This window comes from Variovorax sp. UC74_104 (genome assembly GCF_044055375.1).
In the GTDB taxonomy this organism is placed as follows: domain Bacteria; phylum Pseudomonadota; class Gammaproteobacteria; order Burkholderiales; family Burkholderiaceae_C; genus Variovorax.
Window position 1 is genome coordinate 6394017 of record NZ_CP171978.1, and the last position, 54804, is coordinate 6448820.

Genomic DNA, 54804 nt, shown 5'->3' on the forward strand with positions numbered 1-54804 from the left:
CCTTGGCCGGCGCGATCTCGCCCTCGTAAGGGCAGCCGACAGTGCACGACATGGCGCCGCGCACCTGGATGCCCTTCTCGAGCGCCGCTGCCACCACCGGCGCGAAGCGCTCGATGCTCTCGGCGATGGAGCAGTTGATGTTCTTCTGGCTGAAGGCCTCGCTCGCGGCGCCGAACACCACGATCTCGTCGGGCCATTCCTCGCGCGGCGCGGCGATGGCCGCCTCGAAGCCCTTCATGTTGGGCGTGAGCACCGAATAGCGCACGCCGGCCTTGCGCCGGATGCCGTGCATCACCTCGGCGTTGTCGGCCATCTGCGGCACCCACTTGGGACTCACGAAGCTGGTGACCTCGATCTCCTTCAGGCCCGCGTCCTGCAGGCGGTGCACGAGGCCGATCTTCACTTCGGCCGACACGGGCTGCTTCTCGTTCTGCAGGCCGTCGCGCGGGCCGACGTCGACGAGCTGGACTTTGGTGGGGAGTTTCATGGGAATGTCTCTTGTATCGCTGGAGGATGGAAGACCGCCTCCGATTGTCGGCCACATGGAAATACCCTGCCTGGTACAGAAGCCGGGGAAGGTAGCAATGCGCGCCTGCGAGGTTGCAAATGGCGCCAGCCGCGCAGCGTCGGCGGCCGCGACGTATCGGCTAGACGGTCTCGCGCTGCTCGAAGCCCGCGGGCAGGTCGTCCGCCGCCGTGGCGCCGACCACGTCGCCCAGGTCCACGGCATCGACGCGCGCACCGTCGGGTCCGCGCCGAGCCCAGCGCACCAGGTCCTCCACCGCGCCGGGCTCGCCCGCCGCGAGGGCCTCCACGCTGCCGTCGCGCCGGTTGCGCACCCAGCCGCGAACGCCGAGGTGCTTCGCGGCCTGCACCATCGACCAGCGATAGCCCACGCCCTGCACGAGGCCGCGGATCACGAGATGGCGGGTGACGGTGTTCATGACTCGAGGGAGATCGGTAGGCAAATCAGTACGACTTGGGCAGCCCCAGCGCCTTCTCGGCAATGAAGTTCAGGATCATCTGCGGGCTGACGGGAGCGATGCGCGGGATGTAGCTCTCGCGCAGCAGACGCTCCACATGGTATTCCTTCGCATAGCCCATGCCGCCGAGCGTGAGCACCGCGTTCTGGCAGGCGTCGTGCGCCGCCTCGGCCGCGAGGTACTTGGCGGCGTTGGCCTCGATGCCGCAGGGCTCGCCCGCGTCGTAGAGCGTGGCGGCCTTGAGCATCATCAGGTCGGCCGCCTCCAGGTTGGCCCAGGCGCGCGCCAGCGGATGCGCCACGCCCTGGTTCTGGCCGATGGGGCGGCCGAACACGACGCGCTCCTGCGCGTACTGCGAGGCGATGCGCAGCGCGGCGCGGCCGATGCCGATGGCTTCCGCCGCGATCAATATGCGCTCGGGGTTGAGGCCGTGCAGGATGTACTCGAAGCCCCGGCCCTCCTCGCCGATGCGGTCCTCCTCCGGCACCTTCGAGCCCGTCGATGAAGAGCATGTTGGAGTCCACCGCCGCGCGGCCGAGCTTGTGGATCTCCCGCACCTCGACCTTGCTGCGGTCCAGCGGCGTGTAGAAGAGCGTGAGGCCCTGCGTGGGCTTCTTCACCTGGTCGAGCGGCGTGGTGCGCGTGAGGATCAGCATGCGGTCGGCCACCTGCGCGGTCGAGATCCAGATCTTGCGGCCGTGCAGCACATAGCCGCCGCCGGGCCGGCGCACCGCCTGCGTCTTGAGGCTGGTGGTGTCGAGCCCCGCGTCGGGCTCGGTCACCGCGAAGCAGGCCTTCTCGGTGCCCGCGATCAGCGGCGGCAGGAAGCGCTGGCGCTGCGCTTCGCTGCCGAACACCACCACCGGGTTGAGCCCGAAGATGTTCATGTGCACCGACGACGCACCCGACATGCCTGCGCCCGACGCGCTGATGGCGCGCATCATCAGCGCCGCCTCGGTGATGCCGAGCCCCGCGCCGCCCTGCGCCTCGGGCATGGCGATGCCGAGCCAGCCGCTCTGGGCCACGGCGCGGTGGAACTCGTGGGGGAACACGGCGCGGTCGTCGTGGTCGCGCCAATAGTCGATGGGAAAATCCTCGCAGAGGCGTTCGATGGCGGCGACCAGCGAGCGCTGGTCTTCGTTCAGGGAGAAGTCCATTTCAGTCCTTGGCTGTGTCGGGTTGCAGCGTCACGCCGCGTTCGAGCATGCGTTCGATGGCTTCGTCGCCGTAGCCCGCCTCGCGCAGCAGCTCCACGCTCTGCTCGCCGATGCGCGGCGCCGGGCGGCGGATGGCGGCGGGCGTGGCGCTGTAGCGGCCGACCGGCGCGAGCGTGCGGATGCGGCCCTCGCTCGGATGGTCGAGCTCCGGATAGAAGCCGACGGCGCGCAGGTGCGGGTCGTCGAGCAGGGTCTCGGTGCTGTGCAGGCGCGCGACCGGGATGTCGGCGGCGGACAGCGCGGCGAACCATTCGTCGCTGGTGCGCGTGGCCATCACCTCGGCCACGAAGGCATACACCGCGCCGATGTTCGCGGCGCGTGCCGTGTGCGTGCCGAACATCGGCGAGTCGCGCAGCTCGGGCCGGCCGATCACGTCGAAGAAGGCCTGCCAGTGCTTGTCGTTGTAGATCAGCACGCTGAGGTAGCCATCGGCCGTGGCGTAGGGCTTGCGGTGCGGCGCGAGCAGCCGCGCGTAGCCGGTGGGGCCCAGCGGCGGCTCGAAGCTGTGGCCGCCGAGATGGTCGCCCATCACGAACTGCGACAGCGCCTCGAACATCGGCACCTCCACCGCCTGGCCCTTGCCGGTGCGCTGCGCATGCAGCACGGCCGCGAGCAGCGCGATGGCCGCCTGCAGCCCCACCGCGCGGTCGGCCAGCGTGACGGGCGCATAGCGCGGCGCGCCGCCGCTTTGCTGCGCGAAGAGAGATGCGACGCCGGCCGCGCCCTGGATCAGGTCGTCGTACGCCGGCTTGCCCGCATAGGGCCCCTGCTCGCCGTAGCCGAAGGCGCCGAGGTAGACGATCTTCGGGTTCACCGCCGACACCGCCTCGTAGCCCAGCCCGAGCCGCGCCATCGCCTGCGGCCGCGTGTTGTAGATCAGCGCGTCGCAGCCCGCCGCGAGCCGCAGGCAGGCCTCGCGGCCCTCGGGCTGCTTGAGGTCGAGCACGATGGAGCGCTTGTTGCGGTTGAGGTGCATCGCCATGGCGCCCATGCCCGGGTTGCGCATCGGGCCGACGGCGCGCAGGTTGTCGCCGCCGGGCGGCTCGACCTTGATGACGTCGGCGCCGAGGTCGCCGAGCGTCTGCGTCGCATACGGCCCCATCACCACGGCCGTGAGGTCGAGGATGCGGATGCCCTGCAGAGGTCCGCCCGCGCTCATTCGGGCTGGATCCCCGCGGCCTGGATCAGCTTCTTCCACTTCGCCAGCTCCGACAGCGTGAACGCGCCCAGCTCTTCGGGCGTGCTGCCGAAGGCGTCGAAACCGAGCTTCGCCACGCGCTCGCGGAAGACCGGGCCGTTCGCCATCTCGGCGAGCGCCTTGTTGAGCTTCAGCACGATGTCGCGCGGCGTGCCTGCCGGCGCGAACACGCCGTTCCACGAGGTGATGTCGAAGCCCTTGAGCTCGGGCGTGTCGGCCAGCGGCGGCAGTTCGGGGAAGAGCTTGGTGCGCTCCTGCGTGGTGACGGCGATCGCGCGCATCTTGCCGGCCTTCACCGTGGCCAGGCCCGCGGCGAGGTCGACCACCATCATCGACACCTGCCCGCCGATCAGGTCGGCGATGGCCGGCGGCGTGCTCTTGTAGGGCACGTGCAGCATCGGCACGCCGCTCATGCGCGAGAGCGTGGCGCCGCTGACGATGCCGGTGCTGTTGCCGCTCGCGTAGGTGAGCTTGCCGGGATGCGCGCGGCCCCAGGCCAGCAGCTCGGCCACGCTCTTCACGGGCAGGTCGTTGTTCACCACCAGCATGAAGGGCAGGTTGCCCATGCGGCTGACCGGCGCGAAGTCCTTCACCGGGTCGTAGGGCAGCGACTTCATCAAGCTCGGGTTGGCCGAGTGCGTGGTGTTGGTCGTCATGAACAGCGTGTAGCCGTCGGGCGCCGCCTTGGCGACGTACTCGGCCGCGATCACGCCGTTGGCGCCGGCCCTGTTGTCGATGATGACCGAGGCCTTCAGCGCATCGCCCAGCATCTGCCCCGCGATGCGCGCCACCGCGTCGGTGCCGCTGCCGGCCGCGAAGGGCACGACGATGCGTATCGGCTGCTTCGGATAGCCGTCCTGCGCGAAGGCCCACGGCATGGCGCCCGCGAGGCCAGCGGCCGCGCCGATGGAAATGAAACGGCGACGGTTCGCCATCGCGGCCGGTTGCCCGGTCGCGTTCTTCGTTGTCTGCATGTGCTTTGTCTCCGGTTGTTGTTGCGTCAGGGCCGGACCACGCGCTCCGGCGATTCCTCGTAGGGCGGGCTGTAGATCACCAGCACGCGCACCGGCTCGTCGCTCACCACGGTGAACGTGTGCATCGCGTCGGCGGGAAAGAAGCAGCTGTCGCCCGGGTGCAGCTCCTGCCGCTGGCCGCCCACCTCGGCGACCGCGCGGCCCTCGAGCATGTAGCAGACCTGCTCGATGCCCGGGTGTGCGTGCGGCAGCGCGCCCTTGCCCTTCTGGATGTGGCCCACCAGCACCTCGAGCTGCTTCGCGCCCACGGTCTCGGGGCCGATCAGCCGCTTGTTCAGGGTGCCGGTGTGGTTGGCGGGGTGGTAGCCGGCGATCTCGGCTTCCCGCACGAAGTAGCGGGGGGTTGCGGCGGTCGTTGCTGTCATCGGGGGCTTTCGTTCTTGGGTTCGATGGCGAGGCAGGCGGAGCGCAGCATCGCGGCGATCTCCTCGATGCGCGCCTCCATTCGGTAGCGCGGGCCTGCGACGGAGATGGCATAGGCCTCGCCGCCGATGCGCAGCGGCCAGGCCAGGCCGATCAGGTCGGGAATGCTCTCGCCGAGGTTGCCGTACCAGCCGCGCGTGGCGGAGCGCTGCAGCTCGGCCTCGATGGCGTCGGCGGTGGTGAGCGTGGCGTCGGTCAGCGGCGCCAGGGTCATGCCTTCGAGCAGGCCGCGCCGCGCCGCGGGTTCGAGCGTGGACAGCAGCGCGCGGCCGATGGAATTGGCATACGCCGGGCGCGTCTCCCCCGACTCGGCCGTGTAGCGGATGCTCTGCGGCGCGCTCAGCACCTCCAGGTACACCACCTGCCCCGCGTCGCGGAACTTGCCGAAGACCACCGTCTCGCGCGCGGCGTCGCGCAGCTCTTCGAGCGTGGCCTTCACCCGGTCGAGCACCGGGTCGTGGGCGGCGATGACCTGTGCCATTGCGAGCAGCCGGCCCGTCGGGTAGTAGCCCTGGCGGCGGCCGGTCTCGTACATGTAGCCCTGCTCTTCGAGCGTGCGGATCAGGCCCAGGCAGCTCGACACCGGCATGTCGAGCAGCCGCGCCATCTCGGAAAGCGCCAGCGGCTGCTTCTCCCGGGCGAAAAGCTCGACGATCTCGATCACCCGAAACGCAGTTTTCACAGTCATGAAAAGATTTTCATACTTGTGAAAAATCAATGTCTCAGGGTTTCCCCTGCCCGCGATGCACTCCGGCGGGCCCGGAGGGAGGCCGTGCCCCCGTCGTCAGTAGCCGCGCGCCGGATCGACCACGCCCGAGATCGGCAGCCCCTGCTCCATCGCGCGGATCTTCCCAGCGATCTGCGCAATGGACTCCTCGCGCAGCGTGCGCGCCGAGCCGTGCGGCGTCACGGTGATCTTCGGATGGCGCCAGAAGGCGTGGTCGGAAGGCAGCGGCTCGACCTGGAACACGTCGAGCGTCGCGCCCGCAAGCCGGCCGGCGTCCAGCAGCGGGATCAGGTCGTCCTCCACCAGGTGGCCGCCGCGCGCGATGCTGATGAGATAGCCCTCGGGCTTCAGCTTGCCCAGCGTGTCGCGGTTGAGGATGCCGCGCGTCGCATCGGTCAGCGGCAGCAGGTTGACCAGCACGCGCGTGGACGACAGGAACTCGTCGAACTGCGCCTCGCCGCTGAACACGCGCACCCCCTCTACCTCCTTCGGCGAGCGGCTCCAGCCCAGCACCGGGAACTCGAACTGCGCCACGGCCTTGGCCACGCGCTCGCCGAGCACGCCCAGCCCCATGATGCCGACCGGGAAGTCGCGCCGCATCTTCGGCTTCCGGTAGCTCCACCTGCCCTCGCGCGCGTCGGCCTCGTAGGCATCGAACTCGCGGAAGTGGCGGATCAGCGTGTGGCAGACGTACTCCGCCATCTGCACCGACATGCCCGCATCGTCGAGCCGCACGATGCGCGTGTGCGCCGGCACCTTCAGCTTGAGCAGCGCATCGACGCCCGCGCCGATGTTGAAGATGCCGCGCAGCTTCGGCTGCTCGTCGAGGAACTCCTGCGGCGGCGCCCACACCACGGCATGGTCGGCCTGCGGCGCGCCGGGCTTCCAGGCTTCGATGACGGCGTCGGGGAGTTCGGCCTTCAGGCCTTCGATCCAGGGGTCTGGGCGGTTGTCGGTGAGGTAGACGGTGATTCGCATGGGCGCGCATCTTAGGGCCTGCCCGCGCTCTTTACGGGTCGCGCCCGCGTCGCCCTCGGCTTGTGCGGGCATGGGCCATCTCCTATCCTCGAACGCCCACCTCCGGAGACTCCTTCAATGATCAAGTTCAGCGTGATGTACCCCCACACCCCCGGCGCACGGTTCGATCACGACTATTACCGCGACAAGCACATGCCCCTGCTCAAGGCCCGCATGGGCGACGCGTGCCTCTCGTACACCATCGACAAGGGCCTCGCCGGCGGCGCGCCGGGCTCCGCGCCCGCCTACGTCGCCATGTGCCACGTGTTCGCCGAATCGGTCGAGTCCTTCCAGAAGGCCTTCGGCCCGCACGCGAAGGAGATCCTGGGCGACGTGAAGAACTACACCGACATCGCGCCGGTGTCGCAGGTCAGCGACGTGGTGGTCGGCTGACCTAAGGAACCCCGCCGCCTCAGCGCGGCGGCCGCTCCAGCGCCACCCAGCGCTGCACCGAGGGCCGCTGCCACTGGCGGTCGGCGTAGGAGGCCAGCCGCTGCGGCACGGCGTCGCCGTTCATGACGAGGCGGTTGAGCATCAGCGCCAGGTCGACGTCGGCGATGGACCACTCGCCGAACAGGTTCTCCGCACCGTCGGCAAGCAGCGACTGCGTCACCTGGAAGAGCGTCTTCGCCGCGCGGTGCGCCGCCGCCGACAGCGGCACGCTCGCTGGGCCGTAGAAGATCACCTCCGTCGGGCGCTCCTGCCGCACCGGCATCAGGTCGCTGCGCAGCCAGGCCTGCAGCTGCCGCGCACGGGCGCGCGCCTGGGGTTCGCGCGGATACAGCGCCGTGCCCGGGAAGGTCTCGTCGATGTACTCGGTGATGGCGGACGACTCGGAGAGCGCGAAATCGCCATGCACCAGCGTCGGCACGCGCTGGGTCAGGGACAGCTGCGAGAAGCCGGCCGCCCGGTGCTCCAGCGCACCCAGGTCGACCGGGGAGATGTGGAAGTCCAGCTGCTTCTCATGCAGCGCCACGTACACGGACATGGCGTAGGGGCTGGCGAACTGGGCGTCCACATAGAGGCTTAGCGGGTCCGGCATCGGGAAGAAGGCTCCTGCGCGAATAGGGGGCCTTTAAAACAAAAGGCCTTGAAACGGTAGGTGCGCGATCTTACTGACTGATTCTTAGCTGGCCCGACGACGGCGCCACAGCACGCGCACCAGCCAGCCCACCGGCAGCACCACCAGCAGCAGCCACGGCAGCACGGCTGCGATGAAGGTGATGAGCGAGCCCACGCTTTCCGACAGCACCGAGCCCGCGTTGCGCAGGGCATTGCGCATCGGGCTGTAGCCGTCGCCGCCGCTCACCAGCGCGCGCCTGGCCGTGAACTGGATCTGGATGTGCTGCTTGCTGGTCTGCTGCGCCAGCACCTTGCGCTGCGTGGCGATGGCGTCGAGCTCGGCCTGCGTGTCCGACAGCGTGCGCTGGATGGCCAGCAGGTCGGTCATAGTGCGCTTGGTGACGGTGTCGCGCAGCATCGCGCGAAGACTGTCGCGGAACTCGGTGCGGTTCTTGATGCGGGCCTCGACGTCGATCACCTCGGCGGTCTTGTCCTCGCTGGTGGTGGTGTGCGAGACCACGCTGGCCACGCCCGCGAGGCCGCCCAGCAGCTTGTCGACGTCGGCAGGCTCCACGCGCATCTCCAGCATGGCGTTGCCGGGCTGCTGCGGCGTCTCGCGCAGCAGCGACGACGACAGCAGCTCGCACTTCAGCGTGCCGCACAGGTCGCGCACCTTGCCCCAGGCATCGGCGAGCTGCTCGGCCGGCACCTCGACGTTCAGCTCCTGGCGTACGGCCAGGAAGCGCTGCAGGGGGCGTGCCGTCCTGCGACTGGTCAACGGCAGACGACGATGCGGAAGACTCTTCGGCGGAGCGCATCCTCGCCTCCTTCCTCATCTCCGCCCCCCCGCCATAGCCGGCGGCCGCCTGCATGGGCGCGGGCGGCGGGGCGGGCTCGGCGAGAACCGCGGTGTCGCCGCTCTTGCGGTCACAGCCGGCCAGCGAGAACGCAGCAGCCAGGGCCAGCAAAATGGCGCCCGCGCGGTGACGGGCAGGAAGAAAACGGGGCGAGGCGCGAGGCGTGCGGCAGGTCATGGAGAGTTCCCTTGAGTGATGACTACCGCAGCTGATACGGGCGGCCGCCCGCAACGGGGTTAACTATTTTTCAAGCTACCGCCGCTGCGCTCATCCGCAGGAGCTCGTCGCCCTCGGCCACCTGCTCGCCCGGCGCGAACATCAGTTCCTCCACCGTGCCGTCGGCCGGCGCGGCGATGGTGTGCTCCATCTTCATCGCCTCCATCACCGCCAGCGGCTGGCCGCGGCTGACCTTGTCGCCGGCCTTGACCGCGAAGGACACCACCTTGCCCGGCATCGGCGCGGTGAGCCGGCCGCCTTCGGCATGTGTGTCGCCGGCATGGGCCAGCCGGTCGATGGCGGTGATCTTGGTCGCGCCCTTCGAGGCGAAGACGTGGGCCACGGCGCCGTCGAGGTGCACGTCGAGCGTCTGGCGGCTGCCGGCGAACTCCACCTCGAACTCGCCGCTCGGGAACTGGCCGATGACCAGCGGACCTTCTGTCCCGCCGGCCTGGAGCCACAGGCTGCCGTCGCGCTTGTAGGTCAGCACGGCGGTCTGTTCGGCACCGCGGAACTCGAAGTCGAAGTGCCGGCGGTACTCGCCCAGCGAGCGCCAGCCGTCGCGGCGCGCAAAAGGATCGGGCATCTTCGCGGGCCACTCGGCGATCAGCGTGCGAGTGATCGCGGCGGCCGCGGCCAGTGGCAGCCCGAGCGGCTCGCGGTCGAACAGCACGGCGCGCTCGCGCTCGATCAGCGCGGTGTCGAGATTGGCCTTCGAGAACGACTGCGTCGCCAGGATGCCGCGCAGGAATTGCACGTTGGTCGCCACGCCCACGATCTGCACCTGCGCCAGCGCCGCGTCGAGCCGCGCCAGCGCTTCGTCGCGCGTGCTGCCGTGCACGATCAGCTTGGCGATCATCGAGTCGTAGAAGGGCGAGATCTCGCCGCCCTCGCGCACGCCGTCGTCGATGCGCACGCGGCTGCGCTGGAAGGCGGTGGCAGCAGGCTTACGGTAGACGCGCAGCGTACCGGTGGCGGGCAGGAAGTTGTTGTCGGGGTTCTCGGCGCAGATGCGCGCCTCGATGGCGTGGCCGTGGATCTGCAGCTCCGACTGCTTCGCCGGCAGCGCCTCGCCGGAGGCCACGCGCAGTTGCCATTCGACGAGATCCTGGCCCGTGATGGCCTCGGTCACCGGATGCTCCACCTGCAGCCGCGTATTCATCTCCATGAAGAAGAAGTTCATCTCGCCGCCCTCTCGCTGCTCGACGATGAACTCCACCGTGCCCGCGCCCACGTAGTTCACGGCGCGTGCAGCAGCGACAGCGGCCTCGCCCATCTGCTTGCGCATCGCCTCCGTCATGCCGGGCGCGGGCGCTTCTTCGAGCACCTTCTGGTGGCGCCGCTGCACCGAGCAGTCGCGCTCGAACAGATAGACGTAGTTGCCGTGCGTGTCGCCGAACACCTGGATCTCGATGTGGCGCGGGCGCTGCACGTACTTCTCGATCAGCACCGCGTCGTCGCCGAAGCTATTGATGGCCTCGCGCTGGCACGAGGCGAGCGCGGCGGCGAAGTCTTCCGCCTTGTCGACCGCGCGCATGCCCTTGCCGCCGCCGCCCGCGCTGGCCTTGATGAGCACCGGGTAGCCGATGCGGTCGGCCTCGCGCTGCAGCAGCTGAGGGTTCTGGTCGTGGCCGTGGTAGCCGGGCACCAGCGGCACGCCGGCCTTTTCCATCAGCTGCTTCGACTCGGCCTTCAGGCCCATCGCCTTGATGGCCGAGGGCGGCGGGCCGATGAAGACCAGGCCGGCGTCGGCGCAGGCCTGCGCGAACTCCTCGTTCTCGCTCAGGAAGCCGTAGCCGGGGTGAACCGCCTCGGCGCCCGTGGCCTTGGCGGCCTCGAGGATCTTTTCCCAGCGCAGGTAGCTGTCCTTCGGCGCGCTGCCGCCGAGGTGCACCGACTCGTCGCAGGCGCGCACATGGTTGGCGTGCGCGTCGGCGTCGGAATACACGGCGACCGTGCGGATGGCCATCCGACGCGCGGTGGCAGCTACACGGCAGGCGATTTCACCGCGATTGGCGATAAGGATTTTTTTAAACATGGTGGACTTTCGCGGTGGAATCGCCTGCGCACGCTGCGCGTGCCAGGCAATTTGGCTTCGCCGCTGCGCCGCTTCGCGGCTGGTCGCCACGGTTCGCAATGAGGATCTTCTTAAACATTAGGAGTGTCTCCCGGAGGATTCTTTTTCAGTTGAAACGCGGGCACCACGCCCGGATCGGGCCGGCCGCTGAAGATGCGGGCCACGCGGGCGAACAGCGCCTTGAGGAAACGCCAGCTCTTGCGGATGAGCCACACGCTCGCCACGAGCACCAGCACGAACAGCACGAGGAAGACGAAGGGATGCGCCACCGCGAGCCACAGCCCCGCGGGCACCATCGTGTCTTCCGCCAGCGAGGCGCCGACGTTCGAGAACGGCTCGGGCGAGGTGTTGATGGCCGCGCGCGTGGTGGCCTTGGCCGCATGTGCCGTGGCCGCGAAGCTTCCGCCCAGCAGCGCCGCGACGATCGCCATCACTCCGTGGTCCACGCCGAACACGCTGGCCGCGAGCGCAGCGCCCGCCGGGATGCGAATGGCCGTGTGCACCACGTCCCACAGCGAATCGAGGCCCGGAATCTTGTCCGCGAAGAATTCGATGAACACCATGAAGCCGCTGGCCGCGATCACCACCGGATGCGCCAGCATCTGCAGCCCGCCCGGCAGCGGCACCCAGCCGAAGTAGCCGGCCAGGCCCGTCAGCAGCACGACCAGGTAGAGCCGCACGCCGCTGGCCCAGCCGATGGCGGCGGCCAGTGCGAGCAGCTGCGGCATGTCGAGACTGGTGTTCATGGCGCGACCTCCGGAGGATGGGTCTTCAGGACTTGCCCGCTTCGAGCCACGAGGGCTTGCGCTTCTGCAGGAAGGCCTGCACGCCCTCGCGGCCTTCGTCGCTCGCGCGGATGTCGGCGATGCCCTCGACGGTCTTCGCGATCAGCGCGTCGTCGATCTCGCGGCCGGCCACGTCGGCGATCAGCTTCTTGCAGGCGCGCACCGCCGCCGGGCTCGCACCGGTCAGCGCCTTCAGGAGCTCGTCGACCTTCGCGTCGAGCGCGTCGGCGGCCACCACTTCATGCACGAAGCCGATGCGATGCGCCTCCGCCGCGGTGAAGCGCTCTGCCGTGAGGAAGTAGCGCTGCGAGGCGCGCGTGCCCATCGCTCGCAGCACGTAGGGGCTGATGGTCGCGGGCACGAGACCGATCTTCACTTCGCTCAGGCAGTACCAGGCGGCGTCCACGCTCACCGCCATGTCGCAGGCCGCCACCAGCCCCATGCCGCCCGCGTACACGTCACCCTGCACACGCGCGACGGTGGGCTTGGGGCACTCGGCGATGGTGCGCAGCATCGCGGCCAGCTTGCCCGCGTCGGCGATGTTCTCGTCGCGCGTGTAGTCGGCCATGCGGCGCATCCAGTTGAGGTTCGCGCCCGCGCAGAAGGCCGGCCCGTTCGCGCCCAGCACGATGGCCTTGACCTGCGGCGCGGTGCCGGCTTCGGTGAAGGCGCGCGTAAGTTCGGCGATGACGACGTCGTCGAAGGCGTTGCGCGCATCGGGCTGGTCGAGCCAGATGCGGGCGATGGCGCCGTCGAAGCTCAGCTGCAGCTTGGTGTATTCGCTCATGCCAGCTTCCTCACATCCGGAAGATGCCGAACTTAGGCTCCGGCACCGGCGCGTTGCGCGCGGCGGCCAGGCCCAGTGCGAGCACACGGCGCGTGTCGGCCGGATCGATGATGCCGTCGTCCCACAGCCGCGCGGTGGCGTAGTAGGGGTGGCCCTGGTCCTCGTACTGCTGGCGGATCGGGGCCTTGAAGGCTTCTTCCTCTTCCTTGCTCCAGCTGCCGCCCTTGCCTTCGATGCCGTCGCGCTTCACGGTGGCGAGCACGCTCGCGGCCTGCTCGCCACCCATCACGCTGATGCGCGCGTTGGGCCACATCCAGAGGAAGCGCGGGCTGTACGCGCGGCCGCACATGCCGTAGTTGCCGGCGCCGAAGCTGCCGCCGATGATGATCGTGAACTTGGGCACGTTGGCGGTGGCCACGGCGGTCACCATCTTGGCGCCGTGGCGCGCGATGCCTTCGTTCTCGTACTTGCGGCCCACCATGAAGCCGGTGATGTTCTGCAGGAACACCAGCGGGATCTTGCGCTGGCAGCACAGCTCGATGAAGTGCGCGCCCTTCTGCGCCGACTCGCTGAACAGGATGCCGTTGTTGGCCACGATGCCCACGGGCATGCCCTCGATCTCGGCGAAGCCGCACACCAGCGTGGCGCCGAAGCGCGCCTTGAACTCGTGGAACTCGCTGCCGTCGACGATGCGCGCGATGATCTCTCGCACGTCGAAGGGCTTGCGCGTGTCGGTGGGGATCACGCCGTAGAGCTCTTCGCGCGGATACGCGGGCTCGCGCACTTGGGTCTTCGCCGGGGCCTCAGCAGCCTTCGCGTTGAGGTTGGCCACCGCCGAGCGCGCGAGCGCCAGCGCATGAAGGTCGTTCTGCGCGAGGTGGTCGGCCACGCCCGAAAGCCGCGTGTGCACGTCGCCGCCGCCCAGGTCCTCGGCCGTCACCACCTCGCCGGTGGCCGCCTTCACCAGCGGCGGGCCGCCCAGGAAGATGGTGCCCTGATTCTTCACGATGATCGATTCGTCGCTCATCGCCGGCACGTAGGCGCCGCCGGCCGTGCACGAGCCCATGACTACCGCGATCTGCGGAATGCCCTGGGCGCTCATGTTGGCCTGGTTGTAGAAGATGCGGCCGAAGTGCTCGCGGTCGGGGAACACCTCGTCCTGGTTCGGCAGGTTGGCGCCGCCCGAGTCGACGAGGTAGATGCACGGCAGGCGGTTCTGCTCGGCGATCTCCTGCGCGCGCAGGTGCTTCTTCACCGTCATGGGGTAGTAGGTGCCGCCCTTCACCGTCGCGTCGTTGCACACGATCATGCAGTCCACGCCGTTGACGCGGCCGATGCCCGCGATGATGCCCGCGCCCGGCGCCGACTCCGCGCCCTTGGCGTCGAGGTACATCGCATGCGCGGCCAGCGGCGCGATCTCCAGGAAGGGCGTGCCCGGGTCGAGCAGTTCGGCCACGCGGTCGCGCGGCAGCAGCTTGCCGCGCGCCGTGTGCTTGGCGCGCGCGGCCTCGCCGCCGCCCTGCTCCACTTTTGCGAACTGCGTGCGCAGGTCGTCGACCAGCGCGCGCATGGCTGCGGCGTTGGCCTGGAAGTCCGCCGAGCGGGCGTTCAGTTTGGTCTCGAGTTGGCTCATGCTGTCTTTTCTTGGCTGAGGCCGAGTTGCTCGGCCATGGCGTCGCGGATCTTGAATTTCTGGATCTTGCCGGTCACCGTCATCGGGAACTCGCTCACGAAGCGGATGTACTTCGGCACCTTGTAGTGCGCGATCTGGCCTTTGCAGAACTCGCGCACCTCTTCCTCGGTGGCGCTCTGGCCGGGCTTGACGATGATCCAGGCGCACAGCTCCTCGCCGTACTTGCGGTCGGGCAGGCCGACCACCTGAACGTCCTGCACCTTCGGGTGGCGATACAGGAATTCCTCGATCTCGCGCGGATAGATGTTCTCGCCGCCGCGGATCACCATGTCCTTGATGCGGCCGACGATGTTGACGTAGCCCTCGGCGTCCATGGTGGCGAGGTCGCCGGTGTGCATCCAGTGCTCGGCGTCGATGGCCTCGCGGGTCTTGGCCTCGTCGTCCCAGTAGCCGTGCATCACCGAATAGCCGCGCGTGCAGAGCTCGCCCGACTTGCCCGGCGGCATCACGGCGCCGGTCTCGGGGTCGACGATCTTCACCTCCAGGTGCGGCTGCACCGTGCCCACGGTCGACACGCGGCGGTCCAGCGGCGTATCGGTGCTGCTCTGGCAGCTCACGGGGCTGGTCTCGGTCATGCCGTAGGCGATGGTGATCTCGCTCAGGTGCATCTCGCTGACCACGCGCTTCATCACCTCGATGGGGCACGGCGAGCCGGCCATGATGCCGGTCCGCAGCGTCGAGAGGTCGAACTCCCTGAAGCGCGGGTGGTCGAGCTCGGCGATGAACATCGTCGGCACACCGTGCAGCGCGGTGCACTTCTCGGCCTGCACAGTCTCCAGCACCGTCAGCGGGTCGAAGCCGTCGTTCGGGTACACGATGGCCGAGCCGTGTGTAAGGCAGGCCAGGTTGCCCAGCACCATGCCGAAGCAGTGGTACAGCGGCACCGGAATGCACAGCCTGTCGGCGGGCGAGAGCTTCATGCACTCGCCGATGAAGAAGCCGTTGTTCAGGATGTTGCGGTGCGTGAGCGTCGCGCCCTTGGGGAAGCCGGTGGTGCCGCTGGTGAACTGGATGTTGATCGGGTCGGTGGCCTTCAGCGTCTTCTGCACCTGCGCGACGCGCGGGTCGCTGGCATCGCCGCTCGCGAACAGCTGCGAGAAGCGCTTCATGCCGGGCTGCTCGGCGCCCTCGCCCGGCTTCGCGTCGATCCAGAAGGTGTGGGCCAGCTGCGGCAGCTTCGCCGGGCCCAGCTCGCGCAGCATGCCGAGGTAGTCGCTGGTCTTGAACTGCGCCATCGTCACCAGCGCCTTGCAGCCGACCTTGTTGAGCGCGTATTCGAGCTCGGAGGTGCGGTAGGCGGGGTTGATGTTGACGAGGATCAGGCCCGCCTTGGCGGTGGCGATCTGCATCAGCACCCACGCCACGTTGTTGTGCGACCAGATGCCGACGCGGTCACCGGGCACGAGGCCCAGCTTCAACAGCGCGCTGGCGAGGCGGTTCGACTCGGCCTGCAGCTCGCGGTAGGTGTAGCGCTGGCCCTCGTGGCGGCTGACGAGCGCCTCGCGATCGGGCTGCTTCGCGACCATGTTGTCGAAGAAGTCGCCGATGGGCTGTTCGATGAGGGGGACGTCGGTGGCGCCCTTGCCGTAGCTCTCGGTCAATGCAGCGGTCATGCTCATTTCCTTCCTTGTCTCCTTGTCTCTGGCTCCTTCCCCCTTTGGGGGAAGGTTGGGATGGGGGCAGGCGGCCCTTGTTCAGTGCAATGCCTCATTCAACGCCGCTTGCCCCCACCCCTGCCCTCCCCCAGAGGGGGAGGAGAAAAACATCCTATGCCGTCTCAGCGAAAAGCTCGCGCCCGATCAGCATGCGCCGGATCTCGCTCGTGCCCGCGCCGATCTCGTACAGCTTGGCGTCGCGCCACAGCCGCTCGACCGGAAACTCCTTGGTGTAGCCCACGCCGCCCAGCGCCTGGATCGCCTCGCCGGCCATCCACGTCGCCTTCTCGGCCGAATACAGGATGGCGCCGGCCGCGTCCTTGCGGAAGGTGCGCGCATGGTCGTTGCGGTCGCAGGCCTTGCCCACCGCGTACACGTAGGCGCGCGTGGCCTGCCACGTCGAGTACATGTCGGCGATCTTGCCCTGCATCAGCTGGAACTCGCCGATGCTCTGGCCGAACTGCTTGCGCTCGTGGATGAAGGGCAGCACCGAGTCCATGCACGCAGCCATGATGCCCAGCGGACCGCCCGAGAGCACGGCGCGCTCGTAGTCGAGGCCGCTCATCAGCACCTTGGCGCCCTGGCCTTCGCCGCCCAGCACGTTCTCTTCGGGCACCTCGCAGTTGTCGAAGAACAGCGGGAAGGTGTTGGAGCCGCGCATGCCCAGCTTGTCGAGCTTGGTGCCGGCGGAAAAGCCCTTGAAGCCCTTCTCGACGATGAAGGCCGTCATGCCGCGCGCACCCATCTCGGGCTCGGTCTTGCCGTAGATGACCAGCGTATCGGCGTCGCCGCCGTTGGTGATCCACATCTTGCCGCCGTTGAGCACGTAGTAGCCGTTCTTCTTCTCGGCCTTGAGCTTCATGCTCACCACGTCGGAGCCGGCGTTGGGCTCGCTCATGGCCAGCGCGCCCACGTGCTCGCCGCTCACCAGCTTGGGCAGGTATTTCTTCTTCTGCGCCTCGCTGCCGTTGCGGTGGATCTGGTTCACGCACAGGTTGGAGTGCGCACCGTACGACAGGCCCACCGAGGCCGAGGCACGCGACACCTCTTCCATGGCCACGATGTGGGCAAGGTAGCCCAGCTCGGTGCCGCCGTACTCTTCCTTCACCGTCATGCCGTGCAGGCCGAGGTCGCCGAGCTTCTTCCAGAGGTCGTGCGGGAACAGGTTCTCGCGGTCGATGTCGGCGGCTCGGGGAGCGATCTCGTTCGCGGCGAAGTCCTGGATCGCGCTGCGCAGCGAGTCGATGGTCTCGCCCAGGTCGAAGTTCAGGCCGGGATCGTGCATGGGGTTTGTCTCCTCTGAGGGGTCGGCGCGCAGGGCTGCCCGCGCGGGATGGCGCTTGCTTGAAAGACCGCAGCTTACGCTTCGCCGTGCCTCAATTGGCGCCACAATGGTTGCAAATTGCGCCACGAGCCGCCCGCCAAGCCATGTCTCATCCGTCGTTCCTCCGCCCCACCCGCGCCGTCACGCCGATGGCGTTCGTGAGAGCCATCGTGCAGGCCTACGAGCGCTACGGCAAGGACCCCGCCGAGGCCCTGAAGGCGGCACAGATCACGCCGCGCGAACTGGCCCGGCCGGGCGCGCGGGTGACGGCAGCGCAGTTCGAGGCGCTGTCGAGCCACGCCATGCAGGAACTCGACGACGAGACGCTCGGCTGGTTCACACGGCGCCTGCCCTGGGGCAGCTACGGCATGCTGTGCCGCGCCTCGCTGAGTTCGCCCAACCTTGGCGTGGCCCTCAAGCGCTGGTGCCGGCACCATCGCCTGCTGACCGAGGACATCGACCTGTCGCTCGACGTGGCTGGCGGCGCGGCCACATTGCGCATCGCCGAGAACCGCCCGCTCGACGACGCCTTCCGCGAGTTCTGCCTGGTGACCACGCTGCGCTTCGTGCACGGCTACATGTGCTGGGCCATCGATTCGCGCATCTCGCTGCGCCACGCGAGCTTTCCGTTCGCCGCGCCGCCGCACAGCGACGCCTATCCGCTGATGTTCACGCCCGACGTGCGCTTCGGCGCGCCGCAGGCCGGCATCGCCTTCGACGAGCGCTACCTTGCCCTGCCGCTGCAGCGCGATGAGCGCGCGCTGCGCACCATGCTCAAGCGCGCGCTGCCGCTCACCATCCTGCAGTACCGCCGCGACCGCCTGCTGGGCCAGCGCGTGCGCGAACTGCTGCGCTCGCGCGCTGCCGAGGCCACCACTGCCGAGGCGCTGGCCGCGCTGCTCAACGTGTCGGGCCGCACGCTGCACCGGCAGCTGCACGAGGAAGGCACCTCGCTGCAGGCGCTGAAGAACGAAGTGCGCCACGAGATGGCCATCGAGCAACTGCGCCGCACCACGCGACCGATCAAGCAGGTGGCGCTGGCGGTGGGCTTCCGCAACGAGAAGAGCTTCTCGCGCGCCTTCCAGCAATGGACGGGGCAGGCGCCGCGGGACTTCAGGCAGCGGGACAAATAGGAGGCTGCGTCGGGATCTGGATCGGACAGCCGGACGCGGAGGGCGCGAAAGGAAAAACCGAGAAGTGGTCTTGGGTTCTTTTGCGGGCTTCGCGTGTTTTTCGGCTGCTGCCTGGTATCGACGTCAGCCGGCTCGCATCGACAGGAGCTGCTCTTCGCGAAAGAGCCTATCGAGCGTCGAGACCTGCCACGCGAACTCCTCGGCGAAGGCATCGGGATCGGTGATTGCGTAGGCGCCGTACGCATAGACGGTCGCGTAGGCCGCATATTCGGCGGCCTGCAGCGCGCGGCCGGCGACGGCCTGGTAGACGGCATAGGTCGCGGAGACCGCTGCATGGGCCGTTCCGTCGATGGAGCGGGAGCCCGGGTGGCTGCCCGCCACCACGGCCATCCGCTGTTCGGCCAACGCCAGGGCGGCGGAATCGGCCTTGCCTTCGAGAAATGCGCCCAGCGTGTCCAGGCCTTCCACGGCGTCCGGCGACTCCAGCAGGTGCCGCACGCGCTGCGCACATGCATGCCCGAAGCGCAGCCGCAGCAGCGCGTGCGCCTGCGCTTCGAGATCAGCCGCCTTCGCGAGTCGATGCAGTTCGGTGTTCATGAGCCTGCTGCAGCGTCCCGCCGATGATGGATCGCGTCGGGCTTCAGGCCGGCTGATCGATCAGCGCCAATGCGTCGGCGATCGACTTGCTGTCTTCCGGTCGCACCAGCTTCGCGACCTGCTTGCCGTCGCGCATGAACACCAGCGTGGGCCAGAGCCGCACATTGAACGAGCGGCCCAGCGGCCGGCCGCTGCCGTCTTCCACCTTGATGCGGCGCACGTTCGGATACTTCGCGAAGGCCTCGGCGATGTTCGGCTGCGCGGCCTTGCAGATGCCGCACCAGTTGGTGCCGAATTCGACGACGGCGGGACCGGTGAGCGCATCGATCTCGCTGCGCTCGGGTTGCTCGGTTTTGTATTCGGAGGTCATGGGGGTTTGCTTGCTTCCTGCGGCTGGAGAGTGGGCTGGGTTGGGCTGGGCTTGGCTGGAGCGCTGTGCTCCCTCGCATTCCAACAGAAACTCAGGCTGCCTGCAGCCCGTAGCCTGAAAGCAGCGCCGGCAGTTCGGCCATGTCGCTGAACACCCTCACTGCGCCCACGCTCAGCAGCGGGCCGGGGCCGCTGTGGCCCGATTCGCCCGTGCTGTAGCCGAACACCGTCGCGCCCGCGGCCACGCCGGCCATCGCGCCGGTGACCGTGTCTTCCACCACGGCGCAGCGCCTGGGGTCGACACCCAGCGCTTCGGCGGCGGCGAGGTACACGTCGGGATGCGGCTTGGAGCGCGGCATCTCGTGGCCACTGAAGATGCGGCCCTCGAAGTACTCCAGCAGGCCAACCTTGGCGAGCTGCAGCTCGACCTTGTGGCGATCGGCGCCCGAGGCGCAGGCAATGCGCCCGTCGAGCATGGCGTGGACCTCGCGGATCGCAGCAGGGGCATGGGCGATGGCCGTGAGATCGCGCTCCAGTGCCTCGTTGCGGCGGGCACGGAAGGCCTTGAGCCAATCGTCGGTGATCTTGAAGCCTGTCTTCGATTCGATCAGGGCGGCTTCGTCCTTCACGGCTTTGCCTGTGAAGGTGTTCATGGATTCTTCCGTGGTGATTTGCCAGCCTAGTTCGCCGAGCATTTCGGCCAGGACTCGGTTGGTGATGGGTTCGGAGTCGACCAGGACGCCGTCGCAGTCGAAGAGGACTGCGGAGAAGGGGAACGGGGGCATTTTTGGAAGGATGGCCTTTGGGTGGCGTGATGGTAGCAACCGGCCTTGGAATTGCTTCCCGGGGCCGGGTCTCGGCCCGGCCCCGGGAAAAAACTCAAGACACAGCCCGAATAGGTATGTACATCTCCCCCCCTCCAGCCATGAACTCCTTCGATTTCTCCTCCATCCCTTCAGCCAGAACCGCAGCCTCAGCAACCCCCTTCTGAGCAGCGTACTCCCGCACCTCCTGAGTAATCTTCATCGAGCAGAACTTGGGCCCGCACATCGAGCAGAAGTGCGCCACCTTGCTCGAATCCTTGGGCAGCGTCTCATCGTGGAATTCCCGCGCAGTATCGGGATCGAGCCCCAGGTTGAACTGGTCCTGCCACCGAAACTCGAAGCGCGCCTTGCTCAGCGCATCGTCCCGCGACCGAGCCCCCGGATGCCCCTTCGCCACATCCGCAGCATGCGCGGCGATCTTGTAGGCGATGATCCCCTGCTTCACGTCGTCGCGGTCGGGCAGGCCCAGATGCTCCTTCGGCGTCACGTAGCAGAGCATCGCGGTGCCGGCCCAGCCGATCATGGCCGCGCCGATCGCGCTGGCGATGTGGTCGTAGCCCGGCGCGATGTCGATGGTCAGCGGGCCCAGCGTGTAGAACGGCGCCTCGTGGCAGTGCTTGAGCTGTTCGTCCATGTTCGACTGGATCATGTGCATCGGCACGTGGCCCGGGCCTTCGATCATGGTCTGCACGTCGTGCTTCCACGCGATCTCCGTGAGCTCGCCCAGCGTGCGCAGCTCGGCGAACTGGGCCTCGTCGTTGGCATCGGCGCCCGAGCCGGGGCGCAGGCCGTCGCCGAGCGAGAAGCTCACGTCGTAGGCCTTCATGATGTCGCAGATGTCCTCGAAGTGCGTGTAGAGGAAGCTCTCCTTGTGGTGCGCGATGCACCACTTGGCCATGATCGAGCCGCCGCGCGACACGATGCCCGTCATGCGGTTGGCCGTCAGGTGAATGAAGGGCAGGCGCAGGCCGGCGTGGATGGTGAAGTAGTCGACGCCCTGTTCCGCCTGCTCGATGAGCGTGTCGCGGTAGATCTCCCAGGTGAGGTCCTCGGCCACGCCGCCCACTTTTTCGAGCGCCTGGTAGATGGGCACGGTGCCGATCGGCACGGGGCTGTTGCGCACGATCCAGTCGCGCGTGGTGTGGATGTTCTTGCCGGTGGAAAGGTCCATCACGTTGTCCGCGCCCCAGCGAATGGCCCACACCAGCTTCTCGACTTCTTCCTCGATGCTCGAGGTCACGGCCGAGTTGCCGATGTTGGCGTTGATCTTCACCTTGAAGTTGCGGCCGATGGCCATCGGCTCCACTTCGGGGTGGTTGATGTTTGCGGGAATGATCGCGCGGCCGCGCGCCACCTCGTCGCGCACGAACTCTGGCGTGATGATGCGCGGGATGCTCGCGCCCATCGGGTTGCCCGCCACGCGCTTCGCGCGCTCCTCGTTGGCGAGGTACTCGGCCATCCACTCGCGCTTGCCGTTCTCGCGCAGGGCCACGTATTCCATCTCTGGCGTGACGATGCCACGGCGCGCGTAGTGCATCTGCGTGACGTTGGCGCCCGACTTCGCGCGGCGCGGCGTGCGCTGCAGCGCCGAGGCGCCGGCGCGCAGCTCGGCCAGGCGCTGTGCGTCGCGGTCTTCGTTCTTCGCACCGTCGTCCAGCGCGTGGTGCGTGCGGCCTTCATAGCTTTCGGTGTCGTCGCGCTCCGCGATCCACGCGCCGCGCACGTCGGGCAGGCCGCGGCGCACGTCGATCTCGACCTTCGGATCCGTGTACGGGCCGGAGGTGTCGTAGAGCGACACGGTCTCGCCGTTGGTCAGCTGCACGTCGCGCACGGGCACGAACAGGTCGGGCCGGCTGCCCGGGATCACGCACTTGTGCGACGCGGGAAAGGGCTCGCGCGTCAGCGAAAGCAGCGAAGTGAACTTGTCGGGGGCATTCATCGGAGGCACTCCTTGTTGAGGGAAAGGGTGCTCCGCAATCGCTCGGTGGACTTCGGGAAGCCCGTCACGGAAGGGGGGAGTGACGGACCGGAGTCAGGGAGTGCAGCTCTTCTTACGCCGGTATGACCCGGATCAAGTTCGCGGGTCGGCAGCTTTGCCATCTCAGCACGCCACTTGCGTGCACCCCGGAGCGGGGCCGATTGTGCGAGCCTCGGCCCGGCGCGTCAACCCGGGGTTGTTACTGCAGGTCGCCGTCGACGTAGTACCAGCGCCCGTCCTCGCGCACGAAGCGGCTGCGCTCGTGCAGGCGCGTGGCAGCGCCGGAAGGGCCGCGTTGGCGCGCGACGAACTCGACTTCGGCATGGTCCGCGTCGAGCACGGAGCGCGAGCGGACGTCGAGCCCCAGCCACTTGACGCCCGGTTCGAACTCGATGGAGGCGGGGCGTCTGGACGCGTGCCAGGTGGCCAGAAGATATTCGCCGCGCTCCAGCACGAAGGCCGAATAGCGCGAGCGCATCAGCGATTCGGCGTCGGGCGCGGGCGTGTTCGGGAAATCGTCCAGATAGCGGCCGCAGCACAGGGCATAGGCGACGGGCTTGTCGCGGCGGTCGGTTCGGCCGCAGGGGCAGGGCCTGGATTGGGGATCGGGTGCACTCATGAAGACCTGCATTGGAACACCTCGCGGCCCTTGTGCCGAGAGGGCAAGCCCGCGGCACTCTTTCACATCACGCCAGCGCGCGTTGGATCAGCAGCTTCTGGATGTCCGACGTGCCTTCGTAGATCTGGCACACGCGCACGTCGCGGTAGATGCGTTCCAGCGGAAAGTCGTTCACGTAGCCGTAGCCGCCCAGCGTCTGGATGGCCGCGCTGCACACGCGCTCGGCCATCTCGCTGGCGAACAGCTTGGCCATGGCGGCTTCCTTCAGGCAGGGCAGGCCGGCGTCGCGCAGGCTCGCGGCGTGCCAGATCAACTGGCGCGCGGCCTCGATCTGCGTGGCGCATTCGGCGAGGCGGAAGCCCACGGCCTGCTGGTCGAAGATGGAGCCGCCGAAGGCCTGGCGCTCCTTGGCGTACGCCAGCGCCACGTCGAAGGCGCTGCGGGCCATGCCCACGCTCTGCGCGGCGATGCCGATGCGCCCGCCTTCCAGCGCGCCGAGAGCGATCTTGTAGCCCTCGCCCTCCGCGCCGATCAGGTTCTCGCGCGGGATGCGGCAGCCGTCGAAATTGATCTGCGCGGTGTCGCTGCTGTGCTGGCCGAGCTTGTCTTCCAGTCGCGCGACGTTGTAGCCGGGCGTGTCGGTGGGCACGATGAACGCGCTCATGCCGCGCTTGCCCGCGCCCTTGTCGGTCACCGCGATGACGATGGCCACCTGGCCGTTCTTGCCGCTGGTGATGAACTGCTTCACGCCGTCGATCACGTAGGCGTCGCCGTCCTTGCGCGCCGTGGTGCGCAGGCTCGATGCATCGCTGCCGGCCTGCGGCTCGGTCAGGCAGAAGGCGCCTAGCATCCGGCCCTGCGCCAGCGGCTCGAGCCACTGCTTCTTCTGCTGCCCGTTGCCGTAGCGCATGAGGATGGCGTTGACGGGGCAGTTGGTCACGCTGATGGCGGTGCTGGTGCCGCCGTCGCCGGCAGCGATTTCCTCCAGCACCAGCGCGAGCGTGAGGTAGTCGAGGCCGGCGCCGCCGTGCTCCTCGGGCACGCAGATGCCGTAGGCGCCCAGCGCCGCGAGGCCCTGGTGGGCTTCCTTGGGAAAGCTGTGCTCGCGGTCCCACTTCGCGGCGTTGGGCCAGAGTTCGGCTTGCGAGAAGTCGCGCACCGCGTCGCGGATGGCTTCCTGGTCTGCGCTGAGCAGCATGGCGTTGTCTCCTGTCTTTCTTGCTCGTCTTGCTTCGTGCTTCTTCCTACTTGCCGGCGCCCAGGTCCATGATGAGGCGGGCGGCCATGTACAGGCGACGCGGAATGGTGCTGATGTCCACGTACTCGGCCTTGTCGCTGTGGTAGCCGAAGCCCGGGAGGCCCAGGCTCTCGATCACGGGCTTGCCCGAGAGCGCCGCGTAGGCCGCGTCGGTGCCGCCGCCGGTACGCTCTTCCACGCCCAGGGTGCCGCCGGCTTCCTTGTAGTAGGCCACCGCCTTGTCGACCAGCTTCTTGCCGCCTTCGCCGGCATTGAAGGCCGGGCGGCCGCGCGTGACGATCACCTTCACGTCGGCCTCGGGCAGCTTCTTCTGCTGCGCGCGCTCTTCCAGCGTCTTCATGGCGGCGTCGAAGTCCTCGTTGCGTGCGTAGCGCACGTCGGCGTTCAGCGTGGCGCTGGCGGGGATGATGTTCGAGACGTTTCCGGCCTTGGCGATGGTCCAGTTGAAGCGCAGGTTCTTCGCCTTGTCGTCGATGTTCATCGTGCGCAGCACGAGGTCGGAGGCCTCGACCAACGCGTTCACGCCAAGTTCGGGCGCCGCACCGGCGTGCGAGGCCTTGCCGGTGATGTTGACCTGCACGTAGGCGATGCCCGAGGTACCCAGCGAGAGCTTCTCGTCGCCGGCGCTGGTGGGCTCGAAGGAGAGCACGTAGTCGGCCAGCTTGGCTTCTTCCTGGATCAGGTCGCGCGAGCCGAAGGAGCCCTTTTCCTCGTCGGTGTTGAACAGCACGGTGATGGTGCCGTAGTCGCGCACGCCGTAGTCCTTCAGCAGCTTGAGCGTATGCAGGATGACCGCGTTGCCGCCCTTGTCGTCGGCGATGCCAGGACCGTAGGCCTTGTCGCCCTCGATCTTGAACGGCGCCTTGGCGAGAGTGCCCTTGAGGTAGACGGTGTCCATGTGCGACATCAGCAGCAGGTTCTTGCCGCCGCGGCCCTTGATCTTGCCCACGATGTTGTCGCCCACCACGAGGCCGGCCGACTTGCTGCGCGTGACGGTGAAGCCGAGGTTCCTGAGTTCGCCCTCGAGATAGTTGCCGGCAGCGGCGATGCCTTCGGCGTCACCGGTGCCGGTCTCGATGTTGACCAGCTTCTCCAGCGTCTTGATCACCGCGGGCTGCTCGTCGGTGGCGGCCTGGAACAGCACGTTGTCGCGCTTCTGGGCCAGGGCGGTGCCCGCCACGAAGGCGGTGGCCAGCACGGCGGCGATGGCGGTGCGGTGGATGGATGGGCGCATGAAAACTCCTGCTCTACGCATTGTTCGTTCGGGTTGTCTGAATGAAAAAGGCTGGTGAACGCCTCTCCTCGGGCGTTCCCAGCCATGGTTCTTATAGCAATTCGAGTGCCACCGCGGTGCCTTCGCCGCCGCCGATGCACAGCGTGGCCACGCCGCGCGTCTTGCCGCGCGCCTTCAGCGCGTGGATCAGCGTGACCATGATGCGCGCGCCGCTGGCGCCGATCGGGTGGCCCAGCGCGCAGGCGCCGCCGTGCACGTTGACGATGTCGTGCGACACGTCGAGCTCGTGCATCAGCGCCATGGGCACCACGGCGAAGGCTTCGTTCACTTCCCAGAGGTCGACGTCGCGCGCCTTCCAGCCGGTCTTGGCGAAGAGCTTCTGCACGGCGCCGACGGGCGCGGTGGAGAACCACTCGGGCTGCTGCGCGTGCGTGGCATGGCCGACGATGCGCGCGATGGGCTTGGCGCCGATCTTCTTCGCGTGCGACTCGGTCATCATCACCAGCGCGGCAGCGCCGTCGTTGATCGACGAACTCGACGCGGCGGTGATCGTGCCGCCCTCTTTCTTGAATGCGGGCTTGAGCGTGGGGATCTTGTCGAGCTTGACCTTGCCGGGGCCCTCGTCGACCGAGATCACGGTCTCGCCGCCGCGGCCCTTGACGGTGACGGGCACGATCTCGTCCTTGAAGAGGCCGGTGTCGGTGGCCTTCTTGGCGCGTTCGACGCTGGCGATGGCGAAGGCGTCCTGCTGCTCGCGCGTGAACTTGTACTTGGCGGCACAGTCCTCGCCGAAGGTGCCCATGCTGCGGCCGGGCTGGTAGGCGTCTTCCAGGCCGTCGAGCATCATGTGGTCGAAGATGCGGTCGTGGCCCATGCGGTAGCCGCCGCGGCCCTTGAGCATGAGGTACGGCGCGTTGGTCATGCTTTCCATGCCGCCGGCCACCATCACTTCGTGCGTGCCCGCCAGCAGCAGGTCGTGCGCGAGCATCGCGGCCTTCATGGCAGAGCCGCACATCTTGCTGAGCGTGACCGCGCCCGCGCTGTCGGGCAGGCCGCCCTTGTAGGCCGCCTGGCGCGCCGGGGCCTGGCCCTGGCCGGCCATCAGGCAGTTGCCGAAGAGCACCTCGCCCACGCTGTCGGGCGCGATGCCGGCGCGCTCGACGGCGGCCTTGATGGCCGCGCCGCCCAGGTCGTGCGCGGAGAGGGAGGCGAAGTCGCCCTGGAAGCCGCCCATGGGGGTGCGGGCGGCGCCGACGATGACGATGGATTCGGACATGGTGGGGTCTCCTTCGGTAATTCAGTGATGTGGAAGCGGAATCGGAAAGAAAGGGGAACGATCGGTCAGAAATGCGTCGCGTGCCCTTCGTGCTGGAAGCGCTGCGACTCTTCGTACGGGAACACGTCGAGCATCTGCCCGGCCTGGATGCGTTCCTTGTGGTGCTGCCAGAAGGCGGCGTCGAGCAGGTCGGCGTGGTGCGCCATGAAGGCGGCGCGCACGTCCTTGTTGCCGAGCAGGAAGGGTTCGAAGGTCTCGGGGAACACATCCTTCGGGCCTACCGAGTACCAGATCTCGCCGCTCATCTCGTCTTCCTCGTTGCGCGGCGCGGGCACCTTGCGGAACTGGCAGTCGGTGACGTATTCGATCTCGTCGTAGTCGTAGAACACGACCTTGCCGCCGCGCGTGACGCCGAAGTTCTTCCAGAGCATGTCGCCGGGGAAGATGTTGGCGGCCACCATGTCCTTGATGGCGTTGCCGTATTCGACGACCGCGTGCTCGAGCTGATCCTTCGCGCGCTTCGCATGCGCCGGGCTTTCGGGATTGGCCAGCGTGTCGAAGGCTTCCTGCAGGTAGATGTTGAGCGGGATCATGCGCCGCTCGATGTAGACGTGCTTGACCACGACTTCCATTTCCCCGTTGCCGTCGCGGTCGCCGATCTCGAGCTGGCTGGGCGCGAACTTGCGGATCTCCTCGATCAGCTCGGGCTCGAAGCGGTCGAGCGGGAAGCCCACGTCGCTGTACTCCAGCGTGTCGGCCATGCGGCCCACGCGGTCGTGCTGCTTCACGAGCATGTACTTGCCCTTGATCTGCTCGCGCGTGGTGTCCTTCTGCGGCGGATAGAAGTCCTTGATGACCTTGAACACGAACGGGAACGAAGGCAGGTCGAACACCAGCATCACCATGCCCTTGATGCCGGGCGCGATGCGGAAGCGGTCGCTCGAGTAGTTCAGGTGCGAGAGGAAGTCGCGGTAGAAGAGCGTCTTGCCCTGCTTGGCCAGGCCCAGCGCGTTGTAGATCTCGGCGCGCGGCTTGCGCGGCATGAGCGAGCGCAGGAACTGCACCCAGGCCGAGGGCACTTCCATGTCGACCATGAAGTAGGCGCGCGCGAAGCTGAAGAGCATCTGCAGGTCGTCTTCGCCGAAGAGCGCCGCGTCGATGTAGAACCTGCCGTGGCTGTCGTGCAGTATGGGCAGCGAGAACGGCAGCTCGGTGAAGCCGTTCATGATCTTGCCGACCACGTAGGCGCCCTTGTTGCGGAAGAACAAGCCCGACAGCACCTGCAGCTGGAAGTTGGCGCGCAGCTTGACCTGGTGGAAGCGGTTCAGGATGACGTGCGCCACGCGCCGCGCGTCGCGCCGCTTGTCGGCGAAGTTTCCGAGCAGCGCGAAGTCGTCGAGCATCTGCTCGATGGTGTCGGCCAGCGTCTCGGGCTTGGGGTAGTAGGGGCGATAGGTGGGTGCGCCGCGCGGCTCGATGTACTCGGTGCTGATGGCCGGGCGCACGAAGATGAAGTCGTTCTGGAAGTACGCGCGGTGCAGGATCTTCGTGGTGACCGAGTTGAAGAAGCTCTCGGCCAGCTCGGGCTGGTGGTGGTCCACCAGCAGGCCGATGTAGTGCAGCTTGACCTGGTGCCACACGTCCATGGGCTGGTCGCCGGCCTTGAACTCCTTCTCGAGCCGGGCCACGGCCTCGCTCACGCGCAGGTCGTAGAACTCGATGCGTTCGCGCTGCGCGCGCTGCTGGCCGTGCCAGTCGGCGGTTTCGAAGCGGTGCTTGGCACGCGCCGACTCGGCCCTGAACAACCGGTAGTGCCGGTTGAAGCCGTCCATCATCGCCTTCGCGATGTCGTAGGCCAGCGGCGAGTCGAGGCGCTGCGGGAACATGACGGGCGAAGGTGCGGCGGGAAGGCGGCGGGCCGCTCGGCGTCAGGCCTGGCCGGAGCCTTCGGCCTTGGGCTGCGCGCCGATCGACCGGACCACTTCGCCGGGCTTGCTCCACTTGTGGCGGATGCGCTGCACCGTGGCCTTGTAGGCGGCGTCCAGCGGCTGGGTGCCGTCCACGCTCAGGCCCAGGTCCTGCAGCAGGCCGTCGTGCACGCCGAAGGTCCAGCCGTGGATCTTCACTTTCTGGCCGCGCGCCCACGCATCGACCATCACGGTGCTGACCGCCACGTTGACCACCTGCTCGGCCACGTTGAGCTCGCACAGCGCGTCGACGCGTGCATCCTCGTCGGGCAGGCTCTCGAGCATCACGTGGTGGCGGTCGCGCACGTCCTGGATGTGGCGGATCCAGTTGTCGGCCAGGCCGATGCGCTTGCCGCTCAACGCGGCCTTCACGCCCGCGCAGCCGTAGTGGCCCACCACCATGATGTGCTCGACCTTCAGGTGCTCCACCGCGAACTGGATCGCAGAGAGCGCGTTGAGGTCGGAGTGCACCACGATGTTGGCGACGTTGCGGTGCACGAACACTTCGCCCGGCTCCAGGCCGGTGATCTGGTTGGCGGGCACGCGGCTGTCGGAACAGCCGATCCACATGTAGCGCGGCGTCTGCTGCTTCACCAGGCTGGTGAAGAAGCCGGGCCGGTCGCGCTCCATCTGGGCGGACCAGGCGCGGTTGTGAGCGAAGAGGTCGTCGAGGGTATCGGATTTGTCGGACATAGTCGGCTATTGTCGATGAGTCGTGTATCAGGCCTTGGCTTCGGCCGGTCTGGAGGCCTTGCCGGCCTTCTGTGCCTTGGCGAGCGTCGCCCGCCCCTTCTTCTCGTGCTCCTTCACTTCCGCGAGGTTGGCCTGCAATTCGGCCAGCTGCGCCTCCAGCTGGGCCCTGTGGGCGCCCAGCACGCCGAGGAAATTTTTCCAGCTGCGCGACGGTGTCGCGCGGGCTGTCGTACATGTCGAGGATATCTTTTGCCTCCGTCAGGCTCAGGCCGAGGCGCTTGGCGCGCAGCGTGAGCGTGAGCCGGGCGCGGTCGCGCGTGCTGTAGATGCGCTGCAGGCCGGCGCGCTCGGGCGAGAGCAGGCCCATGTCCTCGTAGAAGCGGATCGCCCGCGTCGTGAGATCGAACTCCTTCGCGAGCTGGCTGATGGTGAAGGTCTGCGCGGGCATGACGACGGTGGCGGGAAAAGGCTCCATTCGGGGGCGTTACGGGCGCGACGGGGGCGTTACGGGCGCGACAGCAGGTTTTCGCCGCGATCCCTACAATGGTGCCCTTGACTCATGACGTTTACGTAAACGTCAATCTTACATGAACCTCCTCGAACGCGAACTCCACTACCCGCTCGGCGACACGCTCCCCGAACCCGGCCAGACCCTGGAAGTGGCGCCCGGCGTGCGCTGGATCCGCATGCGGCTGCCCTTCGCGCTCGACCACATCAACCTCTGGCTGCTGCGCGACAGCATCGACGGCGTCGAGGGCTGGACGGTGGTCGACTGCTGCATCGCCCGCGACGAGGCGCGCGCCCAGTGGGAGCAGGTCTTCGAGACGCAGCTGCAGGGCCTGCCGATCCTGCGCGTCATCGTCACGCACATGCACCCCGACCACATCGGCCTGGCCGACTGGCTGTGCAAGCGCTGGAACGCTCCGCTGTGGATCAGCTCCACCGACTACCACGTGGCCCGCGTGCTCAGCACCGCCGGCGACACCCTCGCCGGCGGCGAGCAGGCGGCGCGCTTCTTCGCGTCGCACGGCCTGACCGACCCCGAGGCGGTCGCCAAGATCCGCGCGCGCACCAACTACTACGCGAACATGGTGCCCTCGGTGCCCGACAGCTTCGTGCGCATGCTCGACGGCGACGTCGTGAGCATCGGCGGCCACGACTGGCGCTGCATCAGCGGCTACGGCCACGCGCCCGAGCACATCTCGCTGTACTGCGACGAGCTCAAGCTGCTGCTGGGCGGCGACATGATGCTGCCGCGCATCTCCACCAACGTGAGCGTGCACGCGGGCGAGCCCGAGGCGAACTCGCTGCGCCTGTTCCTCGACAGCATCGAGAGGTTCAAGGCGCTGCCGGCCGACACGCTGGGCCTGCCCTCTCACGGCAAGCCGTTCCGGGGCATCCATCGCCGCGTCGAGCAGCTGCAGGAGCACCATCGCGACCGGCTGGCCGAGTTGCTCGAAGCCTGCACGGCACGCGCGCTGACGGCTGCCGAGGGCCTGCCGATCCTGTTCAAGCGCGAACTCGACCTGCACCAGATGACCTTCGCAATGGGCGAGACCGTGGCGCACCTGCACCTGCTGTGGTTCGCGGGCCAGGTGCGACGCGAGCTGGGCAAGGACGGCATCTACCGCTTCGGCCCCAAGGCCACCGCAGCCGCGACGGCTTAGACTCGCCGCATGAACGACACGCTGGCTCAGCTGCGCGCGGGCCGGCTGGCAGGCGCAACACGCATCGATCTCTCTTGCGGGCTCACCGAGTTTCCGCGCGAGGTCTTCGATCTTGCCGATTCGCTCGAGGTGCTGAACCTGTCGGGCAATGCGCTCGACACCCTGCCCGACGACCTGCATCGCCTGCACCGGCTGCGCGTGCTCTTCTGTTCGGACAACCGCTTCAGCACGCTGCCGGAGTCCATCGGACGCTGCCACGGCCTGGACATCGTCGGCTTCAAGGCCAACCGCATTCGCAGCGTGCCTGCCGCGGCACTGCCGCCCTCACTGCGCTGGCTGATCCTCACCGACAACGAAATCGAAGAGCTGCCCGACCCGCTGGGCGCATGCACGCGCATGCAGAAGCTGATGCTGGCAGGCAACCGCCTGCGCGCGCTGCCCGCGTCGATGGCGGCGCTCAAGCAGCTCGAGCTGCTGCGCATCTCCGCCAACCGCTTCGAGGCCCTGCCCGAATGGCTGCCTTCGCTGCCGCGCCTGTCGTGGCTGGCCTGCGCGGGCAATCCCTTCGACACGCAGGCCGAGGACGCAGCCATCGTCGCCCGGTCGGTACCGCATGTCGACTGGAGCGAAATCACGCTGGGCGAAAGGCTCGGCGAAGGCGCATCGGGCGTGATTCACAGGGCCACGCTCGGCGCCGCCGCGCAGCCGGTGGCGGTCAAGCTCTTCAAGGGCGCGGTCACCAGCGACGGCTGGCCGCACAGCGAAATGGCCGCCAGCATCGCGGCCGGCGAGCACCCCACGCTGATCGCCGCGCGCAGCCGCATCGACGGCCATCCCGAAGGCACGGAGGGCCTGGTGATGGCGCTGGTCGATCCGGCGTTCGCCACGCTCGCAGGGCCGCCCAGCCTCGCATCGTGCACGCGCGACGTCTATGCCGCGGAGGCGCATTGGACATCCGGCACGGCACTGCGCATCGCCTGCGACATCGCATCGGCCATGCAGCACCTGCACGCGCGGGGAATCCTTCACGGCGACCTCTACGCGCACAACATCCTCTGGCACGCCCAGGGCGGCGGACGGCTCGGCGACTTCGGCGCCGCCTGGCTCACGGGTTCGCTCGACGCGGCACAGGCGCGAGCCTTCCAGGCGCTGGAAGTGCGCGCCTTCGGCTGCCTGCTCGAGGAATTGCTCGAGCGCTGCACCGACGCGGCACCTGCATCGGTGGCCATGCTGAAAGACCGCTGCCTGCACCCCGAGCCCGCCACGCGCCCGACATTCGCCGAAGCCCTGTCGCTGCTACAGCAGCAGGCGCCTTCCGCGCCATGACCCGGCGCCGGCCACCCCAGCTGCCGCTGCCCACGCGCGACGGCGTCGGACCGAGCTGCACCGGCCTGCCGTACGGCCCCTGGCCGACGATCGCCGAGTTCCTGATCGAGCGCTTTCCCATCATCACGCGCGAAGCCTGGCTGGAGCGCATGGAGGCGGGAGACGTCGTCGATGAGCACGGCGTGCCCGTGACCGCCACGCGCCGCTACCAGTCGCCGCTGCGCGTGTACTACTACCGCACGCTCGACGGCGAGATCAGCATTCCCTTCGAGGAGCAGGTCGTGTTCCAGGACGACGAGCTGCTGGTGGTCGACAAGCCCCCCTTCGTGCCGGTCACGCCCAAGGGCAAGTACCTGAAGGAAAGCCTGCTGGTGCGCCTGAAACGCAAGCTGAAGCTCGACGACCTCGTGCCGCTGCACCGCATCGACCGCAGCACCTCGGGGCTGGTGCTGTTCTCCGTGCGGCCCGCGACGCGCGGCGCCTACCAGTCGCTGTTTCCCGAGCGGCGCATCACCAAGCACTACGAGGCCGTGGTGCCGTGGCGCGAGGGCGTGTCGTCGGTGCCCGAGGTCTATCGCAGCCGGCTGGTCGACGACGACCACTTCATGCGCGTGCGCGAGGAGCCCGGCGAGCCCAACTCCGAGACCCGCGTCGAGGTGCTGCGCGTGCACGAGGGCCATGCGCTGCTGCGGCTGTCGCCGATCACGGGCCGCAAGCACCAGCTTCGCGTGCACTGCATGGCGCTGGGCATGCCGATCGTGAACGATCCGATCTACCCCGTGCTGCTGCCCGAGGGCGCCGACGACTTCGGCAAGCCCATGCAGCTGCTGGCCCGGTCGCTCGCCTTCGCCGATCCGCTGACCGGCGCCCCGCGCAGCTTCGCCAGTCCCCGCAGCCTGCTGCTGACACCGAGGTGACGCGCGCGCGGCGCGCCGCGCACTAAGCTCGTTTCCCGAATCCGATCACGATCACTCATTCAGGAGACACCCGCACCATGGACACCACCCAACTCTTCTCGCTGAAGGGCCGCACCGCGCTGATCACCGGCGGCTCGCGCGGCATCGGCCGCATGATCGCCGAAGGCTTCCTGGCGCAGGGCGCGCGCGTGTACATCTCGGCGCGCAAGGCCGCGGCCTGCGACGAGACGGCGAAGGAGCTGTCGGCCTTCGGGCACTGCGTGTCGCTGCCGGCGGACGTGTCCACCGTCGAGGGCGCGCAGGCGCTGGTCGATGCCTATGCGAAGCACGAAGGCTCGCTGGACATCCTGGTGAACAACGCAGGCGCGGCCTGGGGCGCGCCTTACGAAGAGTTTCCCGAAAGCGGCTGGGACAAGGTGGTGGACCTGAACCTGAAGACGCCCTTCTTCCTGACGAAGGCGCTGACGCCGATGCTGAAGAAGGCCGCGACGGATCATCTGGCGAAGGTGATCAACATTGCCTCGATCGACGGAATCTCGATCAATCCGCAGGAGACGTATTCCTATGCGGCCAGCAAGGCCGGCTTGATTCAGCTCACGCGCCGCATGGCGCTGCGGCTGGCGCAGGACCGCATCGTGGTGAGCGCGATTGCGCCCGGGGCGTTTGCTTCGGACATGAACAAGGTGGCCCGGGATCACGGGGATGAGATCAAGGGGCGGATTCCCGCGGGGCGGATCGGGGTGCCGGAGGACATGGCGGGGGCGGCCATCTATCTTGCGTCCAGGGCCGGGGACTATGTGATGGGGTCTACGTTGGTGGTGGATGGGGGTGTTACGCACGCACGTTGAGCTGCTGCTCGCTGTGCTTGCTGATGTCTGCGGAGTGGTTGCTTCCCGAGGCCGGGTCTCGGCCCGGCCCCGGGAAAAATCCAAAGCAAGGCAATCAATTCCAACGAGGAACAGCCTCATCCTTGAGCTGCTGCCTCAACACCCCATAGTCCGGCAAGACACTCTCCACGGTCTCCCAGAACCGATGAGAGTGATCCATGACCCGCAGATGCGCCAGCTCATGCGCAACGACATAGTCGATCACCGGCAGCCGGAAGTGAATCAACCGCCAGTTGAGCCGAATCGACCCATCCGCACTCGCACTCCCCCACCGCGTGGCCGCATTGGAAAGCGACAGCTTCTCCCACCGCACCCCGAGCAGCGGTGCAAAGTGGTCCAGGCGCTCGATGAACAGCTTGCGCGCCTGCCGCATGAGCCAGGCCTGCGCCGCATCCCTGATCTGCGAAGGCTCGGCGTTCTGCGACACGGCCAGCCTCAGGACCCGGGGCCCGTCGCCCTCGGCCGGATCGAGCGTCCCGCCGACGCTTGCAAAGCCGTGCTTCGGGTCGAGCCGCAGCACGATCTGCTCGCCCAGGAACGGAAAGCCCGCGCCGTCCTTCCATTCGATGCGCGTGGCTTCGACGCGTGCATGGCGCTGCCGCGTCTCCGTCAGCTTGCGCAGGATCCAGTCTGATTTCTCGCGGACGGCGGCATCGACGTCACGCAGCGCCACCCATCGCGGCGCGCGCACCGACAGCCCGTCGGCGCCGACCAGGAAGCCGATCGTCTTGCGCTTGCCGCGCTTGAATTCATAAGCCACGCGCGCCGAGCCGAGCACCACCTCGCGGGTGGCCTGGGGATGCACGAAGCTCGCGAGCGTCAGCGTGTCGGCCAGCGGCACCGCCGGCGGCGCATGCGGCGCATGGGGGTCGACGAGCTCCTCGGCCGGCGCCACGACGGCCGGCGGCGCAACCGGCGGGTGGGGCTTCGTTTTGGGCCGGCGCGGCCGTGCCGGCGCGGGAGCCGGTGGCGCGAATTCGCTGCCCAGCCCCTCGAAGAGGTCCATCGTGAACCGGAGCAGTCCCCCCATGGCGGGCTCCTTCCTCTCTCTTCCTCAGCTCACCGCTTCCTGCTGCGCGGGCTGCGGGGAGCTGCCGGCGTAGGCCTCGGGGTCGAGGCGGCGCATCTCGGCCTCGATCCATTCCTCGACCTCGCGCATCAGCTCGTCGGGCTTGCGGCCCACGCTGGGAATGGCCGGACCGATGGACACGTCGACCACGCCCGGACGCTTGATGAAGGCCTTGCGCGGCCACACCTTGGCCGAGGTCACGGCGATCGGGATCACCGGCACGCCGGTCTCGCAGGCCAGCCGCGTGCCGCCGCTCTTGTAGGTGCCCTTCTGCCCGCGCGGAATGCGCGTGCCCTCGGGGAACATGATGATCCAGATGCCCTGCGCGAGCAGCTTGCGGCCCTGGTTCACGACCTTGTTGAAGGCCTGCGCGCGCTGGCTGCGGTCGATGTGGATCATGTCCAGCCGCGCCATCGCCCAGCCGAAGAAGGGGATGTAGAGCAGTTCCTTCTTGAACACGTAGGCCAGCGGATGCGGCATCAGCGTGGGCATCAGGAAGGTCTCGAGCGTGGACTGGTGCTTCACCAGCAGGACCGCGCCGGCGAGCTTGTCGGTGGGCAGGTTCTCCATGCCGCTCACGCGGGTCCTGATGCCCAGCAGCACCGCGCGCGCCGCCGATGGCCCAGCCGAGCCACCGCTCGGCCATCCAGTAGAGCGGAATGCCGCGCTTCCAGAGCGAGCTGACGCACATGATGATGCCCCAGGGCACCACGGTGACGAGCATCCACAGTGCGTGGAGAACGGAACGGAACAACGCCATCAGACAGCCACCTGCAGTGCATCCCGCGCTTCTCGCGCGAGCAGAAAATCGACAAAGGCGGCGAGGTCGTCGTGGACCATTGTGTTCGCCGGGTATTCGGAAGGAAGCGGATCGACGCCGCGGCAGGCCGCGCCCATGCCCGTGAGCAGCAGGTGCGGCTCGCAGCCGGCGGCAGCGCCGGCCTGCAGGTCGCGCAGGCTGTCGCCGCAGGTCGGCACGCCCTCGAGGTCGATGCCGTAGCGGTCGCCGATCTGCAGGAACAGGCCCGGCTTGGGCTTGCGGCAGTCGCAGTCCTCGTCGGGGCTGTGCGGGCAGTAGAACACCGCATCGACCTTGCCGCCCACGGCCGCGAGCATCTTGTGCATCTTGGCGTGCATCGCATTGAGCGAGGCCATGTCGAACAGGCCGCGGCCCAGGCCCGACTGGTTCGACGCGATCACCACGTGCCACCCCGCATGGTTGAGCCGCGCCACCGCCTCCAGCGCACCGGGCAGCGGCGTCCACTCGATGTCGCTCTTCACGAAGTCTTCGCGGTGCACGTTGATCGTGCCGTTGCGGTCGAGGATGACGAGTTTCATGAGCTTTGTCCCGCTTCGATGCTGCGCCGGCCGATCCATTCGTCGATCTGCGCCACAGGATATTTGGCCGCGTCCAGCAAGGCGGCACGCTCGCGCAGGACGGCGGTGGACACCAGGCCGAGCCTGAGCAGCTCGCGCACGAAGTCGGCGTCCTTCTCGCGACCGGCCACGCATTTCGACAGCGCCAGATCGTGCAGTTCGGGGCAGACCACGGTGACGTCGCCCACATAGTGGAGGCTGGCGCGCTGCATCCAGTCGGCCGGCATCACCGCAGTCTCGGGGCCGACGCCGTCGGCGTGGTATCCGAAGGTTTCGTCGAAGCTCGACAAAGCGCCGATGGCACCATCGATCAGATCGGCCTTCTCGGGATGCAACGCGGGATAGAGATCCAGCTCCCGCGAAACGAGAAGGCTCGCAGGCGCATCCTTCAACAGGAAGAGCAGCGCCTGGCTGCCGATCACGACGAACGACTGCTCCTGCGCGATGGCTGCAGCCGCGCGCAGCACATGCTCGGCTTCGCTACGCTGCATGTGTGCCCTGCCGCGCCGCGCGCAGGAGTTCACCGCGCTCGCGCTGCGTCATGAGGACGCCGACGGGAGAGACATTGCGCAGCGCCGCAGCGTGGTCGTCGCTACCGCAAGTGGCCTGCTCGATGGCATCGACGCCAGCCGCGAGCATGGCTCGCCACTCGTTCCAGTAAGGATCGGACCGCGTGGCACCGGCTCTCGCCTGCCATCGCTCGAGCGTCGCGGAAACATCCGCGAGGCGCGCAGGCTCCGCCCGCAACCGGGACACTGCGAGGCGATGTGCCCGGAGCAGGAAGTCGTCGATCTGTTGCTGGCGGTTCATGGGCGAATTATCGAGCGCCGGAAATCAGACAGCCAGCCGCTCGAGCTGCGCCACGCGGTTCATCGCGGCGTGCAGCGACATCAGCAGGCCCAGGCGGTTCAGGCGCAGGTCGGCCTGCTCGGCATTGACCATCACGCCGTCGAAGAAGGCGTCGACCGGCTCGCGCAGCGCGGCCAGCGTCTGCAGCGAGGCGGTGTAGTCGCCGGCTTCGAACTGCGCGTTGGCGGCGGGCACGACCTGCGCCATGGCGGCGTGCAGCGCCTTCTCGGCGGGCTCCTGCAGCAGCAGTTCGCTGACGTGCGCGTCGGCCTCGGGGGCCTTCTTGAGGATGTTGCCGATGCGCTTGTTGGCGGCGGCCAGCGCGGCTGCGGCCGGCAGGGCGGCGAAGGCGCGCACGGCGGCCAGCAGCTTGGGTACCTCGCCCAGGCGCTGCGGGCGCGGGGCCAGCACGGCCTCGACTTCCTGGGCACTGGCGCCCTGCTCGCGCAGGCTGCCGGCGAGGCGGTCGAGGATGAAATCCTGCAGCTCGCCGGTGGCGCGGCTGCTCTCGAAGCCGGCGATGCCGCCGAACTGCGCGGCGGTTTCCTGCAGGAGCGCGTCGAGCCCCAGCGGCAGGTCTTTCTCGATCAGCATGCGGATCACGCCCAGTGCGTGGCGGCGCAGCGCGAAGGGATCGCGGTCGCCGGTGGGCAGGTTGCCGATGCCGAACATGCCGACCAGCGTTTCCAGCTTGTCGGCCAGCGCCACCACCAGGCCCACGCTGTTGCGCGGCAGTTCGTCGCCGGCGAAGCGCGGCTTGTAGTGGTCCTCGATGGCGTCGGCCACCGAAGCGTCGAGGCCGTCGTGCTGGGCGTAGTAGCGGCCCATGATGCCCTGCAGCTCGGGGAACTCGCCGACCATGTCGGTCACGAGGTCGGCCTTGGCAAGCTGGGCGGCCTGCGTGGCGTGCGCGGCGAGCGTCGCGTCGCCGAGCTTCTCTGCAATGCCGCGCGCGATGCGCATCACGCGCTCCACGCGCTCGCCCTGCGTGCCCAGCTTGTTGTGATAGACCACCTTGCCCAGCGACTCGACGCGCGAGGCCAGCGACTTCTTGCGGTCCTGGTCGAAGAAGAACTTGGCGTCGGCAAGGCGCGGGCGCACCACGCGCTCGTTGCCGCCGATGACAGCGCTCGCGTCGTCGGGGCTGATGTTGCTGACGACGAGGAACCTGTTGGTGAGCCTGCCCGAGGCGTCGAGCAGCGGGAAGTACTTCTGGTTGGCCTTCATCGTGAGGATGAGGCACTCCTGCGGCACTTCGAGGAACTCGCGCTCGAAGCTGCAGACCAGCACGTTCGGGCGCTCGACCAGCGCGGTCACTTCGTCGAGCAGGGCTTCGTCCTCGATGGGCACCGAGCCGCCACCAACCGTCACTGCGGCCGCCGCGAGCTGGCGCGCGATCTCGGCGCGGCGTGCCTCGAAGCTCGCGATGACGGCGCCTTCTTCCTGCAGCTGCAGCGCGTAGCTGTTGGCATCGCGCAGCACGACCGGGTCGACCGCCGCCTCGAAGCGGTGGCCATGCGTTTCGCGGCCGGCCTTCAGGCCCAGCGCCTCGACCGGCACCACGGCGTCGCCGTGCAGCGCCACGAGGCCGTGCGCGGGGCGCACGAAGCTCACGCTGGTCCAGCCCGGCAGCTCGCAGCCGCTTTCGAGCTGGTAGCTCATGACCTTGGGAATCGGCAGCTTGGCGATCGCCTCGGCCAGCGCCTTCTGCAGGCCCTCGGCCAGCGTGGCGCCCTTGGCGGTGCTTTCGTAGAACAGGGCTTCGGCCTTGCCGTCCATGGCGCGCTTGAGGCCGGGCACGGCGGAGGCGTCGGCGCCGAGCGCGCCCAGGCGCTTGAGCAGCGCGGGCGTGGGCTGGCCCGAGGCGTCGAGGCCCACGGCCACGGGCATGAGCTTCTGCGACACGGCCTTGTCGGCGGCGCACTCGGCCACGTGCGTGATGTGCGCGGCCAGGCGGCGCGGCGAGGCGTACGGGGTCAGCACCGCACCGGGCTGCGCGAGCCCCTGCGCCACGAGCTGGTCGCGCAGCACGCCGGCAAAGGCGTCACCGAGCTTCTTCAGCGCCTTGGGCGGCAATTCCTCGACAAACAGTTCGACAAGAAGGCTGGCAGACGACATGGCTCAGAGAATAGGAGGAAATGGGCCGCGAGCGGCACCGGCCACGGGCGCGCAACGGGGCAGCGCCGTGGAAGGGAAAGAAAGAGGAAGAACGACTCGATTCATGCGGCGACGGCGCCGGTGCGCCGCTCCACATTGCGGCGCGCGAGGAGCACGGCCATCGAAACCACCAGCAACGGCGCCCACACGGTGAGCATCTCGTTGAACAGCACCTGCGCGCCGCGCGGCGAGAAGAACTTTTTCAGCGCGATCGGCGACACCTCGATGGGCCGCCACGGGCTGAAGTAGCGCACGTCGCTGAAGGGCCAGAAGAAGGCGATGCCGATGCCGCCGTTGGTCAGCATGTCCAGCAGCGGATGCGACATGGTGCACAGCGAGACCCATGCCCATCCCGCCGCCCGGCGCATGCCCCAGCGCGGCGCGAGCCACCAGCCGGCGAGCCCCAGCAGCAGCGCGAACACCAGCGTGTGCGTGAAGCCACGGTGCCCCGACATGCCGCCGTAGGCGATGCCGAGCTTGAAGGCCAGGCCGTCGAAGTCGGGCACGATGGACGCGAGCATGCCCGCCAGCAGCGCCGACACGGGCACGCGCCGCGAGCCCAGCGCAATGGCTGCGCAGACCGGGACGGCGACGTGGGTGAAGACGGTGGGCATGGGAGCGATGTGCGCGAAGGCGCTTCAGGCAGCCTTCTTCGGGGGCATCTGCGCGACCCATTCGCGCGGCGCCATCGGAAAGCCCAGGCGCTCGCGGCTGTCGTAGTAGCTCTGCGCCACGCTGCGCGCGAGGTTGCGGATGCGGCCGATGTAGGCGGCGCGCTCGGTCACGCTGATCGCGCCGCGCGCGTCCAGCAGGTTGAAGCTGTGCGCGGCCTTCAGCACCTGCTCGTAGGCGGGCAGCGCGAGCTGGGCGTCCATGAGGTGCTTGGCCTGCTTCTCGTGCGCATTGAAGGCGGTGAACAGGAACTCGGCGTCGCTGTGCTCGAAGTTGTAGGTCGACTGCTCGACCTCGTTCTGCTTGTAGACGTCGCCGTACGTCAATTTGGAGCCTGCGGCGGGGCCATCGGTCCAGGTGAGGTTGTAGACGTTGTCCACGCCCTGGAGATACATGGCCAGGCGCTCCAGGCCGTAGGTGATCTCGCCGGTGATGGGCTTGCAGTCGATGCCGCCGACCTGCTGGAAGTAGGTGAACTGCGTCACCTCCATGCCGTTGAGCCAGACCTCCCAGCCCAGGCCCCAGGCGCCGAGCGTGGGGTTCTCCCAGTCGTCTTCCACGAAGCGGATGTCGTTCTTCTTCAGGTCGAAGCCCAGGGCCTCGAGGCTGCCGAGGTAGAGCTCGAGGATGTTCGAGGGCGCCGGCTTCAGCACCACCTGGTACTGGTAGTAGTGCTGCAGGCGGTTGGGGTTCTCGCCGTAGCGGCCGTCCTTGGGGCGGCGGCTGGGTTGCACGTAGGCGGCTTTCCAGGGCTCGGGGCCGAGGGCGCGCAGGAAGGTGGCGGTGTGCGAGGTGCCCGCGCCCACTTCCATGTCGTACGGTTGCAGCAGCGCGCAGCCCTTGTCGGCCCAATACGACTGCAGTTTGAGAATGATCTGTTGGAAGGTCAACATGAAGCTGGCCGGCACGGGCCGGACATTGGACGGTAGCGCGGCGACACGCCGCGAAAGCGGGCGATTTTACGTTCGGAGGGCAACTCTCCCACAGCGGCGCGGGAAGTCGCCTGCTGGCGGCGCCGGGCGGCGGGTGCGACAACACCCCTCCCGCCGCGCGCGACGGCGCACCGCCGCCCGCGCCCTCCCGCTTCTTTTTTCCACCCGCTTTTCCCAAGATCCCTGGACATGCCCGTGCCCGCGCCGCCCGAGACGCCCGAGTCGCCCAACACCGCCCCCGCCCCCGATGCGCCTCTTTTCGTCGTGCTCAACGCCGGCTCCGGCAGCGAGGACGCGGCCGAGGCCCGCCGGGTCATCGAGGAAGGCTGCGCCGCGGCCGGCCGGCGGCTGCGCATCTTCGTGGTCGACGAACCCGGCCGGCTGCAGGCGCTGGCGCGCGAGGCGGTGGAGCGGGCGCGCGCAGCCGGCGGCGTGGTGGTGGCCGCGGGCGGCGACGGCACCATCAACGCGGTGGCGCAGGCCACGCTGGGCAGCGGCTGCGCCTTCGGCGTGCTGCCGCAGGGCACCTTCAACTATTTCAGCCGCACCCACGGCATCCCGCGCGACACCGCCCAGGCGCTGCACATCCTGCTGACCGAACGGCCGCGGCCGGTGCAGGTGGGGCTGGTGAACGACCGGGTGTTCCTGGTCAATGCCAGCATGGGCCTGTACGCCGACTTGCTGGAGGAGCGCGAGACCTACAAGTCGCGCTTCGGCCGCAGCCGCTGGATCGCCTTCGGCGCCGGGCTGCTGACGGTGCTGCGCGGCCACCGGCACTGGAACCTGCGCATGGCCTGGCGCGGCAAGGAGCGCGACATCCGCACGCCGACGCTGTTCGTCGGCAACAACCCGTTGCAGCTGCACCAGGTCGGCATCCCCGAGGCCGATGCGCCCGAGCAGGGCCGGCTGGCCGCCATCGTGCTCAAGCCGGTGGGGCCGCTGTCGATGCCGGGGCTGCTGGTGCGCGGCGCGCTCGGGCGGCTGGGCGACGCCGACGAGGTGCTGACCTTTCCGTTCGAGTCGCTGACCGTCAAGGCGAGCCGGACATTCGCGCAGCGGGGCCCGCGCCGCGTGAAGGTGGCGACCGACGGCGAGATCGGCTGGGTCGACATGCCGCTGCTGTTCCGCGTGTCGCCCGAGCGGCTGTGGCTGGTGCGGCCGGAGGAGACGGCGCCCGAACTCGAGGCAGCGCGCGAATGAGCTGCCTGCTGCAGGTCTCGGACCCCCACTTCGGCACCGAGCAGCCCGAGGTGCTGCAGGCGCTCGAGCGGCTGGCGCATGCGCTGGCGCCCGAGCTGGTGGTGCTCTCGGGCGACATCACCCAGCGCGCGACCGTGGCGCAGTTCGCGGCGGCGCGCGCCTTCGCCGACCGGCTGGCCGCGCCGGTGCTGGCCATTCCGGGCAACCACGACATTCCGCTGTTCCAGTTGGCGGCGCGCGTGTTCGCACCGTATGGGCGCTACCGCCGGGCCTTCGGCGACGATCTCGAGCCGGTGTTCGACTCGGCCCGGTGGCTGGTGGTCGCGGTCAACACCACGCGCTGGTACCGGCATGAGGACGGCGCGGTCTCGGCCGAACAGGTCGAGCGCGTGGCAAGTCGGCTCGAGGCGGCAGCGCCCGGGCAACTGCGCGTGGTGGTGACGCACCAGCCGGTGATGGTCACGCGCACGCGGGACCTGGGCAACCGCCTGCACGGGCGCGAAGGCGCGGTGGCGCGCTGGTGCGCGGCGGGCGCCGACCTGATCCTGGGCGGCCACATTCACCTGCCCTTCGTGCGGCCGCTGCACGACGCGTTCCCGGGCTGCGCGCGCACGGCGTGGGCGGTGCAGGCGGGCACGGCCGTGTCGCGGCGAGTGCGCGCGGGACACCCCAACTCGGTCAACGTGGTGCGCACCGATATCGCCGAAGACCAGCGCGCCTGCCGCGTGGAACGCTGGGACTACGTGGCGCAGGACAAGGCCTTCGGCTGCGCCGAAGTATTCGGCCTTTCCCTTGCCAGCGAGGCAGCGCGGCCTTAGGGTGCTGCCGCATGCCGCTAGAAGCCTCCCTTCCTTCCCTCCCCTCCCTTTCGCCGCTTGTCGTCTTCGCCGGAAATCTCGGCGCGCATGCGCTGCCCTGGTTCCTCTCGCTGCTCGCGGCCTCGGTGCTCGGCGCCGGCGTAGCCTGCCACCTGCTGCAGAAGCGGCACTTCAGGCTGCAGGACGCCGAAGAGCCCAGCGAGCCGCGCATCGCGCTCGCCTTCGCGTCGGGCTTCGTGCTGATCCTGCTGGCGTCGAGCCTGTTCGCGTGGATCGCCTCGAACATCTCCGACGGCCACGTGCTCGGCCAGGCTGACCACGCGCTGACCGACGCCATCGCCGCGAACCTGCCGCGCGCCGCGCTGGTGGTGTTCAGCTGGGTCACGCACCTGGGCGACGCGGCCTTCCTCGGGCCGGTGTGCGTGCTGGTGGCCGCGGTGCTGTGGCGGCACCGGCATCGCGGACTGGCGCTGGGCTGGGTGCTCGCGCTGGTCGGCATCGTGTTGCTGAACCCGGCGCTCAAGCAGATCTTCGCGCGGGCCCGCCCGATCCACGACCACGGCCTGGCACTGGAGACGAGCTACAGCTTTCCCAGCGGCCACAGCGCGGGCGCGATCGTGAGCTACGGGATGCTGCTGTATTTGCTGCTGCGCACTCTGCCGGTGCGCTGGCATGTGCCGGGTGCGATGGCCGCCGCGGGCGCCATCGTGACCATCGCCTGCAGCCGCATCTTCCTGCAGGTGCACTTCGCGAGCGACGTGGTGGCCGGCCTGCTCACCGGCCTGGCCTGGCTGCTCGTGTGCGTGGGCGGCCTGGAGTACGCGCGCCACCGCCGGCTGCGGCGCGCGCTGGCCTGAGCTTCGCCTGCATCGCCCGGCGGGCGTTCGCGAGGAACGAACACCGCGAGGCGAGGAGCAGGCCGGGGGAGATCAGTACTCCCAGAAGATGCGCTGCAGTTCCTTGGTGTTGTTGGTCTTCGTGAGAGCGACCATCGCCAGGATGCGCGCCTTCTGCGGGCGCAGGTCGTGCGCCACCACCCAGTCGTACTTGTCGTCGGGCTGCTCGGCGTTGCGGATCACGAAGCCGTCGGGCACGCGGGCGCTGCGGATCACGATCACGCCGTCGGCGCGGGCCTTCTGCAGGTTCGGAACGATGCGGTCGGCCACCGAGCCGTTGCCGGTGCCGCCGTGGATCAGCGCCTTGGCGCCGCTCTTGGCGATGGCGTCGATGGCCACCGAGCTCACGCCCTCGTAGCCCATCGCGATCTCCACCGGCGGCAGCGCGGTGATGCTGTCGATGTCGAACTCCGAGTTCATGGTGTGGCGCTTCACCGGGGCGCGGAACCAGTAGTTGCGGCCCTCGACGATCATGCCCAGCGGGCCCCACTGGCTGGAGAAGGCGCTGGTCTTGATGTTGACGTTCTTGCTCACGTCGCGGCCGGTGTCGATGTTGTCGTTCATCGTCACGAGCACGCCCTTGCCCATGGCGTCCTTGCTGCCCGCCACGTTCACGGCGTTGTAAAGGTTGAGTGCGCCGTCGGCCGACAGCGCGGTGCCCGGGCGCATGGAGCCGACCACCACGATCGGCTTGCTGGTGTGCACGGTCAGCGTGAGGAAATAGGCGGTTTCTTCCAGCGTGTCGGTGCCGTGGGTGATGACGATGCCGTCCACGTCCGACTGCTTCGACAGTGCCGACACGCGCTTGGCCAGCGTCAGCAGGTTGTCGTTGGTCAGGCTTTCCGATGCGACCTGGAACACCTGCTCGCCGCGCACGTTGGCCACCTTGGAGAGCTCCGGCAGGCCGGCGATCAGCTTCTCGACGCCGACCTTGGCGGCCGCGTAGGTGGCGCTGTTGACGGCCGAGGCACCGGCCCCGGCGATGGTGCCGCCGGTGGCGAGGATCACCACGTTGGGCAGCGCCTGCTGCGCCTGCGCGAGCGCGCTGGCAGCCAGCAGCGCGGCACCGGCCGCGAAGGCACGGAAACGGGGAGAAAGGTACATGGAGAACTCCTGTGTTGAGGTGAATCTTTCCAGGGTGAATCGACATTCAAACGGGGCCGCGAAGGACGAATGCCGGGTGCAGTGCAAGGCGCGGCGAGCGCCGCGTAGCTCGGCTACGCAAGCGAAGCGCAGCGCCGCAATGCCCCCGGCATTCGTCCTTCCCTTCGGGTTGGCCCGCCTTGCACCCGCCTGCTTTGTCGGCCGGCTTGACCAGAGATGACTCTGGCCTGCGCCGCCCTCCGCGCATCCGGGTGCAAGGCGGGCCAACGCGGCCGCGTTTGAATGTCGATTCACCCTGGGGCGGCGAGGAAGATACAGGAACCATGCCCGCATGCCCTGCCCGATCATGCCGGCATGGCATGCGGTCATGCGCGGGGCGCGGTGTTTACGGGTGGTATTACCATCGACCGCGCGCACGAACGCAGCACGCCGCGCCCCACCCGCCACCATGAACGCCGACCCCGCCGCCCTCCCCGTCTCGACCGCCCAGGAAATGCCCGCGCCCGACGGGCCCCTGTCGCGCGCCAGGCCCGGGCGCGAACGCATCATGGCGGCGATCCGCACCGCGGCCGTGACCGAGTTCAGCCTGCACGGCCTCAAGGGCACCTCGACCCAGGCCATCGCGGCGCGCGCCGGCCTCACCAAGCCCCAGCTGCACTACTACATCGCCGGCAAGGAAGAGCTCTACGAAGAGCTTCTGATGCAGGTGCTGCACGCCTGGAAGGTCGTGTTCTCCTTCGAGGACGCGAGCGACCCGGCCACGGTGCTGGGCGACTACATCCGCAAGAAGCTCGACCACGCCATCGACAGCCCCGAGATCTCGCGCATCTTCACCCGCGAGATCCTCGACGGCGGGCGCAACCTCGACCGCTACTGGCCCAACGCCAGGGCCTGGACGCAGAAGAAGATCGATGTCATCAACGGCTGGATCGCGCGCGGGCAGATGCGCCCGCTCGACGCACGCTTCCTGCTGATGCACATCTGGGCCATGACCCAGAGCTACGCCGACTACGCGATCCAGACCCGCGTGATGCTCGGCCTGCCGCCCGACGCGCCCTTCGACCGCGAGCCCATCGCGCGCGAGCTGGTGGCCTTCGTTCTGCACGGCTGCGGCATCGAGTCCTGAGCGCCCGGTGCGGGTGCGGGCGGGTGCAGCCAATCCTTTCTTCTTAACCCTCTCTCCGCTTTCCTGCGGTCTCCTGCCACGCAGTGACTTTGTGCACTGTGTTGGGCGCGCCCGCGCGCCTACCTTCGCGTGCTTCGCCGCCCAGCCTTTCTTTGCTTGCTTCGCGGCGGCGAATCACAACGAACGAACAGGAGTAGAGGATCATGAAAGCGAGATTGTTCTTTGCCGCGCTCGCGACGGCAGCACTGGTGGCCTGTGGCGGCGGCGGGGGTGGCGGCAGCAGCTTCGACCCCGGGCTCTTCAGCCAGATACCCCCGCCGCCGAAGGAGCCACCGCCGAACGAGCCGCCAAAGGAGCCGCCGCCTGAAGAGCCCGGCCCGGGCACCAATCCGACGCCCATCAACGCCCACTACAAGTGGTTGACTTTCGCGCAGGACCGCGACCCCGACGTCGACCCGCCCGATAAGCGCTTCGACGACTACATCGCGCTGCTGAACCGCGAAGGCGCCGCGGGCTACCGCTATGTCGAGGGCCAGCTCGGCGGCAACATCGTGAGCCTGCAGGACAGGTTCATGGTGGTGAAGGACGTCGACACGACCTACACCTACGAGTACAAGACGATCGAACTCGAGATCCTCAAGCACGACCTGCTGCCGCGCCTGCTGCAGCAGATGAAGGACCAGGGCGCGCAGGGCAAGGTCTTCGTGCAGCTGATGCCGCAGCTGCTGATCACGCCGCCGCCCGGCACCAATCCGGTGTTCGGCGTGCTCTATCGCAAGGACATGGGCTCGTCGGCCACCTACGACTACAACTCCATCCCGATCCCGACCGCCAAGGAAGAGATGGTGAACGCCGCCAATGCGCAAGGCGCCAACGGCTTCAGGCCGTGGTTCGCACCCAGAACGATCAACGGCGAGAGCGCGTACTTCTTCATCAAGGACCTGAGCAGCCCGGCTCGCTACGAGATGAAGGCGGTGATCAGCCCGCTGAGCGTGGTCGGCGGCGACTTCCCCGACGTCCCGAAGCAGATCCGCGAACAGGGCGCGTTGGGCTATCGGCTGCTGAAGGAGCGCTTTCTGACCGACACCGACGGCAACCGCCCGAGCTTCTTCCTCTACATGAAGGACCTGACGCAGGCGAGCACCTTCGAGTACGAGTTTCCGAAGGCCAACAACACCATCTTCGGCCTCGAGGAGAACAACGTCATCCAGGCGAACGAGCAGACCGCCGCCGGCCTGCGCTACTTCGGCAACCCCGACGAGCCGATCTTCTTCCGGTCGCTGAACTGCACCGGCGCGCTGTGCCTGTCGCCGGACAACACCGAGATCGGGAACCAGGACTGAGCGCGAACAGCGCGGAAGCCTAGAGCCCGTGCACGACCCAGGCGCCGACCGGCGCCTCGGGTACGTGCACGGTGTGCTCGCCGGGCCGCGCGAAGCGGTACTCGCGCCCACCGATGGTGATCGACCTCATGTTGGTCCAGACCAGGTAGTCGAGCCCCTCGGCGGTCCGCGTGGCCCGCAGCACCTGAAAGACTGGCGGCACGACCACCACGAGGCGCACCCGTGCCGTCGCGGAGCCGGTGCCCACGGTGCTCTCCGCCACGCACGCCAGCGGCGCGAACGCCATCAGCGCAGCCAGGGCGGCATGCGCCGGTCGAAGCCGATTTCCCGTCATGAAGCCCGATCCGTTGTTGCCCGTCGCGAGGACGCAAGGCGCGGGCGCGCCATCGGCGCCCGACCTCCGGATATCGGCAGGAACGCAAGGAAATGCAGGGTCCGCCGGCGGAACCGGCTGCTGACTGGTGGCTGATGGGCTTGACTAATTAATAGGTCACCGTCACCCGCGTGGCATTGCTGCCATCGCCGGGCGCCGTGCCTGCGGCCTGCGGTGCAACGCCGCTCGCGGCCGCGGTCGCAGCCATCGCACCGAGGGCGCCGTGCAAGGCGGTACCCAGGCTTTCGCGGCCGTCGGCATCGGTGCCGGGCACCACGAAGGTCGCTTCACCGACCTTGTCGAACCGGTACTCGCGGCCCTTGATGGTCACCGACGCCATGTTGGTCCAGACACGGTACTCGTGCCCGCCTTTCACCGACCGGATCTCGCGCACCTCGAAGGTCGGCAGGACGGTGATGGAGATGTTGAAGCGGCCCGTGGCCCTCTGGATGTCGCGCACCGGCTCCGCGGAACTGAGCTGCAGTGGCAAGGGCAGCAGGAGCAGCAGCACGCCCGCGGCCGCCAGTGGTGGTGCCGTTCGCGGCGACCGCAGTGCAGCCGCCCTTGCAGTTCGCCTGTTTCCGGGCATGGGAACTCCTCTCGTCGCAACCTGGAGGCATCGGGTCGATGCCCAGTCAGGCTTATCGGCAGAGTCGCGGAAAAATGAAGGCCGTGAGGCCCCATTCTTCACGCATTGCCCGCAATTTGCCAGCGGGCTTCCCGTTTCGTCTCGTCAGGGCTCGGCCCGGGCCCGGGTTCAGTAGGTCACGGTGACCGTCACGACGTCCAGGTAGCTGTCGGGGCGCACGTTGGCGCTCGCTCCCAGAACGCGGCCGTACAGGGTCAGTGGCTGCACCTGCCCGTTGCCCGTGCCCGCAACGGTGTTGTTTCCGGTGACGTTGCCCCATGCATTCGTGCGGCCGGGGTTGCGATAGAGCTGGTAGGCCACCGTGTCCGTGTTGCCGGGCACGCCTCCCGTCGGCGTCATCGCCCCTGCGCCGTTGGAGACGTTGTTGGACGGTGTCAGCGCCACCGTGTAGGAGGTCGGCGTCGTGCAGGTGACGTTGATGGTGCTGGCCTTGTCGATGTTGGCCCCGCCCGGCAGGCCCGCGACGGAGCCGAAGTTCAGCGGATCGGCCGTGACGATGCAGCTCTTGGAAATGGCGGCGCTGACGATGAAGGCGAACTGGTCCGCCAGCGTCGTGCCGCACGTGGTCGGAGGCGCGTTCGTGCTCGACGTCAGCGTGATCGAGGTATGGATGCCGGCGAAGTTGTCCTGGTACGAGCCCGGAGGCACCGTGGTCTGGCCCGCGAGCAACTCACCGCGCATCGTGGCGGTGCCCGCGGTGGTGCTGGACCGGGCGGGAATGGCGATGTTGATGGTGTACGGATTCGGCACGGCGGCGTTGCCGTTCGAGCCCCAGATCGTGTTGCCCGCCCCCTGGTAGAGCTGGAACTTCAGGCTGTCGCCCGCGGTGTTCTTCATGACGCGCGGATTGAAGTTCGTGAGGCCCTCGTTGCCGTCGCCGATGTTGAAGCAGACCCTGGCGTACTCGGTCGTGTTGGTGTTGCCGCTCTTGGTGCAGGTGTAGCTCAGCGTGGCGTTGGCGGGCGCAGCCGTGCCGGCCACCAGGTCGACCGTGCCGAAAGCCACGGCCGTCATCGATGCCGTGCAATTGATCGACGCCTGGGCGCTGCCCGCCGACAGCAGCCACAGCAGCGTGCAGAACAGGGGCAGGCGCAGGGCCTGAAGCATGCGGATCAGAAGACTCATGGCGTCTTGGCCTCCCTGGTGCAGCGCAGCGGCCCGATCTGCGGGACTGCCGAGCCTTCCTTGCGATAGTCGAAGCTGGTTCGGCAGGCGCCGGCGGGCATCTGCACATCGAGCGTGTTGTGGGCCTGGAGCGATTCGAGATACACCGCGCCATCGAAACCGACCAGGGCCGGCTCGCCGCCCTGTCCGTTGGCCCGCACGCGGCTGCCCAGCGGCAGCGGCTTGCCCGCCTCGTCCACCAGCAGCAAAGCGGCCGCGCTGACCGGCGTGATGCCGAAGCGCACCAGCGTGCCGGCACGGTCGCTCGGCGTCGCCAGGGTCCGCACACGCTCGATCCTCACGTCGGCCGGCAACTGCATCGGGTCGATGGACAGCTGGTTGTTCTGGTAGGAGCGCAGCGGCGCCACCAGCAGCATGCCCTTGTCGTCGGTGGTGCCGATGTCGCGGTTCTCCAGTTTCACGGGCACGCCGGCGATGCCGTCGGTGGAGACCACCGCGAAGCCGTCATCGATTCGCTGGGACACGAAGGGCTGGCCGCCCATGAACGCGATCGAGCCGGTGGCGCCCGCGTAGGCGAAGCGGTTGTCGCCGAGCACGCTGATGCCGGCCATGGCACGGCCGTAGCGGCCGAGGTAGTCGATCTCGGCCTGCCCGCCGTTCTGGCCGCCGCCCTGGCGCAGGCCCGCGCGCCAGCCGATGCCGCCGTCGCCCGGCGCCGAGCTCTGCGCGTCGGCGGTGTAGACGGTCTTGCCGTTGTCGCGCTGGACGCCGGCGCTGGCCGTGATGTTGCCGTCCAGCGCCCAGGTGAAGCCGACGAAGAGGCTGCGCTCGCGGCGGTTGACCAGGTTCTGGTTGAGGCTCACGTTCATCGAGGCGCTCTTCCCGATAGCCCGGAACCAGTAGACGCTGGCCAGGCGCGTCGCCTCCTGCGCCGGATAGCGCAGGTAGAGATAGCTCAGGCCGACGCTGCCGAAGTCCTTGGTGCTGTAGCCGATCGACGCCCGGCCCGAGCCGCGCGGCGGCGCGCTGCCGTACAGGGAGGCGACGTCGCGGTACTCGCCGCGCGTGCGCGTGCCTTCGACCGCGAAGTTGAACTGGTTGTCGCGCCAGCTGTAGCCCAGGTTGAGCAGGGAGCCCTGCTCGCCGCGATAACTGCTGTGCGCCACGGCACCCGTGAAGACACCGCTCTGCCCGAAGAGCCATGCGCCGCCGACGCCGCCCTTGACCAGCCCCTTGGTGGTCTCGCCGTGCGCCTCCAGCGTGAAGCTGTTGCTCACGCCGTAGCGCCAGGTGCCGGTGGCGGCGGGGTCGCTGCCGTAGTCGTTCGAGCGCAGGCCGTAGCTCTTGCGCACCATGCCGAGGTCGACGGACCAGTCGGACAGGCCCTCCTGCAGCAGGCGCTGCGTGTCGTACAGCGAGAAGTCGAGCGTGGTGGCGCGGCCGAAGGCGTCGGTGAGCACCACCTGCGCGTTGCCCGCGCCGTTGATGCTCGGCACCGTGTTGAGCTGGAAGGGCCCGGCCGGGACCTGGCCGGAGTACTGGCGCAGGCCGTTGATGTAGAGCTCCACCTGCGATGGCAGGGCGGCCGCTCCCAGGAACGCCGGCAGCGGGGTCGTCGTGCGATAGGGCTGCAACGAGAAGTTGCGCGACAGCTGGATGCCGCCGATGCGGGTGGAGCGCGACCAGGGCAGCGACGCGGTGGTGGTGTCGCCCACGCGCAGCGTCAGCATGTCGTCGGGGAAAGACCGGCTCCAGGTGGTGTCCAGCCGCACCGAGTCATGCTTCCAGTCCTCGTTGTCGGAGCGGTAGGCGCGCGACATCATCGTGCTGGTGAACACGCTGCTGCCGCTGAAGGCGCGCACCTCGGCAAGCGCGTTGAGGCTGGTGCTGTTGCCGCGGCCCTGCGTGCCGTAGAGGTCGTAGTTCAGCAGCAGGCCGGGCGAGGCGCTGGCCTTGGGGGAGGCGAGCGTCGACGTGTTCACCACGGTCGTGGGCAGGTGCAGCACGTCGGCGGGCGCGTTGATGGCGACGCTCTGCCTTGCGGCGTCATACGCGACCTTCACGCCGGGAAGGCTGTTGAGCCTCACCGGGTCGGACACGCCTGGCGGCAGGACGAAGCCCAGTTGCCGCAGGGTGGAGGCGCTGGCCCAGAGCTCGCGATCGCGCAGCCCGAAATGCACCAGCCCCTGGGGGTTGCCGTTGAGGCTCAGTTCCAGATAGAGGTCGTTGCCGGTCGGGCCGGTGAGGTCGCTTTCCGCAGCGGATGCGACCAGCCATGAGCCCGGTCCGGCTGCAGTCTTCTCGGCCTGAGCGTCCAATGACGCCAGACCCGACAGAAGCAGCAGTGGGAGCAGGCGCTCAGCGGACGCGTGGAAGTGGCGGAATCTTTTCCTGCGTCGCGTTGCCATTGATCTTCGTTTCCAGGACGCCGCCGGAGGCAAAGGCCTCCGCAGGTGTCTTCAAGGGCCAACGCATGTTCGCGCCCGGCAGCACGTAGCCCATCAGGCCGGCGTGCACCGGGGTGCGCTTGCCGGCGGTATCGACGAAATCCAGATCGGCGAGCTGCGCGTGCATGCCGCCGCCGTTGGCGACCTCGAGCACCGCCTGGCCGCCCTCGCGGCGCAGCGACCAGCTGAGCTGGGGCGCGGCCGGCTGCGCGCCGGCGGCTGCGATGAAGATGGGCACCGAGTAGCGCAGCACCAGCTGCAGACCCTTCTTTTCCTTCATTTCGACCGGCAGCTCGTCGATGATGACCCGGTACGAGTTCTCGACCGCGCCGCCCGGAACGCCGGTGCGGATGACGCGGATCAGCTGCCGCTCGGACGGGGCCAGCTGCACCATCGGCGGGCTCACGAGGAGCTCGCGCGAAGGCGTGAGCTTTTCATTGCCGGCTTCCTGCGACCACTGGTAGACCCGCACCTGTGCGTGCACCACGTCTTCGCCGGTGTTGCTGAGCCAGAGGCCATCCGCGTTCTGCGTGGCCTGCAGCGTCAGCGTGACCGGAGAGACCTGCAGCCCGCTCGCCGAGGCGGCCGCGTGCGCCAGCAGGGCGAACGCGAGGGCAAGGGTGTGGCGCAGCAGACGGTGCACGGTCAGTCTCAGGCAATGGATCAGTAGTTGACCTGGACGGTCACGGTGTCGGCGTAGGCGCCAGGCGTCACATTGGCGCTCGCGACCGTCGCGAACACGGGAATCGACTGGGCCGCGCCGGTGCCGGTGCCGGCCACGCCGTTTCCAACCGAGGTGGGCGTGGCGGTGTTGCCCCAGATGGGACCTGTCGAGCTCACCGAACGAAGCTGGTAGGCAATGGTGTCCGGGCCAGCCACGATGGGACTCATGAAGCCGGCGCCGGAGGTGTCGGTGGCGGCGGTGCTCGAGGGCTGCAGGCCGATGTTGTAGGGCGTCGACTTGGAGCAGGTCACGCTGATGTTGCTGCTGGCGGACAGGGCGGTGGCGGTGGAGGTCACCGAGCCGAAGTCGATGTTCGAGGCCGCACCCGCCGTGACCGAGCAGGCCTTGGTCACGGTGATGAGGACCTTGAACGTGGAACTGGCGGTGTCGGCGATCGCCGCGCTGGTGGCCAGGGCGGCCAAGATGGCTGCGACGATGAGGGAAGGTTTTTTCATGAGGACGGACTCTCGGGTATCGAACGGTTGATGAAGAGAGAAATGAGGCCCAAAGTTCACAAATTGGGACTGTGAATTTTAGTTAACAATTGGAAGAAAGAGTGAATTGTTGTTACGCGGCCGAAGAAATTCGGCCGTTCAAGCGCTCGTTTCCCGGCCTTGCGTGACTTTTGTTACGAAATTCGGCCACCCTCCCCGCACCTTCTCGACAGTTCCGTAGCGCCCTTACCACGCCGCCCCAACCCGGTGCGGCGGCATTGGCACGTCGCTTGCATAACCTGACCACTTGCTCTGATTAAGCGGTCAAACACACCATGCGCGTGCTCGTCGTCTACTGCCATCCGGTCGAAACCAGCTTCCACGCCGCCCTGCACCAGGAGGTTCTGAAGAACCTGCGCGCGGCCGGGCACGAGGTGGACGACTGCGACCTCTACGCCGAAGGCTTCAACCCCGTGCTCTCGCGCGAGGAGCGCCTGGGCTACCACGACGTGCCTTCCAACCAGCTGCCGCTGAAGCCGTACGTGGAGCGGCTGCAGTGGGCCGAGGGCATCGTGTTCTGCTTTCCGACCTGGTGCTTCGGGCTACCGGCGATGCTCAAGGGCTACTTCGACCGGCTCTTCATGCCGGGCGTGGCCTTCGACATCAGCGACCCCGCCAACGTCAAGCCGATGCTCACGCACATCAAGCGCATCAGCGCCGTCGTCACCTACGGGCGGCCGCGCTGGATGGCCATGTATATGGGAGACCCGCCGCGCAAGATCGTCACGCGGTACATGAAGCGGCTGACCGGCCAGCGCGCCAAGGTGGATTACCACGCCCACTACCACATGAACGTCGCGACCGAGCCCCAGCTCAAGCGCTTCATGGCACGCGTGGGCCAGGCGATGGCGCGCTTCGCATGAGCGCGCCCGCCCTGCTCGACAACGTGCGGCTGCCCCGCTGGCTGCTGCCCGCGGACTGGCCGCAGCGCGACGGCGTGCCGGAGCTCGCGCGCATCGCAATCGAGGCCGGCCGGGTGCGATCGGTGCAGCCCGCCACGGCCGAGTCGCTTCCTTCGGCCTGGAACCTCGACGGCGCGCTCGCCCTGCCGTGCTTCGTCGACGCCCACACGCACCTGGACAAGGCCTTCACCCTGCCGCGCATGAAGCAGGTGCAGCCCGGCCTGCTCGGCGCCATCGACGCGATGCTCTCCGACCGCGTGCACTGGACGCCCGCCGACGTGCGCGAGCGCGCCTCGCGCGGCCTGCAGTGGGCCTGGGAATGCGGCACCTCGCACCTGCGCACGCACGTCGACTGGTGGGAGCCCGAATCGGTGCCGATGGCGTGGCCGGTGATGGCCGAGCTGGCGCAGGAATGGGCCGGCCGGGTGCGGCTGGAGCAGGTGAGCCTCGTCAAGCTGCCGCTCTTCGAAGACGCCGCGCAGGCCATGCGCCTCGCCAGGCAGGTGAAGGCCACCGGGCCGCATGCGCTGCTCGGCGGCTTCGTGCACTCCACCAACTGGAGCGAGAACGCGCTGCGCAACCTGCTGGTGTCGGCGCAGGCCTGCGACCTCGACATCGACCTGCACGTCGACGAGGAGCTCAACGCATCGGCCGTCGGCCTGCAGACCACCGCCCGCATCCTGAACGAGATCGGCTACCAGGGCTGTGTGGTCTGCGGACATATCTGCGCGCTCGCGGCCCAGCCCG

52 protein-coding genes, 3 pseudogenes and 1 riboswitch (2 of these 56 running past the window's edge) are annotated in these 54804 nt (G+C 68.3%); of the genes and pseudogenes, 13 read left to right on the forward strand and 42 right to left on the reverse strand.

Annotation, left to right across the window (positions count from 1 at the left end; genetic code table 11):
- The 8 genes and pseudogenes from ACHMXA_RS30260 to ACHMXA_RS30295 all read right to left on the reverse strand — a co-directional run.
- Nucleotides 1-487 carry the 5' portion of a hydroxymethylglutaryl-CoA lyase gene (locus ACHMXA_RS30260; RefSeq protein ID WP_395317498.1) on the reverse strand. The gene continues 434 nt to the left of window position 1, outside the view, so only the first 487 of its 921 coding nucleotides appear in the window; the start codon lies at nt 485-487; its stop codon lies beyond the left edge, outside the window.
- Nucleotides 488-647: 160 nt separating this feature from the next.
- Nucleotides 648-944 carry an acylphosphatase gene (locus ACHMXA_RS30265; RefSeq protein ID WP_395317499.1) on the reverse strand — a complete coding sequence of 99 codons (297 nt, stop codon included), beginning with the start codon at nt 942-944 and terminating at the stop codon, nt 648-650.
- A 25-nt stretch (nt 945-969) separates the two neighbouring features.
- Nucleotides 970-2140 (reverse strand): annotated as a pseudogene (locus ACHMXA_RS30270) (acyl-CoA dehydrogenase family protein).
- A 1-nt stretch (nt 2141) separates the two neighbouring features.
- The gene (locus ACHMXA_RS30275) at nt 2142-3359 is read right to left on the reverse strand and encodes a CaiB/BaiF CoA transferase family protein (protein ID WP_395317500.1); all 1218 of its coding nucleotides are present in this window, start codon (nt 3357-3359) and stop codon (nt 2142-2144) included.
- Nucleotides 3356-4372, reverse strand: a complete 1017-nt coding sequence (locus ACHMXA_RS30280; protein WP_395317501.1) for a Bug family tripartite tricarboxylate transporter substrate binding protein — start codon at nt 4370-4372, stop codon at nt 3356-3358. Before ACHMXA_RS30280 ends, ACHMXA_RS30275 begins: the two co-directional genes overlap by 4 nt.
- Before the next feature lie 26 nt (nt 4373-4398).
- A complete protein-coding gene (locus tag ACHMXA_RS30285) occupies nt 4399-4797 on the reverse strand; it encodes a cupin domain-containing protein (RefSeq protein WP_395317502.1) in 399 nt (132 codons plus the stop codon).
- Nucleotides 4794-5543 carry an IclR family transcriptional regulator gene (locus tag ACHMXA_RS30290; protein WP_176663540.1) on the reverse strand — a complete coding sequence of 250 codons (750 nt, stop codon included), beginning with the start codon at nt 5541-5543 and terminating at the stop codon, nt 4794-4796. Before ACHMXA_RS30290 ends, ACHMXA_RS30285 begins: the two co-directional genes overlap by 4 nt.
- Before the next feature lie 96 nt (nt 5544-5639).
- A complete protein-coding gene (locus ACHMXA_RS30295; protein WP_395317503.1) occupies nt 5640-6560 on the reverse strand; it encodes a 2-hydroxyacid dehydrogenase in 921 nt (306 codons plus the stop codon).
- Between the two features lie 117 nt (nt 6561-6677).
- Here ACHMXA_RS30295 and ACHMXA_RS30300 point away from each other — a divergent pair, with 117 nt between their 5' ends.
- The gene (locus ACHMXA_RS30300) at nt 6678-6992 is read left to right on the forward strand and encodes an EthD family reductase (RefSeq protein WP_395317504.1); all 315 of its coding nucleotides are present in this window, start codon (nt 6678-6680) and stop codon (nt 6990-6992) included.
- Between the two features lie 19 nt (nt 6993-7011).
- On the opposite strand, the gene yfcF is transcribed toward ACHMXA_RS30300, so the two are convergent.
- From yfcF to ACHMXA_RS30340, 8 genes are all read right to left on the reverse strand, one after another.
- Nucleotides 7012-7641, reverse strand: coding sequence for a glutathione transferase (gene yfcF / locus ACHMXA_RS30305; RefSeq protein ID WP_395317505.1), 630 nt, complete (start codon nt 7639-7641; stop codon nt 7012-7014).
- Nucleotides 7642-7725: 84 nt separating this feature from the next.
- Entirely contained in the window at nt 7726-8439 is a 714-nt protein-coding gene (locus tag ACHMXA_RS30310; RefSeq protein WP_395317506.1) for a DUF4349 domain-containing protein, read from the reverse strand.
- Between the two features lie 326 nt (nt 8440-8765).
- Entirely contained in the window at nt 8766-10772 is a 2007-nt protein-coding gene (locus ACHMXA_RS30315) for an acetyl/propionyl/methylcrotonyl-CoA carboxylase subunit alpha (protein WP_395317507.1), read from the reverse strand.
- Between the two features lie 110 nt (nt 10773-10882).
- Nucleotides 10883-11557 (reverse strand): DUF4126 domain-containing protein, encoded by a 675-nt coding sequence (locus ACHMXA_RS30320; protein ID WP_126023750.1) that lies wholly within the window; start codon nt 11555-11557, stop codon nt 10883-10885.
- A 25-nt stretch (nt 11558-11582) separates the two neighbouring features.
- A complete protein-coding gene (locus tag ACHMXA_RS30325) occupies nt 11583-12383 on the reverse strand; it encodes an enoyl-CoA hydratase/isomerase family protein (protein ID WP_395317508.1) in 801 nt (266 codons plus the stop codon).
- Between the two features lie 10 nt (nt 12384-12393).
- Entirely contained in the window at nt 12394-14016 is a 1623-nt protein-coding gene (locus tag ACHMXA_RS30330) for a carboxyl transferase domain-containing protein (protein WP_395317509.1), read from the reverse strand.
- Complete coding sequence (locus ACHMXA_RS30335; protein WP_395317510.1) at nt 14013-15695, reverse strand: AMP-binding protein; 1683 nt, start codon at nt 15693-15695, stop codon at nt 14013-14015. Before ACHMXA_RS30335 ends, ACHMXA_RS30330 begins: the two co-directional genes overlap by 4 nt.
- A 148-nt stretch (nt 15696-15843) precedes the next feature.
- Nucleotides 15844-17016 (reverse strand): isovaleryl-CoA dehydrogenase, encoded by a 1173-nt coding sequence (locus ACHMXA_RS30340; protein ID WP_395317511.1) that lies wholly within the window; start codon nt 17014-17016, stop codon nt 15844-15846.
- 143 nt (nt 17017-17159) lie between these two features.
- Here ACHMXA_RS30340 and ACHMXA_RS30345 point away from each other — a divergent pair, with 143 nt between their 5' ends.
- The gene (locus ACHMXA_RS30345) at nt 17160-18188 is read left to right on the forward strand and encodes an AraC family transcriptional regulator (protein ID WP_395317512.1); all 1029 of its coding nucleotides are present in this window, start codon (nt 17160-17162) and stop codon (nt 18186-18188) included.
- Nucleotides 18189-18311: 123 nt separating this feature from the next.
- Here the strand turns inward: ACHMXA_RS30345 and ACHMXA_RS30350 are convergent, their stop codons facing one another.
- The 11 genes and pseudogenes from ACHMXA_RS30350 to ACHMXA_RS30400 all read right to left on the reverse strand — a co-directional run bounded on the left by ACHMXA_RS30350 (nt 18312) and on the right by ACHMXA_RS30400 (nt 29451).
- Nucleotides 18312-18785 (reverse strand): hypothetical protein, encoded by a 474-nt coding sequence (locus ACHMXA_RS30350; protein ID WP_395317513.1) that lies wholly within the window; start codon nt 18783-18785, stop codon nt 18312-18314.
- 43 nt (nt 18786-18828) lie between these two features.
- Nucleotides 18829-19155 (reverse strand): thioredoxin family protein, encoded by a 327-nt coding sequence (locus tag ACHMXA_RS30355; RefSeq protein ID WP_395317514.1) that lies wholly within the window; start codon nt 19153-19155, stop codon nt 18829-18831.
- Nucleotides 19156-19246: 91 nt separating this feature from the next.
- A complete protein-coding gene (locus ACHMXA_RS30360; RefSeq protein ID WP_395317515.1) occupies nt 19247-19939 on the reverse strand; it encodes an HAD family hydrolase in 693 nt (230 codons plus the stop codon).
- Nucleotides 19940-20033: 94 nt separating this feature from the next.
- A complete protein-coding gene (gene thiC / locus ACHMXA_RS30365) occupies nt 20034-21917 on the reverse strand; it encodes a phosphomethylpyrimidine synthase ThiC (RefSeq protein WP_395317516.1) in 1884 nt (627 codons plus the stop codon).
- A 92-nt stretch (nt 21918-22009) separates the two neighbouring features.
- Nucleotides 22010-22115, reverse strand: a riboswitch (TPP riboswitch).
- Between the two features lie 40 nt (nt 22116-22155).
- On the reverse strand, nt 22156-22575 hold the full coding sequence (locus ACHMXA_RS30370) for a YchJ family protein (RefSeq protein ID WP_395317517.1): 420 nt from the start codon (nt 22573-22575) through the stop codon (nt 22156-22158).
- Nucleotides 22576-22642: 67 nt separating this feature from the next.
- Entirely contained in the window at nt 22643-23773 is a 1131-nt protein-coding gene (locus ACHMXA_RS30375; RefSeq protein ID WP_395317518.1) for an acyl-CoA dehydrogenase family protein, read from the reverse strand.
- 46 nt (nt 23774-23819) lie between these two features.
- Nucleotides 23820-25067 carry a glutamate carboxypeptidase gene (locus ACHMXA_RS30380; RefSeq protein WP_395317519.1) on the reverse strand — a complete coding sequence of 416 codons (1248 nt, stop codon included), beginning with the start codon at nt 25065-25067 and terminating at the stop codon, nt 23820-23822.
- A 91-nt stretch (nt 25068-25158) separates the two neighbouring features.
- A complete protein-coding gene (locus tag ACHMXA_RS30385; RefSeq protein WP_395317520.1) occupies nt 25159-26343 on the reverse strand; it encodes an acetyl-CoA C-acyltransferase in 1185 nt (394 codons plus the stop codon).
- A 65-nt stretch (nt 26344-26408) separates the two neighbouring features.
- Nucleotides 26409-28229: a bifunctional isocitrate dehydrogenase kinase/phosphatase gene (gene aceK, locus ACHMXA_RS30390; RefSeq protein ID WP_395317521.1), complete on the reverse strand. Its 1821-nt coding sequence runs from the start codon at nt 28227-28229 to the stop codon at nt 26409-26411.
- 42 nt (nt 28230-28271) lie between these two features.
- Nucleotides 28272-29003 (reverse strand): carbonate dehydratase, encoded by a 732-nt coding sequence (gene can / locus ACHMXA_RS30395; protein ID WP_395317522.1) that lies wholly within the window; start codon nt 29001-29003, stop codon nt 28272-28274.
- Nucleotides 29004-29030: 27 nt separating this feature from the next.
- Nucleotides 29031-29451 (reverse strand): annotated as a pseudogene (locus tag ACHMXA_RS30400) (MerR family DNA-binding transcriptional regulator).
- 139 nt (nt 29452-29590) lie between these two features.
- On the opposite strand from ACHMXA_RS30400, the gene ACHMXA_RS30405 reads away from it, so the two are divergent.
- The 4 genes from ACHMXA_RS30405 to ACHMXA_RS30420 all read left to right on the forward strand — a co-directional run bounded on the left by ACHMXA_RS30405 (nt 29591) and on the right by ACHMXA_RS30420 (nt 33761).
- Nucleotides 29591-30670 (forward strand): MBL fold metallo-hydrolase, encoded by a 1080-nt coding sequence (locus tag ACHMXA_RS30405; protein ID WP_395317523.1) that lies wholly within the window; start codon nt 29591-29593, stop codon nt 30668-30670.
- Nucleotides 30671-30679: 9 nt separating this feature from the next.
- Nucleotides 30680-31996 carry a leucine-rich repeat-containing protein kinase family protein gene (locus ACHMXA_RS30410; RefSeq protein WP_395317524.1) on the forward strand — a complete coding sequence of 439 codons (1317 nt, stop codon included), beginning with the start codon at nt 30680-30682 and terminating at the stop codon, nt 31994-31996.
- Nucleotides 31993-32913, forward strand: coding sequence for a pseudouridine synthase (locus ACHMXA_RS30415; RefSeq protein WP_395317525.1), 921 nt, complete (start codon nt 31993-31995; stop codon nt 32911-32913). The genes ACHMXA_RS30410 and ACHMXA_RS30415 overlap by 4 nt, the downstream gene beginning before the upstream one ends.
- A 77-nt stretch (nt 32914-32990) precedes the next feature.
- Nucleotides 32991-33761: an SDR family oxidoreductase gene (locus ACHMXA_RS30420; RefSeq protein WP_093205966.1), complete on the forward strand. Its 771-nt coding sequence runs from the start codon at nt 32991-32993 to the stop codon at nt 33759-33761.
- A 94-nt stretch (nt 33762-33855) separates the two neighbouring features.
- Here the strand turns inward: ACHMXA_RS30420 and ACHMXA_RS30425 are convergent, their stop codons facing one another.
- The 8 genes and pseudogenes from ACHMXA_RS30425 to glyQ form a co-directional block, all read right to left on the reverse strand.
- The gene (locus tag ACHMXA_RS30425; RefSeq protein ID WP_395317526.1) at nt 33856-34830 is read right to left on the reverse strand and encodes a M48 family metallopeptidase; all 975 of its coding nucleotides are present in this window, start codon (nt 34828-34830) and stop codon (nt 33856-33858) included.
- Nucleotides 34831-34854: 24 nt separating this feature from the next.
- A pseudogene (locus ACHMXA_RS30430) lies at nt 34855-35629 on the reverse strand (lysophospholipid acyltransferase family protein).
- Nucleotides 35629-36207: a D-glycero-beta-D-manno-heptose 1,7-bisphosphate 7-phosphatase gene (gene gmhB / locus ACHMXA_RS30435; RefSeq protein WP_176668987.1), complete on the reverse strand. Its 579-nt coding sequence runs from the start codon at nt 36205-36207 to the stop codon at nt 35629-35631. Before gmhB ends, ACHMXA_RS30430 begins: the two are co-directional and overlap by 1 nt.
- A complete protein-coding gene (locus tag ACHMXA_RS30440; RefSeq protein ID WP_395317527.1) occupies nt 36204-36737 on the reverse strand; it encodes a DUF6036 family nucleotidyltransferase in 534 nt (177 codons plus the stop codon). Before ACHMXA_RS30440 ends, gmhB begins: the two co-directional genes overlap by 4 nt.
- Entirely contained in the window at nt 36727-37056 is a 330-nt protein-coding gene (locus ACHMXA_RS30445; protein WP_395317528.1) for a hypothetical protein, read from the reverse strand. Before ACHMXA_RS30445 ends, ACHMXA_RS30440 begins: the two co-directional genes overlap by 11 nt.
- A gap of 24 nt (nt 37057-37080) precedes the next feature.
- Nucleotides 37081-39213: a glycine--tRNA ligase subunit beta gene (gene glyS / locus ACHMXA_RS30450; RefSeq protein WP_395317529.1), complete on the reverse strand. Its 2133-nt coding sequence runs from the start codon at nt 39211-39213 to the stop codon at nt 37081-37083.
- 101 nt (nt 39214-39314) lie between these two features.
- Nucleotides 39315-39866: a metal-dependent hydrolase gene (locus tag ACHMXA_RS30455; protein WP_395317530.1), complete on the reverse strand. Its 552-nt coding sequence runs from the start codon at nt 39864-39866 to the stop codon at nt 39315-39317.
- A 24-nt stretch (nt 39867-39890) separates the two neighbouring features.
- Nucleotides 39891-40817 carry a glycine--tRNA ligase subunit alpha gene (gene glyQ, locus ACHMXA_RS30460; protein ID WP_176668984.1) on the reverse strand — a complete coding sequence of 309 codons (927 nt, stop codon included), beginning with the start codon at nt 40815-40817 and terminating at the stop codon, nt 39891-39893.
- A gap of 228 nt (nt 40818-41045) precedes the next feature.
- Between glyQ and ACHMXA_RS30465 the strand changes: the two genes are divergently transcribed.
- The 3 genes from ACHMXA_RS30465 to ACHMXA_RS30475 are packed head-to-tail and all read left to right on the forward strand — an operon-like array spanning nt 41046 to nt 43731.
- Nucleotides 41046-42056: a diacylglycerol/lipid kinase family protein gene (locus ACHMXA_RS30465; protein ID WP_395317531.1), complete on the forward strand. Its 1011-nt coding sequence runs from the start codon at nt 41046-41048 to the stop codon at nt 42054-42056.
- Nucleotides 42053-42874 carry a metallophosphoesterase family protein gene (locus ACHMXA_RS30470; RefSeq protein ID WP_395317532.1) on the forward strand — a complete coding sequence of 274 codons (822 nt, stop codon included), beginning with the start codon at nt 42053-42055 and terminating at the stop codon, nt 42872-42874. Before ACHMXA_RS30465 ends, ACHMXA_RS30470 begins: the two co-directional genes overlap by 4 nt.
- 11 nt (nt 42875-42885) lie before the next feature.
- Nucleotides 42886-43731 carry a phosphatase PAP2 family protein gene (locus tag ACHMXA_RS30475; RefSeq protein WP_395317533.1) on the forward strand — a complete coding sequence of 282 codons (846 nt, stop codon included), beginning with the start codon at nt 42886-42888 and terminating at the stop codon, nt 43729-43731.
- Between the two features lie 72 nt (nt 43732-43803).
- Here the strand turns inward: ACHMXA_RS30475 and ACHMXA_RS30480 are convergent, their stop codons facing one another.
- Complete coding sequence (locus tag ACHMXA_RS30480; RefSeq protein ID WP_176668980.1) at nt 43804-44874, reverse strand: asparaginase; 1071 nt, start codon at nt 44872-44874, stop codon at nt 43804-43806.
- Nucleotides 44875-45322: 448 nt separating this feature from the next.
- Here ACHMXA_RS30480 and ACHMXA_RS30485 point away from each other — a divergent pair, with 448 nt between their 5' ends.
- Entirely contained in the window at nt 45323-46000 is a 678-nt protein-coding gene (locus ACHMXA_RS30485) for a TetR/AcrR family transcriptional regulator (protein WP_395317534.1), read from the forward strand.
- Nucleotides 46001-46203: 203 nt separating this feature from the next.
- Nucleotides 46204-47343, forward strand: coding sequence for a hypothetical protein (locus ACHMXA_RS30490; protein ID WP_395317535.1), 1140 nt, complete (start codon nt 46204-46206; stop codon nt 47341-47343).
- A gap of 19 nt (nt 47344-47362) precedes the next feature.
- Here the strand turns inward: ACHMXA_RS30490 and ACHMXA_RS30495 are convergent, their stop codons facing one another.
- From ACHMXA_RS30495 to ACHMXA_RS30520, 6 genes are all read right to left on the reverse strand, one after another.
- The gene (locus ACHMXA_RS30495; protein ID WP_395317536.1) at nt 47363-47677 is read right to left on the reverse strand and encodes a hypothetical protein; all 315 of its coding nucleotides are present in this window, start codon (nt 47675-47677) and stop codon (nt 47363-47365) included.
- Nucleotides 47678-47825: 148 nt separating this feature from the next.
- Nucleotides 47826-48227: a hypothetical protein gene (locus tag ACHMXA_RS30500; protein WP_395317537.1), complete on the reverse strand. Its 402-nt coding sequence runs from the start codon at nt 48225-48227 to the stop codon at nt 47826-47828.
- A 246-nt stretch (nt 48228-48473) separates the two neighbouring features.
- The gene (locus tag ACHMXA_RS30505) at nt 48474-49490 is read right to left on the reverse strand and encodes a spore coat protein U domain-containing protein (protein ID WP_395317538.1); all 1017 of its coding nucleotides are present in this window, start codon (nt 49488-49490) and stop codon (nt 48474-48476) included.
- Nucleotides 49487-51808, reverse strand: a complete 2322-nt coding sequence (locus ACHMXA_RS30510) for a fimbria/pilus outer membrane usher protein (RefSeq protein ID WP_395317539.1) — start codon at nt 51806-51808, stop codon at nt 49487-49489. Before ACHMXA_RS30510 ends, ACHMXA_RS30505 begins: the two co-directional genes overlap by 4 nt.
- A gap of 40 nt (nt 51809-51848) precedes the next feature.
- On the reverse strand, nt 51849-52580 hold the full coding sequence (locus ACHMXA_RS30515) for a molecular chaperone (protein WP_395317540.1): 732 nt from the start codon (nt 52578-52580) through the stop codon (nt 51849-51851).
- A gap of 20 nt (nt 52581-52600) precedes the next feature.
- On the reverse strand, nt 52601-53116 hold the full coding sequence (locus ACHMXA_RS30520; protein WP_395317541.1) for a spore coat U domain-containing protein: 516 nt from the start codon (nt 53114-53116) through the stop codon (nt 52601-52603).
- A 314-nt stretch (nt 53117-53430) separates the two neighbouring features.
- Between ACHMXA_RS30520 and ACHMXA_RS30525 the strand changes: the two genes are divergently transcribed.
- Both ACHMXA_RS30525 and ACHMXA_RS30530 read left to right on the forward strand, forming a co-directional pair.
- Nucleotides 53431-54018 (forward strand): NAD(P)H-dependent oxidoreductase, encoded by a 588-nt coding sequence (locus ACHMXA_RS30525; RefSeq protein ID WP_019658484.1) that lies wholly within the window; start codon nt 53431-53433, stop codon nt 54016-54018.
- Nucleotides 54015-54804: the 5' portion of an amidohydrolase family protein gene (locus tag ACHMXA_RS30530; protein ID WP_395317542.1), read on the forward strand. The gene runs 479 nt beyond the window's last position; only the first 790 of its 1269 coding nucleotides appear in the window; the start codon lies at nt 54015-54017; the stop codon falls past the right edge of the window. Before ACHMXA_RS30525 ends, ACHMXA_RS30530 begins: the two co-directional genes overlap by 4 nt.

What these genes read in the sequence shown, in the direction of transcription:
- ACHMXA_RS30490 (WP_395317535.1), top strand. Translation starts at nt 46,204, where the DNA reads ATGAAAGCGAGATTGTTCTTTGCCGCGCTCGCGACGGCAGCACTGGTG.
- ACHMXA_RS30425 (WP_395317526.1), bottom strand. Translation starts at nt 34,830, where the DNA reads ATGGGGGGACTGCTCCGGTTCACGATGGACCTCTTCGAGGGGCTGGGC.
- ACHMXA_RS30360 (WP_395317515.1), bottom strand. Translation starts at nt 19,939, where the DNA reads ATGCCCCCGTTCCCCTTCTCCGCAGTCCTCTTCGACTGCGACGGCGTC.
- ACHMXA_RS30265 (WP_395317499.1), bottom strand. Translation starts at nt 944, where the DNA reads ATGAACACCGTCACCCGCCATCTCGTGATCCGCGGCCTCGTGCAGGGC.
- ACHMXA_RS30345 (WP_395317512.1), top strand. Translation starts at nt 17,160, where the DNA reads ATGTCTCATCCGTCGTTCCTCCGCCCCACCCGCGCCGTCACGCCGATG.
- ACHMXA_RS30315 (WP_395317507.1), bottom strand. Translation starts at nt 10,772, where the DNA reads ATGTTTAAAAAAATCCTTATCGCCAATCGCGGTGAAATCGCCTGCCGT.
- thiC (WP_395317516.1), bottom strand. Translation starts at nt 21,917, where the DNA reads ATGAATGCCCCCGACAAGTTCACTTCGCTGCTTTCGCTGACGCGCGAG.
- ACHMXA_RS30370 (WP_395317517.1), bottom strand. Translation starts at nt 22,575, where the DNA reads ATGAGTGCACCCGATCCCCAATCCAGGCCCTGCCCCTGCGGCCGAACC.
- yfcF (WP_395317505.1), bottom strand. Translation starts at nt 7,641, where the DNA reads ATGCCGGACCCGCTAAGCCTCTATGTGGACGCCCAGTTCGCCAGCCCC.
- ACHMXA_RS30445 (WP_395317528.1), bottom strand. Translation starts at nt 37,056, where the DNA reads ATGAACCGCCAGCAACAGATCGACGACTTCCTGCTCCGGGCACATCGC.
- ACHMXA_RS30335 (WP_395317510.1), bottom strand. Translation starts at nt 15,695, where the DNA reads ATGAGCATGACCGCTGCATTGACCGAGAGCTACGGCAAGGGCGCCACC.
- can (WP_395317522.1), bottom strand. Translation starts at nt 29,003, where the DNA reads ATGTCCGACAAATCCGATACCCTCGACGACCTCTTCGCTCACAACCGC.
- ACHMXA_RS30295 (WP_395317503.1), bottom strand. Translation starts at nt 6,560, where the DNA reads ATGCGAATCACCGTCTACCTCACCGACAACCGCCCAGACCCCTGGATC.
- ACHMXA_RS30470 (WP_395317532.1), top strand. Translation starts at nt 42,053, where the DNA reads ATGAGCTGCCTGCTGCAGGTCTCGGACCCCCACTTCGGCACCGAGCAG.
- ACHMXA_RS30405 (WP_395317523.1), top strand. Translation starts at nt 29,591, where the DNA reads ATGAACCTCCTCGAACGCGAACTCCACTACCCGCTCGGCGACACGCTC.
- aceK (WP_395317521.1), bottom strand. Translation starts at nt 28,229, where the DNA reads ATGTTCCCGCAGCGCCTCGACTCGCCGCTGGCCTACGACATCGCGAAG.
- ACHMXA_RS30300 (WP_395317504.1), top strand. Translation starts at nt 6,678, where the DNA reads ATGATCAAGTTCAGCGTGATGTACCCCCACACCCCCGGCGCACGGTTC.
- ACHMXA_RS30380 (WP_395317519.1), bottom strand. Translation starts at nt 25,067, where the DNA reads ATGCGCCCATCCATCCACCGCACCGCCATCGCCGCCGTGCTGGCCACC.
- ACHMXA_RS30340 (WP_395317511.1), bottom strand. Translation starts at nt 17,016, where the DNA reads ATGCACGATCCCGGCCTGAACTTCGACCTGGGCGAGACCATCGACTCG.
- ACHMXA_RS30285 (WP_395317502.1), bottom strand. Translation starts at nt 4,797, where the DNA reads ATGACAGCAACGACCGCCGCAACCCCCCGCTACTTCGTGCGGGAAGCC.
- ACHMXA_RS30420 (WP_093205966.1), top strand. Translation starts at nt 32,991, where the DNA reads ATGGACACCACCCAACTCTTCTCGCTGAAGGGCCGCACCGCGCTGATC.
- ACHMXA_RS30440 (WP_395317527.1), bottom strand. Translation starts at nt 36,737, where the DNA reads ATGCAGCGTAGCGAAGCCGAGCATGTGCTGCGCGCGGCTGCAGCCATC.
- ACHMXA_RS30455 (WP_395317530.1), bottom strand. Translation starts at nt 39,866, where the DNA reads ATGCCCACCGTCTTCACCCACGTCGCCGTCCCGGTCTGCGCAGCCATT.
- ACHMXA_RS30275 (WP_395317500.1), bottom strand. Translation starts at nt 3,359, where the DNA reads ATGAGCGCGGGCGGACCTCTGCAGGGCATCCGCATCCTCGACCTCACG.
- ACHMXA_RS30375 (WP_395317518.1), bottom strand. Translation starts at nt 23,773, where the DNA reads ATGCTGCTCAGCGCAGACCAGGAAGCCATCCGCGACGCGGTGCGCGAC.
- ACHMXA_RS30480 (WP_176668980.1), bottom strand. Translation starts at nt 44,874, where the DNA reads ATGTACCTTTCTCCCCGTTTCCGTGCCTTCGCGGCCGGTGCCGCGCTG.
- ACHMXA_RS30410 (WP_395317524.1), top strand. Translation starts at nt 30,680, where the DNA reads ATGAACGACACGCTGGCTCAGCTGCGCGCGGGCCGGCTGGCAGGCGCA.
- ACHMXA_RS30355 (WP_395317514.1), bottom strand. Translation starts at nt 19,155, where the DNA reads ATGACCTCCGAATACAAAACCGAGCAACCCGAGCGCAGCGAGATCGAT.
- ACHMXA_RS30385 (WP_395317520.1), bottom strand. Translation starts at nt 26,343, where the DNA reads ATGTCCGAATCCATCGTCATCGTCGGCGCCGCCCGCACCCCCATGGGC.
- ACHMXA_RS30505 (WP_395317538.1), bottom strand. Translation starts at nt 49,490, where the DNA reads ATGAGTCTTCTGATCCGCATGCTTCAGGCCCTGCGCCTGCCCCTGTTC.
- gmhB (WP_176668987.1), bottom strand. Translation starts at nt 36,207, where the DNA reads ATGAAACTCGTCATCCTCGACCGCAACGGCACGATCAACGTGCACCGC.
- ACHMXA_RS30495 (WP_395317536.1), bottom strand. Translation starts at nt 47,677, where the DNA reads ATGACGGGAAATCGGCTTCGACCGGCGCATGCCGCCCTGGCTGCGCTG.
- ACHMXA_RS30350 (WP_395317513.1), bottom strand. Translation starts at nt 18,785, where the DNA reads ATGAACACCGAACTGCATCGACTCGCGAAGGCGGCTGATCTCGAAGCG.
- glyQ (WP_176668984.1), bottom strand. Translation starts at nt 40,817, where the DNA reads ATGTTGACCTTCCAACAGATCATTCTCAAACTGCAGTCGTATTGGGCC.
- ACHMXA_RS30320 (WP_126023750.1), bottom strand. Translation starts at nt 11,557, where the DNA reads ATGAACACCAGTCTCGACATGCCGCAGCTGCTCGCACTGGCCGCCGCC.
- ACHMXA_RS30330 (WP_395317509.1), bottom strand. Translation starts at nt 14,016, where the DNA reads ATGAGCCAACTCGAGACCAAACTGAACGCCCGCTCGGCGGACTTCCAG.
- ACHMXA_RS30415 (WP_395317525.1), top strand. Translation starts at nt 31,993, where the DNA reads ATGACCCGGCGCCGGCCACCCCAGCTGCCGCTGCCCACGCGCGACGGC.
- ACHMXA_RS30520 (WP_395317541.1), bottom strand. Translation starts at nt 53,116, where the DNA reads ATGAAAAAACCTTCCCTCATCGTCGCAGCCATCTTGGCCGCCCTGGCC.
- ACHMXA_RS30280 (WP_395317501.1), bottom strand. Translation starts at nt 4,372, where the DNA reads ATGCAGACAACGAAGAACGCGACCGGGCAACCGGCCGCGATGGCGAAC.
- ACHMXA_RS30525 (WP_019658484.1), top strand. Translation starts at nt 53,431, where the DNA reads ATGCGCGTGCTCGTCGTCTACTGCCATCCGGTCGAAACCAGCTTCCAC.
- glyS (WP_395317529.1), bottom strand. Translation starts at nt 39,213, where the DNA reads ATGTCGTCTGCCAGCCTTCTTGTCGAACTGTTTGTCGAGGAATTGCCG.
- ACHMXA_RS30485 (WP_395317534.1), top strand. Translation starts at nt 45,323, where the DNA reads ATGAACGCCGACCCCGCCGCCCTCCCCGTCTCGACCGCCCAGGAAATG.
- ACHMXA_RS30475 (WP_395317533.1), top strand. Translation starts at nt 42,886, where the DNA reads ATGCCGCTAGAAGCCTCCCTTCCTTCCCTCCCCTCCCTTTCGCCGCTT.
- ACHMXA_RS30325 (WP_395317508.1), bottom strand. Translation starts at nt 12,383, where the DNA reads ATGAGCGAATACACCAAGCTGCAGCTGAGCTTCGACGGCGCCATCGCC.
- ACHMXA_RS30290 (WP_176663540.1), bottom strand. Translation starts at nt 5,543, where the DNA reads ATGACTGTGAAAACTGCGTTTCGGGTGATCGAGATCGTCGAGCTTTTC.
- ACHMXA_RS30465 (WP_395317531.1), top strand. Translation starts at nt 41,046, where the DNA reads ATGCCCGTGCCCGCGCCGCCCGAGACGCCCGAGTCGCCCAACACCGCC.